The organism is Micromonospora sp. NPDC047187 (assembly GCF_040643355.1).
GTDB lineage: Bacteria > Actinomycetota > Actinomycetes > Mycobacteriales > Micromonosporaceae > Micromonospora > Micromonospora salmantinae.
In genome coordinates, this window is the sequence record NZ_JBEYUF010000031.1 from 1 (window position 1) to 55,011 (window position 55,011).

Here is a 55,011-nt window from a genome sequence, read left to right on the forward strand (position 1 = left end):
TGAGCGCGTCTTCCACGGCCACGGGGTGCCGATGGTTTATCTCAGCTTCGCTGTTGGTTTGTTTTGACGCACGCCCCCCCGGATCTGTGGGGGGGCCCGTCCGTCAATACGGAGGCGGCGGTCAGCCGCCGGCGAAGGTCGTGTCGACGCCGCACTTGGCGTTCTGGTTGAGGCACGACTTCACCAGGTCGCCGAGACGCTCCGGCTCCCAGGCGTTCATGAAGTCGCCGTGCATTGACGACGGCTTGCCGGAGGAGAGGCTGAGGCCGTCACCGCCCAGCGACTCGTAGTTGACCATGAAGGAGAGATCCGGCACGGCCACCGGGTACTTGCCGGTGCAGACGCCGTTCACCGGGTCGCCCATGTGCGACTTGTGATCGGGTGAGTCGATGTTCTTGCCGTCCCAGCAGTCCTTGAACACGAGCTGGAAGATCAGGTTGCCGCCGGGGGCGCACCTCGGCCAGTTGCCGTCGGCGCTGCGGCCGATCTCGGCGCTGCCCGCGCACCAGAACTGGTTGCTGCCGGCGTTCTTCGGAGTGTCGACCTGCCGCTTGGCGTCGCCTTCGACCACCACCAGGCCCGGCGGGAAGGGCTTCACCGTCGACGGGTCCTTGACCCGCGAGCCGTAGTAGACGCGCATGCTCTTGATTGGCACGGCCTTGCCGTCCTTGCGCAGCTCCGGGGTCCAGTAGGCGCTCTTGTCCCCGGGGGCGTTGCAGGTGTTCACCGCGGCGAACAGCTTGTCCGTCGTGGTGAAGGCGTCGATCTTCGGGCCGAAGAAGGTGTGCATGTGCGAGGCGCCCGAGAGGTTCGGCAGGACGATCGGGTCGTCCGGGGCGGAATTCGCGACGCCGCAGTCGGTGTGGAACTCCGGCACCCGGGTGGTGCCCGGCGGCACCGCCTTCGGCCTGATGGCGTTGAAGGCGGCCAGTTCCCTGCTCCACTTGGCCTGGTCGACAGGCACCCAGCCGCCGGCCGGTGCGCTCGGCGGGACGGACGTCGACGGGGACGCGGACGCGGTGGAACTCGGCGTGGCCGAGGGGGTGGCCGACGTGCTCGGCGTGGCCGAGGCGCTCGGCGACGTGCCCGTCGCGGGGCCGAACGTGAACCAGTTCAGGTTCACGAAATCCGACGTCGAGGTGCTCTTCATGACCGCGAAGACGGTCTGCGCGCCGGCCGGCACGGCGGGCGCCTTCGCGGTGACGGTCGTCCATTTCTGCCAACCGCCGGTCTGGGTGATCGGGAAGCTGGCCAGCAGTGGGCCGTTCTGCGCGCCGAGGCGCAACTCGACGGTGCCGCCGGCGGCGTTGTGCGAGGCGACCCGGGCCGTCAGGTCGACGCCCGTTACCGACACACCGTCGAAGCGCAGCCAGTCGCCGCTGGCCAGCCAGCCAACGTTACGGCCTCCGTCGGCGTCGCCGGTGCCCTCGGTCTGTGCCCCGGACTGTGCCGCGAAGCCCTCTGCCTGCACCCGGCCGGGCACGGCGACCTCTTCGGCCTGGGCGCCGGCGATGTAGATGCCGCTACCGGCCAATGCGGCGACGACCGCAGAGGCGAGCGTGATGCGAGTGAGGCGACGACGCTTTCGTGCCCGATCCGGCGGTGCGACGTGCGCGGGGGGAGTCCGCATTACCAGTGGTTTCCTTCGAGTCGACGATAAAGCTCTGTCGGAAGGAGTATGTGCACGTCAGGGGCCTGCATCAACTCGCGGGGAAAGAATTAAGGAGGCCGGTCGACAAGTGCCCTGGCAGCCAGCGCGGCGGCCCCCGATGACAGTTTTTCGCTCGTACAGCCTTAAGTTTCTTTTAAGTCCCGTCGCCCCGTTCTGGTTCGATGATTACAGATTTCGCGTAACGAATTGTGGCCGAATTCTCGACCTCAGTCACTGACCGGTTCGACGCGGATGGCCGGCGACAGCGCGCGCAGGAAGTCGGCCGCGTCGAACATCTCGCCGGCGGAGGCGACGCCGCTGGTCCTCGTCCGACCATCGAGGACGCGCCCGACCGCCTCCACGGCCAGGGGCGCGCTGACGGCGTAGATGTCCCGGCCACTGGCCACGACACGGCGGCGCACGTCGCCGCGACGCACTATGACGTCGACAGTGAACGTCTGCGCGGACCGGCCCAGCCCGTCGACCGCGACCGGTGCCGCCGCGGCGCCCAGGTCGGTGGCGGCGTCGACGGTCATGTAGGTGCGAACCTCGGGAATGGCCAGGTGGCGGGGGATGGTGACGACGTCGGCCATGGTGAACTCCCCGAGGACGGTCCGCCGGCCCAACGGCGCGGGGAAGTCCCAGTCCACCCTCGGCAGCTCCCCGCCGGACTGGTACTCCAACCGGCCGCCGGTGTAGCGGACCCGGCGGCCGGCGCGGCGCTCGCGGGAGACGACGCCTGCGGCGACCGTCCCGGCCGTCGGGTGCCAGCTGCTCAGTCCGTACGCGACGTGCGCCTCGTCGGCCGACGTCCAGTCGCCCATCGCCGTCGTCGCGAGCAGGTCACCGAGCCCGCCGAAGAAGGCCATCGCCGGGACCACCGCGACACCGGCCGCCCGGGCGCGTTCGGCGAAGTGCGTGAACGTGTCGAGGTTGGCCTCGATCTCGGCCGCCACGTCCACGTACGGGATCCCGGCGCGCAGCGCGGCATCGATCACACCGGCGGCGGTGGACGCGAACGGGCCGGCGCAGTTGATGACCGCGTCCACGCCGGTCAGCGCCGCGTCGAGCGAGGCCGGATCGTCGACCGACGCCACCCGGTAGCCGGCCCCGAACGCCGCCAGCCGGCGCGGGTCGCGGCCCACCGGCAGAGCACCGAACCCGCGCTCGCGCAGCTCCGCCATCACGAACCGTCCGGTGTGCCCGTACGCCCCGAACACCGCCACGCTGTGGCCCATCGTTGCCCCCTCGAAGATCGACTGGGCCCAGTCTTTCGCAGCTGCCGACGACCGACCAGTGTCGGGAACGCCAATCCCCGTACAGTTTCGGACATGGCCCTTGTCGCGATCGCCGCCACCGACGGGATGCTGCACTTCGAGCTGGCTCTTGCCTGCGAGGTCTTCGCCCACGACCCCTCTGGCCTGGCCGACCCCTGGTACGACGTGGCGATCTGCGGCCCCGCCCCGGTCCGGATCGGCCGCTTCCTGCTGGCGCCCGACGACGGGTTGGACCGGCTCGCCCGCGGCGACACCGTGATCATCCCGTCGGTCGAGGACGTCGACGCTGACGTACCCGCCGACCTGCTCGACGCGGTCCGCGCGGCCCACCGGGCGGGCGCCCGGATGGTCTCGCTGTGCACCGGCGCGTTCGTGCTGGCCGCCGCCGGGGTGCTCGACGGGCTGCGGGCCACCACGCACTGGGCGCACGCCGAGGCGCTGGCCGCCCGCTATCCGCGGGTACGGGTCGACCCGGACGTGCTCTACGTCGACAACGGCACCGTGCTCGCCTCCGCCGGGAAGGCCGCCGCGATCGACCTGTGCCTGCACCTGATCCGCCGCGACCACGGCTCGACCGTCGCGAACGCCGTCGCCCGCCGCCTGGTCGTGCCACCGCACCGCGCCGGTGGTCAGGCCCAGTACGTCACCACCCCGGTGCCCGCCCGTGACGACCACCCGCTGGTCACCCTGTTTCCCTGGGCCCTGGCCCGCCTGGACCGGCCGCTGACCGTCGAGGACCTGGCCCGGCAGGCGAACATGAGCTCACGCAACCTGGCCCGCCACTTCCGTTCGGCCACCGGCACCACACCACTGCTGTGGCTGTCGACGCAGCGGATCCGCCGCGCCCAGGAGTTGCTGGAGCAGACCGACCACAGCATCGACGCCATCGCCGAGGCGGCCGGCATGGGCACCGCCGCGACGCTGCGTCGGCACTTCCACCGCACCGTCGGCGTGCCCCCGGACGCGTACCGGCGTACCTTCCGCAGCGCCTGAGCGCACGGCCTCCCCGGCCGCCCCGAGGAATGGGCGGCCGGGGAGCCCATGGTCAGGCCAGCGCAGGCTGACTCGCTCAGACGGCGGTGCGGCCACCGTCGGCGTCCAGAATCACGCCGGTGACGAACCGTGCCTCGTCGCTGACGAGGAACGCGATGACGGCGGCGATGTCCTCCGGATCGGCGACGAAACCCAGCGGGGCCTGTGCCGCGAGCTGTTCCAGCACCTCGCCCAGGGCCGCGGATCCGGGAGTGCGGGTCGGGCCGGGGCGCACGGAGTTCACGCGCACTCCCGCCGGGCCGAACTCGGCTGCCCAGCTCTTGGTCAGCAGGTCCAGGGCGGCTTTGCTGGCGCCGTAGACCGACAGGCCCGGGAGGGCGACTTCGGCGGCGAGGGTGGAGACGTTGACGATCGCCCCACCGCCTCGTGCCGCCATGGCGGGTGCAAGGTTCGCGACCAGATAGAACGGCGCCTTCAGGTTGGTGCCCAGTACCGCGTCGAAGGTCGACTCCTCGGTGCCCGCGGTCGGTCCACCGGCCCCGATCGCCGCGTTGTTGACCAGGATGTCGAGGCTTCCGCCCGCCGACTCGGCGGCCTGGGTGGCCTTGGCCGCGAGTGCTACAGCGGATTGCGCGTCGCGGAGATCGGCGGCGACGAAGTCGGCCTCTCCGCCCCCGGCGCGGATCTCCTCCACCACTTCCAGTCCTCGTTCGGCGTTGCGCCCGGAGACGATGACACGGACACCAGCGCGAGCGAGCTTGAGTGCGGTGGCGCGGCCGATTCCGCTCGTCGAGCCGGTGATGAGGGCAGTCTTGGTTTCCATGGAAACTCCTTGCTGGGCGGTCTCAGATGGGCTTGATGGGTGCGACGGTGCGGCGCGGTCCAGGTTTGAACGTGGACGCGTCACAGGTTCTTCAGGAAGGTGATGCGGTCGGCCATGGCGCTGCGTGCCACCCGGGACTCAGTGCAAGGGTGTGCCCGTCCGCGGACGGCACTGTGAAGTCGACGACGTCGACACTGTTGTCGGGTGTGACGGCGGCCGCCAACCCGCCATAGACGGCATCGATGGTGGCCCGTCGAGTCCTCCAGTCACCGACGACGGGTGGTGTCGGTGGGGCGGCGGCGGCGATCGCGCCGACCGCCTCGAGAAGTTCGTTGTCGATGCTGAGCACTCGGATCCTCTACCTTCCAACGTCTGATACGTACAACGTACGTAAGCGTGACTCGCGTACGTTGTACGTGTCAAGTGATGTCGAGCACGCCGCTGTCGAGGGCTGGTCGGAGCAGCGCGGCGGGTTCGACGGTGTGGGGCCGCGCGCGCTTCAGAGTCGGTTCGCCAGGATGGCGACGCCGCTGCCCGACAGGTTCGGGATGGCGTGGTGTCGACCGGCGAGAACGGAGATGATGCTCTCGGCGGTGCCGACGACTTCGGGGGCGCCGGCAGATGAACGCGACCAGTTCGTGTCGGTGGTGCGGAACGCGATGCCGTTGGCCCGCGCGACCGCGGGGATGAACGGGTTGGGCACGCGTGTCTCGACGGTGAGGACCGCGTCGGCCACCGGCGGCGCCAGGACGCCGGACCGGCCGAGCGTGAATGCGATGTCGAGGTGGTGTACGACGTGGTCGCCGAGCAGTAGCGGTGCCGGCAGTAGACGTCCGATACCTCGTGGACGCGCCCGGAAGCGGTCGAACACGTCGATCAATTCCGGGGCGGTGCTTTGGCTGGCGTACTCGCGACTCAGGAGGTCGTTCGAGGCATCGAACGACCAGCGCCGCCGCCCCATTGTCAGCAGCAGCCGGGATGGCGGCAGGTGCAGGCCGAGCGCGAGGTGGGCGAGCACAACCTTGTTGGTCCAGCCCGCACAGAGGCTGGGCCGCTCCCACTCTTCATCGGTCAGAGTGCGGGCGAAGGCGACGAAGGCGTCATCCTGCTGCTGAGCCAGGTCACGCCATCCCGTTCCCGTTTTCCGGCTGGCCCGGAATGTCGGGCGCTCCGAGTTTCTAGTGATCATGAATCTCCTCCGGCATGCGTACGTTGTACGTATAGTACCGTCTGATACGTACGCCGTACCCTCCGGGAGAGCAGCCAGCATGAGAGCCCGTTTCACCCTCACGGACATCCAGCAACACGCGCTGGTGATCGTCGACCGGGATGGCTTGGCCGGGCTCACCATGCGCTCCCTCGCGGCGTCGCTGAAAACCGGCGCCATGACTCTCTACAACTACGTCGACAGCCGCGAAGCCCTCGAGGAACTCGTGGTCGACGCCGTCGCCGCCCGAGTCCAGATACCGAAGCCGACCGACGATTGGCTGGCCGACACGCGTGCCGTGGCTACCGCCATGTGGCGGACCTTCCGCGCGCACCCGGCGGTCATCCCGCTCATACTCACCCGCCGCACGTCTTCCCGAGCCAGCCTCGCTCCAGCCGAGGCGCTCGCGGCAGCACTTGCGCGCGGAGGCTTGGACGGCGTCGACCTGTTCGTCGCGTTCCGCGCCGTCTCGGCGTTTGTCACGGGTATTGCGCAGAACGAGCTGGCCGGTGCGCTCACGCGCGAGAAGGATCCCGCCTCCGCCGCCCGTCGCGTCGAAGCGCTTGCGCACGGTGCTCTGCCGACCCTCGCCGAACTGGCCCCGGTCGGGGCCGTGTACACCGGCCAGGAATTCGAGCGCGGACTCACGCTCATCCTCAACGGCATCACGCACACTCCCCGCCCGTTCAGCCCTCACGATCAAGCAGGCCACGGTGGCTAACGCTGGTCGGGGCGTTGGCGGGCGAACGCGTCGCGCTTGCCCCAACGGCCGGGGATGTCCAGGAGCGCGATCCGCCCGAAGGTGCTGGGCAGCGCGGGGTCCACGGCCAGGTGGTCCTCGTGCGGGTTGATACCGAGCATGGTGCGGATCAGCAGCATGCAGGCTCCGCTGGACCACGCCTGCGGACTGCCGGCGGTCGGGTACCGGATCGGGAACCGGGTGGTGTCGCGGTCGAACCCGCCGAACGCCTCGGGTAGCCGGCCCTCGAAGTAGGTGGCGGCGGAGAGGATGCCCTCGGCGATGCGGGCCGCCTCGTTGCCGAAGCCGTAACGGCGCAGCCCCCAGGCGATGAACGAGTTGTCGAACGGCCAGACCGTGCCGTTGTGGTAGCCGAGCGGGTTGTAGCGGCGCTGCCCCTCGGCGAACGTCCGCACCCCCCAACCCGAGAAGAGCGCCGGCCCCATCAGGTGCTCGACCACCCGCGCAGCCCGCTCCGGTGGCACGATGCCGCTCCACAACAGGTGCCCGATGTTGGACGACAGGCTGTCCACGGGAGTGCCGTCGTGGTCGAGGGCGAGGGCGTAGAAGCCGCGGTCCTCAAGCCAGAAGTCCCGGTTGAACCGGTCGTACAGGGCCGCCGCCTCGCTCTCCAGCCGCTCGGCGTAGGCAGTGTCGCCCCAGAAGGTGCGGGCCAGTCGTGCCCCCCGGATCTTCGCGTCGTAGGCGTACCCCTGGGTTTCGCAGGTGGCCCTCGGGAAGCCCGGCAGCCGGCCGTCGGCGTAGGAGATGCTGTCCCAGGAGTCCTTCCAGCACTGGTTGTCCAGGCCGGTGGCGCGGTTGCGTCGCTGGTACCAAACGTAGCCGGTGGAGGTCAGGTCCGCGTACAGGTCGATCCAGGCCAGGGCCGCTCGGGCCTCCTGCTCCAACTCCATCACCAGCGCGGTGTCGCCGCTCCACCGCTCGTACTCGTCGAGCAGCACCACGAACAGCGGTGAGGCGTCCACAGTGCCGTAGTACGGGGAGTGTGGCTGCTCCTCGAACGCGGCCGACTCCCCGTAGCGCAGCTCGTGCAGGATCCGGCCCGGGTCCTCCTCCAACACGTCGTCGGTCCGGGTGCCCTGCAACGACCCGAGGATCCGCAGTGTCGGTGGGGTCAGCGACGGGGTGATCGGCAGGGTTTGCAGGCAGGTCAACAGGCTGTCGCGACCGAACAGGGTCATGAACCAGGGCAACCCGGCCGCGGGCACACTCGCCCCGCCGAGCGAGAGCGGGGCGAAGCGCAGCGCCGCCAGGTCCACCAGGCTGCGGCGGTAGACCTGCTGGAGGCCGACGCTCTCGGTGTCCAGGGTCGGGGCCGCCGCGACCCAGGCCTGCACGCTGGCAGGCAGGGTGGAGTCGTCCGGCCGTAGGGCCCGCAGGGCGGAGCGCAGGTCGACGCCGTCCGGACGCAGCGCCAACATGACTGCCTGCAACCGGGTGGACCACTGCTGCCCGGGGCGCAGTCGGACCGCGAACCGGAGTCCGCCCGGGTCGAACTCCGCGGGTTCGCTCGCCGACACGACGACCTCACGTCGGTAGGTGGCGCGCCGGTAACCCAGGCGCAACTCGTTCGGGCCGACGTGCGTGTAGTGCTCGCCGGACTTGTCGCCGATGTCGAACTTGATCTCGAAGATGTCGGCGAAGTCGGCGGCCACCTCCAGACGTACGTCGAGCGTCATGTCCCGCTCGCCGTAATTGAAGATCGTCAGCGACTCGGTGAGGTCCGGGCCGATGCGCCTGCGCCGAATGGCCGACACGTCGGCCTCCACGTAGTCCACCGCCGCGCCGGGCACCGCGAAGAACGTGACCTCGAAGTACTGGCTGTCGTCCACCGACAGCGCGGTCATGCACTCGCCGTTGACGGTGAGCCTCCAACGGGACAGGAAGCGCGTGTCAGCGGCGAAGAGGCCGACCGGGGTGCTCGGGGACGACTGCACGTCGCCGCTGGCGTCGGACACCATGAAGGTGTTCCCGTCGATGCACGCCACAGTGCCCGCGATGTCCCTCATCCGTCACGTCCCACTGTCGGGATCCTCGCGCTGAAGCCGCCCGGCCTCTCGCGGAAACAGCCGCCCGATACGCAACGCCAGGGCGAGATCACCGTCGACCATGATCTCGCCCCGGGTGATCGCCGCCAGCCCGTTCACCTCGCCCCGCGCCATCGCCTCCGCGACCTGCGCGGACACCTGGATCACAGTGGTGGCGGGGGCATCGCTTCGGGTAACCCGCATCCGGCCATGATCGATGTCCAGCCGCCACTGCTCCACGTTGCCGTCGTCGCGGATGTCGAATCGCACGCTGCCACAGACCTTGCTGAACCGTGGATCCTGGCCAGCGACCGTCAACCGCTCGAAGAAGGCGCTGGTCTCCGACATCCCACCTCCTCCGGGCGCTGGTAAGAGCGGATGCCGGCTACCCGCTGCCGCGCACTCCTAACGCCGGGGTGGTGCCCTTGTTCAGGGTGCGAGCGACAAGCGGGTCCCGAGGTTGAAGTCCACCACGACCGGCGCCCGGCGTACCCGCACGGCAGTCGCGGCGTCGAAGCCGGCAGCGTCCCGGTGCCAGACCGGCGGGGTGTACGCGCAGTCGCAACGTAGCTTCACCCGCTGCCCGGGGAGCAGGCGCAGGGCGTAACTGTCACCCACGTCCGCGACGCCGGCCAGGTCCCCGGTGGCCGCGTCGAACGCGATCACCTGGGCGTAGGTGAGCAGCTCGTCGACCCGTACCGCCCCGGTGAGCGGCGTCCCCGCCGGCAGCGCCTGGTTCAGCGTCGCCGTCTGTTGGGCGCGGACCCGCACCGGCCGCGCCTGCTGCCGACCGCCCACCCCACCGGACCACACCGTGGCCAGCCCGGCGGCGGCGAACTGCACGGGCCAGTGGTACGGGCCGAGGCCGGTGATCGTGTAACGGCCCTCCTCGTCCGTGGTCGGGCCGTGGTCGCCGTACTTCGGGTGCGGCACGTAGGGCACCACCATGACCAGCGCACGGGGGACCGGCGCGCCCGTCGCCGCGTCGGTCACCACTCCGACGACGGTGCCCGGCGGGTCGAGCCGGATGACCGGCGCGCTGGTCACCACGCCGGGCCGCACCTGAATCACCTGTGCCCGCTCGCGCTCACCGGTGCCGCCGCGCCGGCCGACCCATTGCAAGCCGTGCTCCGTCGTGTCGTAAGGGCTCACCAGCAGCCGGTACCTCCCCGGGGCGACGTCCCCGGTCACCAGGACGCCCTGCTCATCGGCGCAACCCCCGTAGCGTCCGAGTTGGTCCTCACCGATGCTGACCGCAGACAACGCAGCGGCGTCCACCGGGACGAGCGCCGCGCAGGCCCGGGGGACCGGTGCGCCGGTCGCCGCGTCGCGCACCACGGTGCGGACGCCGCCGGGCGCGGACGACCCGGGGGTACGCGCGGCGGCCGGGGCGGCGGCCTCCCCGACGAGCAGTGCGACGGCGATGGTGGCGGTCAGGTGGCGCAGCAGAGCACGGCTCATCGGGATGTCCTTCCGGCGGCGCGGCGGTTTGGGCAGACCGTAACGGCGTTCAGGTGATCCAAATCGGTCAATGTCGCGATGCCGACCGTCGCCGCACGGCGTTCCCACCCCACACCGACCGCAACGGACGTTCTGCCCCGAACCCGGCGCATGTGGCACTGGTAAGACATAGCGTCACGGGGGCGGGGACCACCGCCGCCCTCGCTGCGGACCGGCGGCGACGCCCACCGGAAGGGACCGGACATGAGTCGTGTCGACACTGTGCTCCTGCCGGAGCTGGACGGGCCGGTGCCGGCGACGCTGCCGAGCGCGCTCGGCCTGCTGAGCCTGGCCCTGGGAGTGGGCGCGCTGGTCGCGCCCGGTCCCCTCGCGCGACTGACCGGGGTGGACGACTCCCCGGCCGCGCGGTCCGTGCTTCCGGCCATCGGCCTACGGGAGTTGGGCAGCGGCGCCGGCCTGCTCAGTGGCCGTCGCCCGGCCGGCTGGGCCTGGAGCCGGGTGGCCGGCGACGCCATGGACCTCACACTGCTCGGGCGGGCCCTCGCCGACCGCGACGGTGAACGCCGCCGCCGGGTCGCGCTGACCACCCTCGCCATCGCCGGCATCACCGCCGTCGACGTGCTCGCCGCCGTACGCGTCGGGCGCGCTCGACGGGCCCGCGCCCGGGTGATCAGGATGCAGATCGCGGTGACGGTGAACCGGTCGCCCGCCGAGGCGTACCGGTTCTGGCGGGACATGGAGAACCTGCCCCGATTCATGGCGCACCTGGAGTCCGTCCGCGCCGACGACCTGCGCCGCTCGCACTGGATCGCCCGTGGCCCGGCCGGGCACCGCGTCGAGTGGGACGCCGAGATCATCGACGACCAGCCGAACAAGTCGATCACCTGGCGGTCGCTGCCGGGGACCCGGGTGCCCAACGCCGGCCGGGTCCGGTTCGTGCCCGCGCCGGGCGACCGGGGCACCGAGGTACGGGTGGAGCTGCGCTACGCGCCGCCGGCCGGCGCGCTCGGACGAGCGGTGGCGAAGCTCTTCGGTGAGGAACCCGAGCAGCAGGTCCGCGACGACCTGCGCCGGTTCAAGCAGGTGCTGGAAACCGGCGAGGTCGTCCGCTCCGAGGGCAGCCCCAACGGCATCTCCGTACGCCAACAGGCCATGCAGCGACCCGCCCAGCCGCTGCCGGCGTCCCGCCGCTGACCGCCCGAGCTCTCCGAAAGGGACCGAGAATGAAGGCCACCGCCTGGATGGGCACCGACAGCGTCAAGGTCATCGACGTACCCGACCCGAAGATCATGAACGCCCGGGACGCGATCGTCCGGATCAGCACCACCGCGATCTGCGGCTCCGACCTGCACCTCTACCACGGCTACATCCCCGCGATGCGCAAGGGCGACATCCTCGGCCACGAGTTCATGGGCGAGGTGGTGGAGGTGGGCCCGCAGGTCCGCAACCTCGCCCCCGGCGACCGGGTGGTGGTGCCCTTCCCGATCGCCTGCGGGCACTGCTCGTCCTGCCAGCGCGGCCTCTACTCGGTCTGCGAGAACTCCAACCCGAACGCCGGCATCGCCGAGAAGATCATGGGGCACTCGCCGGCCGGCATCTTCGGCTACTCGCACCTGCTCGGCGGCTACGCCGGTGGCCAGGCCGAGTACGCCCGGGTGCCGTTCGCCGACGTCGGCCCGGTCAAGGTGCCCGACGAGATCAGCGACGACCAGGCGGTCATGCTGGCCGACGTGTTCCCGACCGGCTACATGGGCGCCGAGATGTGCGACATCAAACCCGGGCAGGTGATCGCCGTCTGGGGCGCCGGGCCGGTCGGGCTGCTCGCCGCGGCCAGCGCCCGGCTGCTCGGCGCGGAGCGGGTGATCGTCATCGACCGGTTCCCGTACCGGCTGCGGCTGGCCGAGGAGCACATCGACGCCGAGACGATCAACTACGAGGAAGTCGACGTGCTGGACACCCTCAACGAGATGACCGCCGGCCGGGGCCCCGACGCGTGCATCGACGCGGTGGGCCTGGAGGGCCACCACGGCAACGCCGCCCTGTACGCGTACGACCGGGCCAAGCAGGCCGCGCGAGTCGAGACGGAACGGCCGTTCGCGCTGCGGCAGGCGATCCTCGCCTGCCGCTCCGGCGGGGTGGTCTCGGTCGTCGGCGCGTACGGCGGTTTCGTCGACAAGTTCCCGATGGGCGCGTTCATGAACCGCTCGCTGGTCATGCGGACCGGTCAGTGCCACGTCCAGCGCTACACCCGGCCGCTACTGGAACGCATCCAGCGCGGCGAGATCGACCCGAGCTTCATCGTCAGCCACCGGATGCCGCTGCGTGACGCCCCGAAGGGCTACAAGATCTTCCAGAAGAAGCAGGACGACTGCACGAAGGTGCTGCTCAAGGCCTGACCGGTGCGCGTGGGCCGGCCGGCCGGGTAGATCGGGGCGCGCTGCCTTTGGAGCTGATGTCGTAGACGATTCACCCGCACCGGCCGGCCCGGCCGGGAGGGCCCAGGGCGTGGCCATCCGTGGGTAGCCTCGCGTCATGCCGAACGACAATCATCAAGGTCAGATTCGGGCAGACGTCCGCGCGGGGACGCCTGCCGACGCCGTGGCGTTGGCAGGCCTTCGATGGCGGCGGCTGACCGAGGAGGGCGGCTACACCGGCAATGATCACGACGACTTCGTGGAGCTGTTCGCCACGTGGGTCACCGAGCATCTGTCGACCCACCGGCCGTTCGTCGCCGAGGTCGACGGCGACGTGGTCGGAATGGCCTGGCTGATGATCGCTGACCGGGTGCCGGCACCCACGCACCGGCACCGTCGGACCGGGGACGTCCAAGCGGTGTACGTGGTGCCGGAGCTGCGCGACAGCGGGATCGGCGCGGCCCTGCTGACCCTGGTGCTGGCCGAGGCGCGCGAGCTAGGCCTGGAACACGTGACCGTCCACTCCAGCGAACGGGCGATGCCCCTGTATCAGCGGGTGGGTTTCCAGCACGGCCAGACCTGGCTCAGCTGGCAATCCGAGTGACGTGACCGGCGTGTCGTCGATGGAGGGCGCGGACACGGGGTGTCCACGGGGGACGCTGGCCGGACCTGAACGACCCGGAGCAGTTGGCGCGCAACGAGGTGCGGGTCGCCGCCGCGATATACCACGACGACATGTCCTCGACCGGCTGATCCGCCTGGTTCGCGCGAGATGTGAGCCGTGCCCGCCCGATGACGCGAAGTCCGGGTCGACGGGTGACCCCGTTTGCGGCCAGGGAGCCTGGGAACTCGCCCCGTTCGTCCGCCGGCAGGGCCCGACGGCCGGTCGAGGAGACGGAAGGAGCGGGTCATGGAGTACGAGCAGATGATCGCCACGGTACGGCGGCGCGCGGGCCTCGGGGAGAACGAGGCCGTGCGGTCCGTACAGGCCGTTCTGTCGGTGCTCGGCGAACGGCTCGCCGGACAGGAGGCCGACAACCTGGCGGCACAGCTACCGGATCGGCTGGACGCGTCGGTCACCCGTAATCCGCAGGGCCGCCGGTGGGACATCGGTGAGTTCCTGAAGCACGTCGGCGACCGGGAGCAGGTCGCGGACGCGGACCAGGTGCGTCTACACGCCCAGGCGGTGTTGCGGACCGTCGCCGAGGCGCTCAACGACGACGAGCGGCACGATCTGCTCGCCCAGCTTCCCGCCGGCATCATCGATCTCTTCGGTGTTCCCACCCCGCGCGGCTGAGCACCGCCCCCGCCGCAACCGGCGCGGAGCAGGTGAGGCTGGGGTCAGGTCTTGCGGACCGCGCTGGTGAAGCCGGCGACGAAGAGGGTGGCGAAGCTAGCGGGGACGGACTCCGGGCTCCACGGTCAGGGTCCCCGCCACGGCATCGATTGTGGCCCGCGAACCGAGCGGAACGGTGAGCTGGCCATTGCCGTGGCCCAGTCGGAGCCCACCGAGGACCGGTACGCCGAGGTCGTAGAGGCGATCCTTGAGCACCGCGGCCGCGTCCCACTCGTCGGGTCCACCGACGCTGTTGGTGATCTGGCCGATGACCACCCCGGCGACCCTGGACAGCACGCCCACCCGGCGCAACTCGGTCAGCATCCGGTCGATGCTGTACGGTGCCTCGTCCACGTCCTCGAAGAACAGGATGGCACCGTCGAACTTCGGGGCGTCGTCGGCGCCCAGCGATGTGGAGATCAGCGTGAGGCAGCCCCCGAGCAGGGAACCCGTCGCCCGTCCGGGCACCAGCACGGGGGCGGCCGTCTCGGCGGGATCCCGGGAGATGGTGACGGGGGCCGTCGTCATCACCGCCCGCCGGAGCGACTCGGCGCACTCCGGGCCGGTGCGGCTGTCGCTCCAGTTGACCATCGGGCCGTAGAACGTGGCCAGCCCGGTTTCGCGCCAGAGTCTGCCGTGGATGCTGGTGATGTCGCTGAACCCGACGACCACCCTGGGGTCGCGCCGAATGCCGGCCACGTCGATCTGATCGACGATCCGCTGGGTGCCGTAGCCGCCACGGGCGGCGAACACACCACGGACTCCGGGGTCGTTGAACGCGGCGTTCAGATCGGCCAGCCGCTGGGCATCCGTTCCGGCCAGATAGCCGTACCTGGCAAAGACGTGCGCGCCCAGCTCGACCTCCAGGCCCCAGCTTCGCAGGATCTCGATGCCGCGCGCCATGTTCGCGGGGTTGGGCGTGCCCCCGGGCGAGACGACCCGGACCCGGTCCCCGGGCGCCAGCGCCGGCGCGCGCAGCACCCGCTTCGGGCCGCCCGGCGCGGCCTGCGCCGCCTCGGCTGTGCCGACGAGCAAGGCCCCACCGGCAGCCGCCGCCCCGACACCCAGCACGTGCCGCCGGGAAAGGGCTTGGCTTGCGGATCTCGGGGTCGGGGTGCGGTCCGTTCCGGAAGTTGTCACGGGCGATCCCCTCATCGGCGTCGATGTCCGCGCCGCAACAGCCTACGACAAGGATCGATGCCTTGGGGTCCGCGAACGGTGTGGGCGGCCGGGGGGAGTGACGCCCAATCAGGGGATGGGCCACTCGTGCACCGGCCGGTTGCTGTGCATCAGGTCGACGTAGTGCCGGACCACCTCGCGCAGCGCCTCCGGCCGGTCCAGGTGGTCGGCCGACTCCAACCGGTGCAGCGTCTCCACCTGCCAGGTCGCGCCGTTGCGGCCAGCCAGGCAGCGCTGCTCGATGACGCCGAGCAACCGGTCACGCTCGGCCGGGTCGAGCCCCCACCGGTCCAGGCCGTGATGGGCCATCGGCAGCAACCGGCGCAACACCAACTCGGTGACGGGCAGGTAACCGAGACCGGGCCAGAACACCTGCGCGTCGATGCCGTGTCGGGCGCAGCTGGTGAAGTTCTCCTCGGCGGCGCTGAACGACATCTGCGACCACAGTGGCCGGTCCGACTCTGCGAGGGCGCGCACCAACCCGAAGTAGAAGGCGCCGTTGGCGATGGTGTCCAGCACGGTCGGGCCGGCGGGCAGCACCCGATTTTCCACCCGCAGGTGCGGCCGGCCCCGCGACACGTCGTACACCGGGCGGTTCCACCGGTAGACGGTGCCGTTGTGCAGGCGCAACTCGGCCAGATTGGGCACCTCGCCGGCCGCGAGGGCCTGCGCCGGGTCCTCCGGGTCGCACACCGGCAGCAGCGCCGGGAAGTAGCGCACGTTCTCCTCGAACAGGTCGAACACGCTGGTGATCCAGCGTTCGCCGAACCAGACCCGGGGGCGTACCCCCTGGGCTTTGATCTCCTCCGACCGGGTGTCGGTGGCCTGCTGGAACAGCGGGATGCGGGTCTCGCGCCACAGCTCCCGGCCGAAGAACAGCGGCGAATTCGCGCCGACCGCGACCTGGATGCCGGCCACCGCCTGGGCGGCGTTCCAGTAGTCGGCGAATTGGGCCGGGCTGACCTGAAGATGGAACTGGGTGCTGGTGCAGGCCGCCTCCGGGGTGATCGTGTCGGCGGTGACCGCCAAACGCTCCACCCCGCTGATGGCGATCGGCAGATCCTCGCCGCGGGCCGCGAAGATCTGCTCGTTGAGCAGCTTGTAGCGGGGATTGGCCGACAGCGTCTCGGCGGTCAGGTGCTCGGGGCGCAGCGTCGGCAGGATGCCGATCATGACCATGTGCGCGCCGACCGCCCGGGCCTTCACCTCGGCGGCGTTGAGGCTGGCCCGCACGTACTCCTCGAAGTCGGCGGTGCCGGTGCCGGTCAGCCGGCGCGGTGGCACGTTGATCTCGACGTTGAACTGGCCCAGCTCGGTCTGGAAACTCGGGTCGGCGATGGCCGCCAGCACGTCGGCGTTGCGCATCGCCGGATTCGACGCCTCGTCGACCAGGTTCAGCTCGATCTCCACGCCGGTCATCGGCCGGTCGAGGTCGAAGCGCGACTCGCGCAGCATCTCGGCGAAGACATCCAGGCAGCGGCGGACCTTGTCGCGGTAGCGGGCTCGATCCTCTCGACTGAAGGTTCGTACGCCGACGTCCTCGCCCATGGTCACCACCCCGTCACCGCTGGTCCCCTAACCTCGCACGTGATCGCCGGGCGGGGGAAGACCCGAGGACCCTTTCCTACCCACCTGCCCGCCCTGTTAGCCCAGCCAGGGCGGACCGATAGCATTGCGGGCCGAGAGGTGGTGGCGTGCGGATGCGCGAGAAGGTGACCCGGCTGTTCGTCGCGGCGGCGATCGCCGAGGCCTGCTCCTGGCTGGCGCTGCTGGTCGGCATGCTGGTCAAGTACGGTCCGCCGGACAACGAGCTGGGCGTCAAGATCTTCGGGCCGATACACGGCGGCCTGTTCGTCGCGTACGTCCTGCTGGTGCTTGCCGTGGCCCGGCTGCACCGGTGGAGCCTGCTGGCCACGGCGGTGGCCCTGGCCAGCGCGGTGCCGCCGTTCGCCACCCTGGCCTTCGAGCGCTGGGCCCGTCGCCGGGGCATGCTCGCCGTCGACAGGCAGCCTGCCCGCGAGCCCGCCCCGGTCGGCTGAGCCGCCGACCCGCCCGCGCACTCATCCCGATCGGCTGAACCGCCGACCCGCCGGCCCTGATCAGGTCAGCGCGGAGCAGGCCGCGATGCCGGCCACCAGCAGCGTGCCCAGGAACGCCTGCAACAGCAGTGGCGGCCCGAGATGCGACCAGAGCGTCGCCGTACGCGGGGTCAGCAACTGCCCGGTGGTGAGGTTGACGATCTGCTCGATCCGGGGCGGCAGCTCCGGGTCGCGTTGCGGGCGCACTGTGAGCTGCACCTGGTCCGCCGGGTGCAGGGCGCTCTGCGGCAGGTGACCGTGCAGCTCCACCTCGCAGAGCTGACCGGCGGTGTTGCGGAGCCGCACCGGGGTGACCAGGTACTCCGGACCCTGCTTCAGCTCCTTCCAGCGACGGCGGGTGCCGCCGCCGCCGAACGAGAAGAGCGAGCGCAGCAGCAGGGCGGGCAGCCGGGCGAAGGCCGCCGCGGCGAGCACCGCCACCAGCACCGGTTGACCGATGCGCACCTCACGGGTGTAGCCGTCGAGCAGGCGGACGAGCCGCCCGGTGACGATTCGTTCCGTCGGGTGCACGATCCGTCGGGTATCGAGTCCGCTGTCCATTTCCACCACCGAGAGTCCGCGTGTGTTCACAGATCGTATCGACGTCCTCGGTTGAACGACGTGAATGAAACCTGGTCACGGGCTCACGGCCGCGAGGTGACAACCCCGGCGACCCGGGTAAGCGGGGGGCCGAGCTGGAAAGGGGTCGAGCATGCAGCTGTCCTTCCTGCGCCCGCTCTACGACCGTCCCGGGCCGTGGTGCTCGGTGTATCTGGACGCCTCCGCGGACACGGAGGACGCCCATCCCGCGTTGGATCTGCGCTGGCGTGCCCTGGAACGCAGCCTGGCCGAACAGGGGGCGGACGAGGCGAACATCGCCGCGCTGGACCGGGTGGTCCGAGGTCATGATCCGATGGTCGGGGACTACGGCCTGGCGCTCTTCGCAAGTCACGGCCAGGTGGTGCTGTCCGAGTACCTGTCCGCACCGCCACTGCGGGACCTGGCCCACGTGGGGCCGCTGCCGCACGTGATGCCGCTGCTCGCCCAGCGCGGTGAGCAGGTGGCCTGGGTGCGTGTGATCGCCGACCGGCTCGGCGCCGACGCGATGGCGGTCAGCGCCGGCGGGGTGCCCCGGCGGGCGCACGTCGCCGGCCGGGACGAGTACCCGCTGCGACGGGCGAAGCCCGGCGGCTGGTCCCAGTCGCGCTACCAGCGGGCGGCCATGGAGGCGTGGCACCAGAACGCCGGCGATGTCACCGCGGCGACCGTGCAGCTGGCCGACCGGGTCGGCGCGGACGTGGTGGTGGTCGCCGGTGACGTCCGGGCCACCGGAATGATCGCCGCCCAGATGCCGGAGCGCTGGCAGGACCTGGTGGTCCGTACCGATGCCGGGTCACGGGCCGGCGGCGCCGACCAGACGATGCTGGACGACCTCACCGTGCAGACCATCGCGGAGATCGCCGACCAGCGGATCAGCGACGCGCTGGACAAGTTCGGCGTGCAGGAGGACGTGGGCGGCGGGCTTGACGCCGTCGTCTCGGCCCTACAACGCAACCAGGTCGACATGATGCTCATCGTGGACGACCCGTCGGCCAACGGTGAGCTGTGGATCGGCGCGGAACCCACCGAGATCGCCGTCGACCCGGGACAGCTGGCCGCCATGTCGGTCGCCGACCCGCAGCGGGTACGCGCCGACGCGGCGCTGGTCCGAGCGCTCGTGGGCACCGACGCGGCACTGACGGTGCTCGGCGCCGACGAGGCGCCCGACCTCACCGACGGCGTCGGCGCGGTACTGCGCTACGTCGACCCCGGCACACCGGGGCGCGGCAATGGTTGACCGAACGGTTGCGGACGTCGTGGTGGAGCGGCTGCTGGCCTGGCGAGTGCCCCGCGCCTTCGGGTACCCGGGCGAGGCGATCGCTCCACTGGTCGACGCGCTGGACCGCACCGGCGGCGAGCCGGCGTTCATTCCGGCCCGGCACGAGGAGACCGCCTCGTTCATGGCCACCGGGCACGCCAAGTTCACCGGCGGCATCGGGGTCTGCCTCGCCACCCAGGGCCCCAGCGCCGTCCAGCTGCTCAACGGCCTCTACGACGCCAAGCTGGACAGCAAGCCGGTGGTGGCCATCGTCGGGGAGGACATCTCCGGGCCGCTCGGCGGCGCGCACCAGGAGATCGGGCTGAGCCGGCTCTTCGGGGACGTGTGCAACCAGTTCGTCCGGTACGGCCGCAACCCCGACGAGGTGGCGGCGCTGCTGGACCAGGCGTTCCGGACGGCGGCGGCGACCCGCAGCCCGACGTGCGTGGTGCTGCCCCGACAGTTGCAGGAGGCGCTGGTGCCCGACCTGCAGTCGTACGGCGCCGGGGTGATCACGGCGACCCCCGGCGAACCGCTGGCCCGGGTCCTGCCGCACGAGGTGGACCTGGACGCCGCCGCGCAGCTGCTCGGCGGCGGCCAGCGGACCGCGATCCTGGTGGGCCAGGGTGGTCGGGACGCGGCCGCCGAGATCATCGAGATCGCCGACCGGCTGGGCGCCGGCCTGGCCACCTCGCTGCTCGGCAAGCCGGTGCTCGACGAGCGGTTGCCGTTCCACACCGGGGTGCTCGGCGAGGTCGGCACCCCGGCGGCGGCCGAGCTGATGGGTGGTTGCGACACGCTGCTGATGGTCGGCACCAACGACCCGTGGACCGACTACTTCCCGATGCCCGAGCAGGCGCGCACGGTGCAGATCGACATCGACGGACGCCGGATCGGCACCCGCTACCCGGCCGACGTGCCGCTGGTCGGTGATGCCGCCGAGACGCTGCGGGCGCTGCTGAGCCGACTGCGCGGCCGGCCCGAACAGCAGTGGCGCGCCACGGTGGAGAGTTCGGTGGACCGCTGGCGGGAGGTCGCCGCCGAGCGGGCCGCCGCCGCCGCGGACCCGGTCAACCCGCAGCTCGTCCTGCAGGAGTTGTCCGCCCGGATGCCGGGCACCGGCGCTGTCGCCGTCGACGTCGGCTCGGTTCTCTACTGGTACGCCCGGCACCTCACCCTGCCGCCGGGGGTCAACGCGCAGCTGTGCGGAACCCTCGGTTCGATGGGCTGCGCGCTGCCGTACGCGGTGGCGGCCAAGCTCGCCGCGCCCGACCAGCCGGTGGTCGCGCTGGTGGGTGACGGGGCGATGCAGCTCAACGGGCTCGCCGAACTGATCACCGTCTCGCACCTGTGGCAGCAGTGGCGCGACCCGCGGCTGGTGGTGCTGGTGCTCAACAACCGGGATCACAACGGCATGGGTGGCGGGCGACAACCGTCGTCCGATCCGACCCACCGCCGCCCCGACGTGCCGTACGCCGGGTGGGCCCGGCTGCTGGGGCTGCACGGGGTGCGGGTGGACCGCCCGGAGCTGGTCGGCGCGGCCTGGGACGAGGCCCTCGCCGCGGACCGTCCCTGCGTACTGGAGGCAGTCGTCGACCCGGCGGTGTCGCTGGCACCGCCGGAACCCTCCTTCGCCGACCTGCGGGGCCTGTACGCCGAGGGCGCTCCGGCCCGGAAGGTCCGCGAGCAGGTGGAGGTCACCGCGAACGCCGACGACCTCGTTTAGCCACCCCGGACCAGGGCATGAGTAGCGGCCCGACGACGCTGGAGGTCCCATGTCCGAGCCCGCCGACCGCCGCTACGGTCCCGCGACCCTGCCGACGGCACGGGGTCCGCTCTCCGCGGCGGTCGTGAAGGCTCTGCGGCACCCACCGTACGACCTGCCGGCCGATCTCGGCGTCGACCTCCACCCGGCGGACCCGATCATCGACGAGGACCTGCAGCTGACGCTGTTCCTCTGCTACGAGCTGCACTACCGGGGCTGGCTCGGGGTGGACGAGTCGTGGGAGTGGCAGCCGACGCTGCTGGCGCTGCGTGCCCGCTGCGAACGGGTCTTCGAGGCGGCGCTGCGTCGGCTGGTCGGCGCGCCGTCGGTGCCCGCCGCCGGGGTGGCGGCCGGCCTGGCCGAGCTGGTCGCGGCCGACGACGGTCCGGCGCTGGCCGCGACGCTGCAACGCCGCGCCGACCTCACCCAGTTCCGCGAGTTCGTCGTCCACCGCTCCGTCTACCACCTGCGGGAGGCGGACCCGCACAGTTGGGCGCTGCCCCGCCTCGGCGGTCCGGCCAAGGCCGCGCTCGTGGAAATCCAGACCGACGAGTACGGCAACGGGCGGCTGGACCGGATGCACGCCGAGCTGTTCCGAAGCACCCTCGACCGGCTGGGCCTGGACACCGGTTACGGCACCCACATCGACGTGGCGCCTGCGGTGACGTTGGCGACCAACAACCTGATGTCGCTGTTCGGGCTGCACCGACGGTTGCGCGGCGCGCTGCTCGGGCACCTGGCCGCGTTCGAGATGACCTCCTCTCAGCCCAACCGCCGCTACGGCAACGGGTTGCGCCGGCTCGGCTTCGACGAGATGGCCACCCGCTTCTACGACGAGCACGTCGAGGCCGACGCGGTGCACGAGCAGATCGCCGCGCACGACATGTGCGGCGGGCTGGTCCGCGTCGAGCCGGCCCTCGCCTCGGATGTGCTCTTCGGCGCGGCGGCCGGGCTCGCGGTGGACCGGCTGTTCGCCGCGCACCTGCTGGACAGCTGGGCCGCCGGCCGTAGCTCACTGCGCGCACCCGCCCCGCCGGCCGTGCCGCCCAAGGTCTCGCTTGTCGCGCCGCCCGAGGTGGCCCCGCCCGCGCTCGTCTGATCCGAGGGGCTTGTCACGTCCGGGAAGCCGACGGGTGGATCACGCGCGGGCGTGTGGGGGTCGGCGGGCTTAGACGACCGGCTGTTCGGGTGGGGCGCGCCGTCCCGGGTCCGCCCTTTGCTCTGCACCCGCCCCACGCGCCAGTTACGGACCGTGCCTGGTGCGTGGGCGGGTGCAGAGCAAAGGGGACCTGCCTGGGGTGTGGCCCCTCCTCGTCCTCCGCCCCGTGACCCGGCGCGACCAGGGGTCAGCCCTCGCGGGTGGAGCCCGCACGGAAGTTGATCGCCTTGTGGGTGCCGTCGCAGAACGGCTTGAGCGCCGACTTGCCGCACCGGCACAACGCCACAGTGCCCCGCCGCGCGTCGATGCGATCGCCATCCGGGGTGACCAACGCGAAGTCGCCGCGGACCAGCAACGGTCCGTCCTCGTACGGGGTGATCGTGGCGGCGGCTGGCTCGCTGGTGTCGTCGGTGCGCATGGCCCCGGAAGTGCCCGTCCTGACCCTGGCGAAACCCGCGCCGCCGAACGCCGGTGATGACCGGCGCACCCCGCTGACCAGCGGAATGTGCCGCCGAGTGGGTGATGCCCCGTTTGAACCCCATCGGGACGGGAAGCCCGGCCGCGTGGTGAGCGAAAAAGGCAAGGTGGGGCCGGTGCACAAGGTGCACAAGGGGCTCACGGCCGATGGCGCCGGTCTCGCCGGCGACCGGGTCGTGGCCGCGGGCAGCTCCGCCCGGGTGCTGGTCGCCGCCACCGCCCGGGCACTGCGCGGGGTCGACTGCGCCGACCTCGGGCACACCGGGCCGACGTCGCGGTTCCCCGGCGCCCCCGAGCCGGTGCGCCGTGCCGCGGTCACCCGCGCCGCCGGCCGGGTCGCGCTCACCGTGGCCCAGGTCGACGAGGTGGACGCCGCAAGGGTGGCCCGCTGGTTCGTCGACCAGTACCCCCGTCGGCGTTACCCCGGGGTGCTGATCGGCTCTCCGCACGGCGCGGCCGCGCACCTCGCGGTGGCCCTCGGCGTGCCGTGGCTGCCGGCGGGCTTCGAGATGACCGTGCACTGGTCCGACGGCGGGGTGGACCGCCCGGCGGACGCCGCGGAGCATGGCGCGGCACTCGCCACCCGGTTGCTCGCCGGCAACGCCGACCTGCACCTGCGCCAGGTGCACTGCCCGGCCAGCCGGGGCGCACTGACCGGGGCGACCGTGTCGCTGACCGCCGCGTGGAGGGCCCTACCGGCCGCGTACGCGCGGTTTCTGGCCGACCTGCTGCTGCCGGGTGCCCCCGTGCTGCTGGTCCGCGACGCGCGCACCTGGCCGGTGCTGGAGCGTGGACCGGGGCACAGCTTCCAGGTCGGCTGCCCGGGCAGTGGGCTGGACCCGGTGGACTTCCACCCGGACAGCCACGCGTTGCGGCAGGTTCTGCGCTCCGTCGGCGGCGACGCGACCCGGTGGGAGCCGCCGGAGGTGTCAGTGCCGTCGGCGTACGCCGAGCACGGCGTCGACTCGGGCTTCGAGTTGGCCGCGCGGGACTGGTCCACCCGGCACCAGCACCCGCTGCACCGGGTGTTGGTGCCCCGGCCGGCGGCGCTGAGCGCGGGCGTGGCCGACCTGTACCGGCGGTGGCTGCGACGCGCCGGCAAGACCGGTGACCGGTTGGTGGTGGAGTGCGGTCGACTGCTCGACCCGTGGCAGGTGGTGCGGGCGGGGCTGGTGCCGTACTGGTGTGAGAACGCCACCCGCCGCAGCGTCGACGAGGCCGAGTGGTGGCTCGCCGGCAGTGAGGCGTTCAGCTCGGTGGACGTGTTGCCCGAGCCGCCCGGGGTGCGCTCACCCGCGTTGGCCGGGCTGCCGCAGTGGCTGGCCGTGGCCGGGTTCGGCCGGCGGCGTCGGGCGCTGGACCGCACCACCGCCCGGGGTTACCCGGTCACCTCGGTGCCCACCCGCCGGGCCACCGAGGTGCTGCGCGCCCAGCCGTACGACCTGCCCGCGCCGCCCCCGCTGGGGGTCGCCGAGGCGTTGGCCGTGCTCCGCGACAGCGGCGGCCACCAGGGGTTGTTGGTCTCCTGAGACGGAGCACGCCGAAACATCCTCGCGAACCCGGGGTCCCGTGATTGAGTACCTACGGAGCGGGAACATCGCTGGCTGCGACGGCCTGATTGCGCTGCGTAGAGGCGGTGTCGCCCGCTGGCATCCCAGTCACTGACCCACTTTCCGGCCCGGTGCGTGGCTCGACCACGCGCACGACCGGTTTCCCGATCCGGGCGGGGGACCTTCCTGAGGGAGGCGCGGATGTTCGGACAGACGAGCACGACCACGACCACGACCCCACCACCACCCAACGATCGAGGTCTGGAGGATCTCGACGCGGCGGCGATGGCGTACGCGGCCCGGATCGCCGGGCTGCCGCCGGAGCGGCGGGGGGAGGCCCGGGACGACCTGGTGCGCTTCGCGCTGCCGTTCGCCGGTCGGCTGGCCCGCCGGTACCGGGGGCGGGGGGAGCCGCTGGAGGACCTGGAGCAGGTGGCCCGGCTGGGACTGGTCAACGCCGTCGACCGCTATGACCCGGAACGGGGCTCGTTCACCGCGTACGCCGCGATCACCATCGTGGGCGAGATCAAACGGCACTTCCGGGACCGTACCTGGGGTGTGCACGTGCCCCGTCGCCTGCGGGACCTGATCCTCGAGGTGGGCCAGGCCACCGCCGCGCTCACCAGCGAGCTGTCCCGGGCCCCGTCGGTGGCCGAGCTGTCCGCCCGGCTGGAGACCCCGGAGGAGGAGATCCTCGCCGCCCTGGAGTCGGCGGCCGGCTACAGCCCGGCCTCGCTGAACGCGCCGGTGGGTGGGGAGAGCTCCGCCGAGTTCGGAGACCTGGTCGGCGAGTCGGACAACGCGTTGGAGTCGGTCGACGACCGGGTGACGGTGAGCGGTCTGCTGCACCGACTGCCCTGGCGTGAGCGACGGATCCTCGCGATGCGCTTCTACGGCAACCAGACCCAGGCGGAGATCGCCGCCCGGTTCGGCATCTCGCAGATGCACGTGTCCCGGCTGCTGTCGCGGGCGCTCACCTGGCTGCGCCAGGCGATGCTCGCCGACGCGCCGCCGCCGTGGCAGAACGGCGCCGCCGAACCCGACCCGGGCAAGACCCGGATCTCGGTCAAGCAGAACGGCGACTCGGTGGTGGTCGAGGTCGGCGGCGAGATCGACCGCGACGGCGCGGACCAACTACGCCGGGCCATGTTGGAGGCGGTCACCGGCCAGCCCAGCGAGGTGGTCGTCGACCTGGTCGGCGCGGGTGGCTTCGACGCCGGTGGGATCGCCGCGCTGATGGCCGGTCGGGACGCGGCGGAGCGGACCGGCGTGCCGCTGCGGCTGACCCGGGTCCAGCCCGCGGTACGCCGCTCGCTCACCGCCGCCGGCCTGTCGCCGGCCCGGGACTGACCGCACACGGACAAGCGAAGGGCCGACATCCCGCTGGGTGTCGGCCCCTCTGCGCGTACCCCTGGTCAGTGCTCTTCGGGGTTGCCGTCGCTGTGCGGGTGGCGCCAGCGCTCGTGCGGCTTCGGCGCGTCCTCGGCGTCCTGCGGCGGGTCGCTCTGCTCAAAGCTCGGCCGGCGCACGCCCTCGGGCTCCGGCACGTCCACCGGCCGGGCGCCGGAGCGCGGCGCCGGCTGGTAGTCGACCGCGTCGCGGGCGCCGTGCGCGCCCTCGGCGGACGGCGACTCCGGGGCGTGGTGTTCCATCCGGAACTCCTCGGCGAAGTGCTGTGGCGGCTTGGTGGTGCGCTGTGGCAGGTCGCGGCCCAGATCGGCGACGAGCGGGCCGTACTTGAGGTCGAAGGCGGGGCGCTCGGAGCGGATCCGGGGCATCCGGTCGAAGTTGCGCAGCGGCGGCGGGCAGGTGGTGGCCCATTCGAGGGAGTTGCCGAAGCCCCACGGGTCGTCCACCGTCACCATCGCCCCGTACCGCCAGGACTTCCAGGCGTTGTAGATGAAGAAGAGGGTGGACAGACCGAGGATGAACGCGAAGATGCTGGAGATCGTGTTCAGGGTGGTGAAGCCGTCGGTGGGCAGGTAGTCGGCGTACCGGCGCGGCATGCCCTCGCTGCCCAGCCAGTGGTGCACCAGGAAGGTGCCGTGGAAGCCGATGAACATGGTCCAGAAGTGCGCCTTGCCGAGCCGCTCGTCGAGCAGGCGCCCGGTCATCTTCGGCCACCAGAAGTAGTAGCCGGCGAACAGGGCGAAGACCACGGTGCCGAACACCACGTAGTGGAAGTGCGCCACCACGAAGTAGCTGTCGTGGGTGTGCCAGTCGACCGGCGGGCTGGCCAGCAGGACGCCGGTGAGGCCGCCGAGCAGGAAGGTGACCAGGAAGCCGATGGCGAACAGCATTGGCGTCTCGAAGGTGAGCTGGCCCTTCCACATGGTGCCGATCCAGTTGAAGAACTTCACACCGGTGGGCACCGCGATCAGGTAGCTCAGGATGCTGAAGAACGGCAGCAGCACCTGGCCGGTGGCGAACATGTGGTGCGCCCAGACCGTCATCGACAGCACCGTGATGGCGATGGTGGCCAGCACGATCCCGGTGTAGCCGAAGAGCGGCTTGCGGGAGAAGACCGGGATGATCTCGGTGATGATGCCGAAGAACGGCAACGCGATGATGTAGACCTCGGGATGGCCGAAGAACCAGAACAGGTGCTGCCAGAGCATCGGGCCGCCGGTGGCCGCGTCGTACACGTGCGCGTTGAGCAACCGGTCGGCCGAGAGCGCCAGCAGGGCGGCGGCCAGCAGCGGGAAGACGAGGATCACCAGCACGCTGGTGAACAGCATGTTCCAGGTGAAGATCGGCATCCGGAACATGGTCATGCCGGGCGCGCGCAGCGTGAGGATCGTGGTGATCAGGTTGACCGCGCCGAGGATGGTGCCGAGCCCGGAGACGACAAGGCCGAGCACCCACATGTTCGCGCCCACCCCGGGGCTGTTCTCGACGCTGCTGAGCGGGACGTAAGCGGTCCAGCCGAAGTCCGCCGAGCCGCCCGGGGCGAGGAACCCGCCGACCACCATGAGGCCGCCGAAGAGGTACAGCCAGTAGGCGAGCGCGTTGAGGCGGGGGAACGACACGTCCGGTGCGCCGATCTGGATCGGCACGATGTAGTTGGCGAACCCGAACGCCGCCGGCGTGGCGAACAGCAGCAGCATCACCGCGCCGTGCGAGGTGAAGAGCTGGTTGTACTGCTCGGAGGAGAGGAACTGCATCCCCGGGCGGGCCAGTTCGGCCCGGATCAGCATCGCCTCCAGGCCGGCCAGCAGGAAGAACCCGAAGGAGGTCAGCAGATACAGCAGGCCGATCTGCTTGTGGTCGGTCGTGGCGAGGAACTTGATCAGGGAGTTGCCGGGGACCGGCGTGCGTACCGCTCCCGGGAAGCCCCCGAAACGGGCCGGTGCCAGGATCGCCGGGCCCCGATCTCGACCGGGTTCTGTGGTTACCCGCTTGGGCATGGCTGCTCACCCCGTCGTGACGGCAGAAAGGACGGGCGTGCTCTACCCACCCTCGCACCATGTAACCAGCCAACGACGGTAATTTCGGGCAGATCGCCAGTACCGGCGCAAGCGCCTCGGACGGTCAGGTTGCCGGCAGCATCGCCCAGACGGCCTTGCCCTGCCCGGCTGGCACGCTGCCCCACCGCTGGGTCAGCTCCCGGACCAGCATCAACCCTCGCCCACCCTCGGCGTGCAGGTCCGTCCCGCCCGCATGGGCCTGGGCGCCGCTGCCGTCCACCACCGCCAGGTGCAGATACGGCCGCCGCAGGGTCACCGTCACCTGCATCGGCGTGCCGGCGTGGCGCACCACGTTGCCCACCAGTTCGCTGAGCACCAACGCGGCCGGGCCGGACGCGTCGGGCAGGTTCCACCGCGCGCACGCGTCGGTGACCAACTCCCGGGCCCGCCGGCAGGCCCCGGCCACCGGCTCCAGCCGGGCCCGCATCCGCAACGTGGACGTCGTGCCGGCCAACCGGGTCGCCTCCGCGCAGTCCGCGGAGACCGGGAGCACCCGGCACGTGGTCGACTCGGCCAGCCATCGTGCGGCGACCGGCGACGGGGAGCAGAGCAGCACCGGCACCGCCGGCCACTCCTCCGCCCGGCGGGCGGTCGCGGCGAACACGGACAGTGCCAACCTGTCCTCCACGCTCACCCCGGCCATGTCGACCACCAGCGCCTCCGGCTGGTCGACCAGCGCGTCGTTGAGCGCCCGGTGCACCGAGCGCATCGTGCCCAGGTGCAGGGGACCGGTGAGCCGGACGACCGCCACCGGTGCCGTGGTGCGCACCTCGCAGGTGATCCCGCTCGACATCGGCGCCTCAATTCGCTGCTGGGTCGGGATCTGCCAACTACCCTTGGCCGTTCCCGATCAAACCGGACCGACGACGGGGCGAGGCAGGTCACGCTCCGTAACCCCAGGTCAGGGACGGGTACGGCCGGTCGAGCAGAAGGTCGGCGGTCAGCGACGGGGCCGGCCGGTCAGGACGCCCAGTGCGATCATGCCGACGCCGAGCCCCAGGTGCAGCCAGTCGTCGGCGTCGTTGACCGGCAGCACGTTCGCCCCGGTGTCGTGGTCCACCGCCAGCCCGTACAACCAGAGCACCAGGTAGACCGCGCCGCCGCCGATCAGGAACGCTCGAGCGCCGGTGACCGTCCGGGCCAACAGCAGACCCACCACCCCGTACGCCAGGTGCACCAGGTTGTGCAGCACCGACACCTGGAAGACGCCGAACAGGAACGCGCCCGAGTCGTGGCCGGCGAAGCGCAGCGCGTCCATGCCGGTGGTGATCCCCGGCACGAAGCCGAGCACACCGACCAGCAGGAACAGCACCCCCACCGTCGCCGCCGCGCGACGGACCGGCGGTTTGCCGTCGGCCGGGTTGGGTCGGGCCCGTGAGTGCGCCATCGGTCCGACCATTCCCGGCTCCTCGTCGCGCGGCGGGCATGAGCGCTGCCGGCTACCCGCTGGCGCGACCGGCAAACCGGCCGGCCCTGCCGTCGGTCAGGCCGGCAGCAACCTCGGCGCGCTCGCCGACTGCCGGACCCGCTCGTACAGCTCGACGTAACGCCGCGCCATCACCGCGGGCGTGAAGCGCTGCGCGGCCACCCGCCGGCACTCGTCGGGGTCGAGCAACTCGGCGGCGAGGACGAGGTCACCCAACTCCTCCTCGTCGGTGGTGAGCAGCCCGGTACGGCCGTGCTCGATCAGCTCCGGCAGGCAACCCCGGGCGGTGGCCACCACCGGCGTACCCAGGGCGAGCGACTCGACGACCGCAGTGCCGCCCGGCTCCTCCCACCGCAGCGGGAACAGCGACGCGCGGGCGCTGGCGAGCAGGTCGTCGCGCTCCTGGCCGGCCACCGTGCCGACCCAGCGGACCAGGTCACCGTCGACGTGCGGTGCCACCTCGTCGAGGAAGAACCGCACGTCCGGGTTCTGCCGGGCCTCGTCGCCGGCCGCGGCCAGGTCGGCCGGCCGATGGTACGGGCCGACAGGGCCGGCCAGCACCAGCGGAATGCCGACCCGGTGCGCGAGCCGGGCACCCACGTCCTGCCCCTTGCCCGGGTTGATCCGGCCCAGGACGAGCAGGTGCTCGCCCTTGTCCGGTCGGGGCCGCCGGTCGGCGTCCACGGCGAGCGGCGTGGACAGGTGCACGTGCCCCACCGAGTGCTCCCGCAGCGCCAGCGGGGCGCGGGCCAGCTGCGACGCGGAGACGCCGTTGACCCGGACCCGGTCGCCGCCGTCCAGGCTGCCGTAGAGCGCCGGGTGCTTGGCCAGGTCCCAGTGCAGGGTGTGCAGGGTCGGCGGCCCGGCCGGCCCCATCGCGGCGAGGGTGGCCAGCCCGACCGCCTCGACGTGATCGTGCACCAGGTCGATGTCGTCGCGGGAGTGCAGCTCCCGGACCACCCCGGCCAGGTGCGCCTGGGCGATCCCGCAGACCTGGTTGTACGGCCGCTGCAACGCGGCGAACTGCCCGTCGGCGAAGACCGAGATCTGCTCGTCCACCGGCAGGGTGCTGGTGCCCACCGAGGCGAGTACCACCCGTACGCCGAGTCGCCGCAGCTCCGGCACCAGCGTGGCGATGACGTTCTCGATGCCGCCGTAACCGGGCGGTGGCACCGACAGCCACGGGCCGGCGTTCATCAGCACGGTGAGGCTCGTCGCGCTCACGCGGCGGCCACCCGGCGGCGGGGCACCCGGTGGCGCAGTTCGGCCAACGGCGGGCGCTCCTCGATGGAAACGTCGCTGACCACGATCTCGCGGTCCAGGTTAGGCAGGGTGTCCGAACCACCGCGCCGGAACTGGGTCAGCAACGCCTCCGGCGCAAACCCGGGGGTCGCCCAGCCGCGCCGTTGCAGCCGCGACCATGCGGTCAACATGATCTGCGCGGACATCCGACCCAGGGCGGCGGTGTCCTGGTGGCGGTGCTTGCGCTCACCGAGGTCGACCTGCGCCAGCGCGTCCAGGCCGACCAGGTCGAGCAGGTCGATCATCATGGCCGTCTCCACCCCGTACCCGGAGACGAACGGCACCTGGGCCAGCACGTCCCGGCGACCCGCGTACTCGCCGGCGAGCGGCTGCACGAAGCCGGCCAGCTCGGGCCAGAAGAGGTTGAGCAGCGGTCGGGCCATCAACTCGGTCACCCGGCCCCCGCCGTCCTGCTCCACGCTGGCGGTGCCCACCAGGGGCCGGTGGTAGAAGCCCTTCACGAAGTCGACTGACGGGTCGGTCAACAGCGGGCCGAGCAGCCCGCTCACGAAGTGCGGCCGGAACTCCCGCAGGTCGGCGTCGATGAACGCCACCACGTCTCCCTCGGCGGCGGCCAGCCCGGCCCAGAGCGCGTCGCCCTTGCCGGTGAGCCGGGGCAACCCCCGGGTCATCGCGTCCTGACTGACCACCTCCGCGCCCGCGGCGCGGGCCACCTGCGCGGTCCGGTCCGTCGAGCGGGAATCCACCACGATCAACTCGTCGACCAGGGCCACCCGATCCATCAGGTGCTCCCTGATGGTCGACACGATCGCGCCGACGGTGGCCTCCTCGTTGCGCGCCGGCAGCACCACGCTGACCCGGGTCTCACCCTTGGCGCGCATCAGCCGACGGGTCGGCCAGTCGGCCGCCGACGTAGTCCGGTACGTGGCCCACGCCTCCACCACCGGCGACACGCTCGATGTCATATCCCGCACGGGCACCCCTCCGTTCGTGCGTGGAAAAACCGAATTTGGTTGTTCCCATTCCTCATCACGCGCTAACCGCATTCTCGGCAACAGCTTGATCACAGCGGTGACGACAATTCGTTCCCGGGGGATGAACGTTTGATTGCGCACAGCTCAGGGGACTGCTCCCATCGCACATGAAACGTCTTCGAAGGGGTGTCGGGATGCGGAACTGCCGGGTGGGTCTGGTCGGAGCCGGCGGCGTGGCGCAGCGTCACGCGCGGGTGCTGGCCGGGTTCGACGACGTCGAGCTGGTCGGGGTCACCGACGTCGCGCCGGAGGCCGCGTCCGCGCTGGCCGCACAGCACGGCGGGCGGGCCTGCGCCGACGTCGCCGAGCTGCTGGCCACCGAGCCGGACGCCGTGTACGTCTGCGTGCCACCGTTCGCGCACGGCCCCGCCGAGGAGGCGGTGATCGAGGCCGGGCTGCCGATGTTTGTGGAGAAGCCCGTCGCTGTCGACCTGAGCACCGCCGAGCGGATCGCCGACCTGGTCGCGCGGCGCGGGCTGCGCACCGCCGTCGGCCACCACTGGCGCTACCTGAGCGTGCTCGACCAGGCCCGCGACCTACTCGCCGACCGTCCGGTGCGAATGGTCAGCGGCACCTGGCTGGACAAGGTGCCCCCGGTGGCGTGGTGGTCGCGGCGGGACCGCTCCGGCGGGCCGGTGGTCGAGCAGGCCGCCCACGTGCTCGACCTGATCCGCGTGCTGGCCGGCGAGGTCACCGAGGTCACCGCGTACGGCAACGGCACCCCACCGCCGGTCGACGGCGCCGACATCGACTCGGTGACCACCGCCGCGCTGCGCTTTGCCGACGGCGCGGTCGGCACGCTCAGCGCCGCCTGCGTCCTGGGCTGGAAGCACCGCGCCGGCCTGGAGATCCTCGCCGACGGGCTGGCCCTCGCGATCACCGAGGACGGGCTGTCGATCCGCGACGCCGACGGCGAACGACACGTTACCGCCGACCCGGAGGCCGCCCGGGTGGCTGTGGACCGCGCCTTCGTCGACGCCGTCCGCGGCATCGGCGACGACGTGCGCGTCCCGTACGCCGAGGCCCTCGCGACCCAGCGCCTGGCCCTCGCGGTGGCCGACTCGGCCCGTACCGGTGCCACGGTGCGGCTCACCACCGCGACCGCGCCGACGGCGCTCGCCACCGGGGTGACAGTCGATGCGTGACAAGGTCGTGGTGGTCACCGGCCCCGGCCGGGTCGACCTCGTCGAGCAGGACGCCGCCCCGCCGCGCCCCGGCACGTTCCGGGTCGAGACGCTGTTCAGCGGTGTCTCAGCCGGCACCGAGCTGAGCTACGTCAAGGGCACGAACCCCTATCTGAACGTCACCTGGAACGCCGACCTGGGCCTGTTCCAGCCGGGCGCGGCCAGCACGCCCTACCCGGTGACCCGACTCGGCTACATGCAGGTCGGCCGGGTGGTGGAGAGCGAGACCCCGGCCGTCGCGGTGGGCACGGTCGGCGCGATGACGTACGGGCACCGCACCGGCTGGCTGGCCGACCCGGTCGCCGAACGGTTCGTGGCGCTGCCCGACGACCTGGACCCGCTGCTCGGCGTGTACGTCGCGCACATGGGGCCGATCTGCGCCAACGGTCTGCTGCACGCCGCCGCCGACCTGCACGGCACCGACGTCCGTACGCTCGGCGACGGGGTACGCGGCCGACGGGTCGCCGTCGTCGGCGCCGGTGTCGTGGCGCTGCTGACGGCGTTGTTCGCCCGGCGCAACGGCGCAGCGTCGGTGGTGGTGCTCGACCCCACCCCGCACCGCCGCCAGGTCGCCGAGGCGCTCGGTCTGGAAACCCTCGACCCCGACGCTGACGACCCCGCGGTGGTGCTCAAGACCCGTTGGGCGCACACCGCCGGCGACCGGGGCGCCGACGTGGTGTTCCAGTGCCGGGGGCAGGCGTGGGCGCTGCACCTCGCCCTGCGGCTGCTGCGGCCCCAGGGCACCGTCATCGACCTCGCCTTCTACCAGGGCGGCGCGGACGCGGTCCGCCTCGGTGAGGAGTTCCACCACAACGGGCTGTCGCTGCGTTGCGCCCAGATCGGCCGGGTGCCGCGCGGGCTCGCGCCCACCTGGGACCGCGAACGGCTCTCCGCCGAGACCGTCGACCTGCTCAGGACGTACGGCGACGCGATCCGCAAGCATCTCGTCTCGGCGGTGGTGCCGTTCGACGAGGCGCCCGCCCTCCTCACCGACCTGGCCGACCGTAGCCGCCAGGAGCTTCAGGTGGTGCTCGCCGTCTGACCCGCCGTCGCCGCGTGCCGGGGGCGGCTACCGTTCGCGACATGAGCACCGTGCAGGACCGGCCGGTTCCCGGCGACACCTCGACCGACCGGCCGGCCGGCGACAACCCCGCCGGCCGGTCGGTCGGCCTGTCCGCGTTGCTGCCGTACCTACGGGAGCACCGCGGCACCCTGGTGGTGGTGGGCGCGCTGTCGCTGATCGGCTCGGCGGCGTCGCTGGCGCAGCCGCTGCTCACCCGGTCGGTGCTCGAGCGGATCGGCGCCGAGCAGGGCGTGGCCCGGCTGGTGGCGGTGCTGGTTGCCCTCGTGGTGTTCGGCGCGGCGATCGGCGGGCTGCGTGACTACCTGCTGCAACGCACCGCCGAGGGAGTGGTGCTGGGCACCCGGCGTCGGCTCGCCGGCCACCTGCTGCGGCTGCCCATCGCCGAGTACGACCGCCGACGCACCGGCGACCTGCTCTCCCGGGTCGGCTCGGACACCACACTGCTGCGCGCGGTCGTCACCTCCGGCCTGTTCGAGACGGTCACCGGGGCGGTGACGGTGGTCGGCGCCGGCACGGCCATGGTGCTGCTCGACCCGCTGCTGTTCGGCGTCACCCTGCTCGGCGTGGCGCTGGGGTTGGTCTTCGCCGCCACCTTCGCCCGCCGGGTCCGGGCGCTGGCCCGAGTCGCCCAGGAGCGGATCGGCGAGATGACCTCGGCGGTGGAGCGGGCCATCTCGGCGGCCCGGACCATCCGGGCCAGCCGCGCCGAGACCCGGGAGACGGAGGCCGTCACCGGCAGCGCGCGGGAGGCGTACGCGGCGGGGCTGCGGGTGGCCCGGGTGCAGGCGTTGGTCGGCCCGATCGGCTCGGTCACCGTGCAGGGCGCGTTCCTGCTGGTGCTCGGGATCGGTGGGGCGCGGGTCGCCGCAGGGGCGATCTCCGTCGGCGACCTGGTCGCGTTCGTCATGTACCTGTTCCTGCTGGCGCTGCCGTTGGGTCAGGTGCTGCGGGCGTACACCCAGTTGCAGTCCGGCCTGGGCGCCCTCCAGCGGATCGAGGAGATCCTGGCGGTGCCCGCGGAGGGCGCTGACGACCGCCCGGCGTCCGCCGCCGCGACGGTGACCCCGCGCCGCCCGACCCCGATGATCGAGTTCGACCGGGTGGGCTTCGGCTACCCGGGCGGCGAGCCGGTGCTGCACGAGGTCAGCTTCGCGGTCCCCGCCGGCACCCGCACCGCCCTGGTCGGTCCCTCCGGCGCCGGCAAGTCCACACTGCTGGCCCTGGTCGAGCGCTTCTACGAGGTGAGCGCCGGCACGGTCCGCCTCGACGGCACCGACGTACGGGACCTGCCCCGCGACGCGCTGCGGGCCCGGCTCGGCTACGTCGAGCAGGAGGCTCCCGTGCTGGCCGGCACGCTGCGGGAGAACCTGCTGATCACCACCCCGGACGCCACCGACGACCGGTTGCGCGACGTCCTCGACGAGGTCAACCTGGGCCACCTGGCACGGCGCACCCCGCTGGGCCTCGACGTGCAGGTGGGCGAGGGCGGTGTGCTGCTCTCCGGAGGTGAACGGCAGCGCCTGGCCATCGCCCGCGCGCTGCTCGCCGGCCCGCCGGTGCTGCTGCTCGACGAGCCGACCAGCAACCTCGACTCCCGCAACGAGGTCGCGCTGCGCCGCGCCATCGACGCCGTCGCGGTGCGCCGGACCCTGTTGATCGTGGCGCACCGGCTCGCCACGGTGGTAGACGCCGACCAGATCGTCGTCCTCGACGGCGGCCGGGTGGTGGCCGTGGGCACCCACGCCGAACTGACCGCCAGCGACCCGCTGTACCGGGAACTCGCCAGCCACCAGCTGCTGGTCGGCTGACCGCGGGCCAAGGAAGGCCAACTTGCCGGGCGGCCGGGCCGCGCGCGCCGCCCGGAATCGCGTACCGTTGCCGCTCATGGGTGTGTCGCAACGGTTCAAGAGCAAGTTCCGGCGGTTCCTCCAGCGCCCCGGCTCGACCGTGGATCTTGCTCCGCTGGAGAAACTGCTCCCGGCGATCGAGGCGCGCGAGGCTGAGCTCAGCGCGCTCGACGACGCCGAGCTGACCGCGGCCGCGGGTGCCGCCGCCGGTTACGAGGAGATCTGCGCCGTCGGCCGTGAGGCCGCCCGCCGTGGCCTCGACCAGCGGCCGTACGACGTGCAGCTGCTCGGCGCGATGTCGCTGCTCTCCGGCAAGGTCGCCGAGATGGCCACCGGTGAGGGCAAGACACTGACCGCCACTGTCGCCGCGTACGGGCACGTCCGGCTCGGCAACGGCCCGGTGCACGTGCTCACCATCAACGACTACCTGGCCCGCCGCGACGCCCAGTGGATGGAGCCGGTCTACACCCTGCTAGGCCTCACCGTCGGCTGGGTCAACGAGGCCTCCACCCCGCAGGAGCGGCGCGACGCGTACGCCTGCGACGTCACCTACGTCTCGGTCAGCGAGGCGGGCTTCGACTACCTGCGCGACCAGTTGGTCACCGATGTGGAAGACCGGGTGCAGCCCACGCTGACCACCGCCATCGTCGACGAGGCCGACTCGATCATGATCGACGAGGCCCGGGTGCCGATGGTCCTGGCCGGCGCGGTGCCGGGCGAGCAGGACCCGGTGCACGCCGCCGCCGCCCTGGTGCGTGGCCTGCGCAAGGACAAGCACTACACGGTCGCCGAGGACGGGCGCAGCGTGGCCTTCACCTCCGCCGGCCTGGCCGCCATCGAGGCCAAGCTCGGCATCGACCTGTACGACGAGGAGCAGGTCGCGCAGCTCTCCGCGGTCAACGTGGCGCTGCACGCGCACGCCCTGCTGCACCGTGACGTGGATTACATCGTCCGGGACGGCTCCGTCGAGTTGGTCGACGAGATGCGCGGCCGGGTGGCCCAGCGCCGCCGCTGGCCGGACGGCCTCCAGGCCGCGGTCGAGGCCAAGGAGGGGCTGGACGCCACCGCCGAGGGCGAGGTGCTCGGCACCATCGCCATGCAGGCGTACATCGCGCTCTACCCGAAGGTCTGCGGGATGACCGCCACCGCGGTGCTGGTCGGCGACCAACTGCGGGAGTTCTTCGACCTCGAGGTCGCGGTGATCCCGCCGAACACCCCGTGCGTCCGCGAGGACGAGCCGGACCGCATCTACGCCACCCGGGCGGAGAAGGACGAGGCGCTGATCGACGAGATCCAGCGCTGGCACGCCAAGGGGCGGCCGGTGCTCGTCGGCACCCTGGACGTCAAGGAGTCCGAGGGGTTGGCCGCCGGGCTGAACGCCGCCGGGGTGCCCTGCGTCGTACTGAACGCCAAGAACGACGACGAAGAGGCCGCGATCATCGCCGAGGCCGGCGCGTACGGCGCGGTGACCGTCTCCACCCAGATGGCCGGCCGGGGCGTCGACATCCGCCTCGGCGGCAGCGACCAGACCGACCAGGAGCGGGTCGCCGAGCTGGGCGGGCTCTACGTGATCGGCAGCGGCCGGCACGACAGCCGGCGGGTCGACGACCAGCTGCGCGGTCGGGCCGGCCGGCAGGGCGACCCGGGCGGCTCGGTCTTCTTCGTCAGCCTGGAGGACGACCTCGTCGTCCGGCACGCCGCCGACTCGGTGCCGGCCTCGCCGCGGATGAACGCCGACGGTCTGGTGACCGACGAGCAGGTTGACTACGCGGTGGAGCACGCCCAGCGGGTCGCCGAGGGCGTCAACCACGAGATCCACCGCAACACCTGGCGCTACAGCGTGGTGATCGAGCAGCAGCGCAAGGCCCTCGCCGCGCGCCGGGAGCGGCTGCTGACCAGCGACGTGGCCGCGGTGATGCTGCTGGAGAAGGAGCCCGAGAAGGCCGGCGAGATGGACGAGGACCTGCTCGCCCGCGCCGCCCGGTCGATCGCGCTCTACCACCTGGACCGGCTCTGGGCCGAGCACCTGGCCGAGCTGTCGGAGGTCCGCGAGGGCGTGCACCTGCGCGCGCTGGGCCGGCTCGACCCGCTGGACGAGTTCCACCGGGCCGCGGTGCCGGCGTTCAACGACCTGATCCCGGAGATCGAGGCCCGCACCATCGCCACGTTCACCGAGACCGAATTCGATGAGGACTGGCAGCCCGACGACGGCACCCTGGTCCGGCCCACCGCCACCTGGACGTACCTGGTGCACGACAACCCGTTCGGGTCCGAGCTCGACCGTCTGATCGCGTCGATCGGGCGGCGGCTCAGCGGCGCCTCGCGCTGACATACCGACCGTCGGGGCCCCGATCGCGCCTCCACGCGCGACCGGGGCCCTGATTTACGCCGTTTCGACCCAGGTTTCCCAGGGTAGTAGGGCTGGTCGGTCGAGTCGGGAGAGAAGCAGACGATGACACAGGTGACGATGCGTGCCGGGCAGGCGCGAGACGGCACGGAGGCTGCGAACCGGTGAACCTCGACACGCGGGAACCGGTGGTGCACACCCTCGGCGTCCTGGAAGCAGCCGCACTGTTACGGGAGCTGACCGCCGGGCTGATCGCCCTGACCGACTTTGATGAGGCGCTGCTGGCCCTGGTCCGGGTCACCCGGGACGCCGTCGCCGGGGTCCGCTGGTGCGGGTTCACCGCGCTGCGGGCGGGCGAGCCGGCCGGGGCGGCCGCCTCCGACGAGGGGCTGGCCGGGCTGGACGACCTGCGACACGGGCCGGACACACCGGCGATGAGCGCGATCCACCGCCGCGAGATGATCCTCGCCGCCGACCTGACCGGTGAGCCCCGCTGGCCGGCCTGGACGACGCACGCCCGCGACCTCGGCGTACGCGGGGTGATCTCCGCACCGGTCGACATCGACGACCAGGTCATCGGGGCGATCAACCTGTACGCCGCCGCGCCGGACCTGCTGACCCCGCAACACCAGTTGACCGCCATGCTGCTCGCCGAACACGCCGGCCTGCTTCTCGCCGCCGTCCGGGACCGCAACCGGCAGCTCACCCTCGCCGGTGAGCGGGACGCCTCACTCCTGCACGACGGGGTGGTGGGCCAGGCTGTCGGCGTGATCATGACGCAGCGCGGGTGCCCGCCGGCCGAGGCCCTCGACGTGCTGCGCACCGCCGCCTCGTCGCTGGACATCCCGCTGCGCGAGGTGGCCGAGCGCCTGGTCCGGACGGTCTCCCGCCAACGCGACAACTGACCCCGGCCGCTCGGGCCGGGTGCGCCGATCATCCGTCGGCCTGGCCGTCCGGCCTCGGTGGGCGCGGCCACGGTGCCCGTTCTCCCTGTCGGCGGCGAGTCGGGCGGCATCGTTTCGCCTCGACCGGCCCCGGGTAGCACTCTGGTCAGGTGAGCTGCGCCGACCCGGGGGAGGACCGATGCAGAGCCGGCTGCGGGTGCAGGGGCACCCGATCCAACCGATGCTGGTGACGTTCCCGCTCGGGCTCTTCGTCAGCGCCACCGTCTTCGACCTCACCGACGTGATCGGCGGGCCCGCGTTCCTCGGGGAGGTCGGCTACTGGACCGGCGTCGCCGCCCTCGTCGCCGCCGCGCTGACCGCCGTGGCCGGGATGGTCGACCTGTGGGACGTGCCGGGCGACCGTACCCGCCGTACCGCCGTCGCCTTCAACCTGGTGAACGCGGTGATGGCCGCCATGTTCCTGCTCACCTGCCTGGTCCGGTCGCACTCCCCGCAGCGCGGCGCGTCGGTCGCGATCCTGGTCACCGAACTGGTCGCGCTGGCCGTCGGTGGGGTTGGCGTGCACCTGGGCGCCCGGCTGATGCGTCAGTTCGACAGCGGCCGCGCCGAGTCCGGCGGCCTGGACGCGCTGGCCGGCTCCACCGGCGAGATCGCCCGGCCCTGACCCGATCCGGGGGCCGGGCTCGCCTCTGACCCGACCTGCCCGCTGCCCGACCTGCCCGCTGCCCGACCTGCCCGCCCCGACGGACCCGCCGGGCGGGCTCGCTCGACCCGCGAGCCGGGCGCTCGGCCGGCCGGCGGGGCTGGTGCGCGGGGCTGGTGCGCGGGGCCGTCACCCGTGCGACTGGTCGGTCTACCATCCCCGAATGACCTCCTCTCCGGACACGCTCCCGAAGATCGGCGCGCCCGCCACCCGGGCCCTGCACGGCGCCGGCTACACCGCGCTGCGCCAGCTCGCGGGCGTTCCTCGGACGGACCTGGCCAAGCTGCACGGCATGGGCCCGAAGGCGCTCGGGATCCTCCAGGCCGCCCTCGAGGAGCACGGGCTCAGCCTCGGCTGAGGTCCACCGGGGACACCCCGGGCGCGCGGCGGCAAATGGGTTGCCGGCCCGGTGAGCGGCCGCGAGGCTGACCGCCATGACCGCTGAGCGTGACGCCGAGGACTTGATCGCGGAGGCCGCCGCCGCGCCCGTCGATGGTTGGGGCTTCGGCTGGCTGGCCGGCCGGGCCACCGAGGAGCGTCCACCCTGGGGGTACGCCCGGCTGGTCGCCGACCGGATGGCGCGGGCCGACGCGGCGCTGGACGTGGACACCGGCGGCGGGGAGGTACTCGCCGAGGTGCCGCGTGTGCCGAAGCTGCTGACGGCGACCGAGGCGTGGCCGCCGAACGTGGAGGTTGCCCGACGGATCCTGCGTCGGGTCGGCGCGTCGGTGGTCGCTGTCGCGTCGGACGGGCCGCTGCCGTTTCGCGACGCCTCGTTCGACCTGGTGGTGAGCAGGCATCCGGTGCGAACCGACTGGCTTCAGACCGCGCGGGTGCTGCGGCCGGGCGGGACGTTCCTGTCGCAGCAGATCGGGGCCGGCACCATGCGGGAGCTGAGTGAGGCGATCCTCGGGCCGTTGCCGCCGCCGACCCAGCGGCACCCCGAGCACGCGGTCGCCGCCGCCGAGGCCGCCGGCCTGCGGGTGGTCGACCTGCGTCGGGCCACGCTGCGGGCGACCTTCGCCGACATCGGCGCGGTGGTCTGGTTCCTGCGCAAGGTGATCTGGACGGTGCCCGGGTTCACTGTCGACCGCTACCGCGCACCTCTGCGCGACCTCCACCACCGCATCGCCAACGAGGGCCCCTTCGTCGCCCACGCCCAACGCTTCCTCATCGAAGCCACCCGCCCCTGACGGCCCCCCGCCCCGTCGATCTTGCACTTTCGGTGCCCGCGAAAGCCGCCTATCAGGGCAACTCGACCGCCGAAACTGCAAGATCGGCGAGGGCAGGGCAGGGCAGGGCAGGGCGACGGACGCGGGGTTAGTGGGAGTGGGTTTGGTGGTGGGTTGCCAGGACGTCGGCGCCGAAGTCGCTCGCCGGGCGGCGCAGCACTGTGTGCGCGTGGTTGCCGTCCGCGGTGGTGTTGTCGTACTCGATCAGCAGGTCGTCGCCCTGCACCCGGTAGTAGTGCCGCCGCCCGGGGTGGGTGGGGCCGGCCCAGGCGAAGTGCAGTGGGCCGGCGGCCAGTCGGGTCGCCTCCCGGATGGCCAGTTCGGGCGGTAGCCGGTCGAGGTAGAGGGCGACCACCTGGTCGAGCAGCGCGCGGCCGGTCGGTCCCAGCCGCTCCGCCGGTACGCCGAGGGGCTCCAGCGGCGCGTCGACGCGCCCACGGGTGGCGCTGATGATGTCCGCGGGCGCCTCGTCGGCGATGATCGCGGCGGCCCGCTCGGCGGGGCCCAGCGCGTCGAGCAGGGCACGGGCCAGGTCCTCTTCGACACCGAGTGGGCGGGAGACCGGACGGCCGGCGTAGCGGACCGCGGCCGGGTTGGCGCCGAAGAAGATCGGCGCGGGGGAGACCTGACCGTCCACCACTGTCATGTTCACCGACAGGTGGTGTCCTTCGAGTCGCCACGCCCAACTGTCGTCGCGGGCCGGGTCACCGAACACGGCCACCCAGTAGTCGGCGCTGTGCCGCCCGCGTTGCCAGCCCTCGGCCCGGTCCAGCACCTCCTCCAGCGAGATGATCGCCATCGCCTGTGCGTACGCCGAGGGGCTGAGCGCGGTGGCCAGCAGCCGGTGGGCGGCCTTGCGGGCGGTGACGTCGAGCTCGGCGAGGCAGACGCCCGGTCGGGGTCGGGGCCGGTATTCCAGCCAGCGCCGGGCCGCCTCGTCGTCGAACGAGTGCACGGCGCTCTCGCGGGCGGCGGGGTCGAGCGCGGTCAGCAGTGCGGTCGCGGCGGCCCGCATCTGCTCCGGCAGAGGATCTTCCACCGCCCCTGTATACCGGCCCGGCCGTGCCGGTGTCAGCCGACGCGCAGCAGCTCTGTCATCTCCGGCAGGTCGAAGAAGCGCGCGGTCTCGACGGCGGACGGGTTGCCGTGTGCCGGATCCGCGCCGGCGGCGAGGAGCGCGCGGACCGCTTCGGTGCTGCTGCGGAAGACCGCTGCGGCCAACGCGGTCTGACCTCGGTCGTTGGCCCGGGTGTGGTCGGCGCCGCGGGTGAGCAGGGCGGCCACCGTGTCCGGGTGGGCGTGGTACGCGGCCAGGATGAGCAGCGTGTCGCCCTTGTCGTTGGTGAGGTTGACCGGCAGGCCGGCGTCGATCTGCGCCGCCAGCTCGTCGGTGGCGCCGGCCCGGGCCAGGTCGAACATCCGGTGCGCGAACGCCAGCGTCTCGGCGTCGAGGTTCTCGGTCACCGGTCCAGGTTAGCCACACCGGTCCTGATAGGTTGCTCGGCCGGCGCGCTGGGGAGGGGTCCGATGGGTGAGACGGTGTACGTGGGCAACGCGGGCGTCGACGGCGCCACCAACGCTGGTTGGTTGCTCGGGCACTTCGCGTTGCCGGGGGAGATCCGGCACAGCACCGACGTCGAGGTGAAGTGGGGTGTGCATCCGCCCGGGCAGGCCCGGTCGCGGTGGGCGACCGGCGAGGTGCGCACCACTCTGCTCGTACTCGTCGAGGGGTGTTTCCGGGTGGAGTTGCCGGACCGGACGGTACGGCTGGCCGCGCCCGGCGACTACGTGGTGTGGGCCCGTGGGGTCGACCATTCCTGGTTCGCCGAGCGCGCGTCGGTGGTGTTGACAGTGCGCTGGCCCTCGTTGCCGGGCTACCGCGCGGATCCGCCGGTGCTGCGCTGATTCGCCCGAGCGGCTGACCGGCGTCCCACCAGGCGGAATTACCTACTAAACCTATAGGCTTTGCCGTCTAGAGTACGAGAGCACCCCGCCGAACGACCCGCGAGGAACCGCCATGACGCACCACCGTCCGGAGCCCGACCTGCTCACCGTTGCCGCCGGATGGGCCGACCCGGCCGGCTGGCCGGTCGCGCTGCGGTTCGACCCCGCCGAGCGCTGGTACGCCCGCCTCGCCGTCAGCGACGAGCACGAGGTGTGGGCGCTGAGCTGGCTGCCCGGACAGGGCACCGACCTGCACGACCACGGCGGCTCCTCCGGGGCGTTCCGGGTGGTCGGCGGCGTGCTCACCGAGGAGACGGTCAGCGCCGGCCGACTACGCCCCCGACTGCTGCCGGCCGGCGCGGGCCGCCGCTTCGGCCCCCGGCACGTGCACCAGGTGACCAACCGAGGCGTCGATCCGGCGGTCAGCGTGCACGTCTACCGGCCGGCGCTGCTGCGGATGACCCGCTATCGCCTCCTCGACGGGCGGCTGCGGGTCGCCGAGGTCGCCGAGGCGGGCCGGTCCTGGTAGCCGCGCGCACCGAGAACCCCCTTGTCACCGGAAGGAACCCGAGAATGCAGACAACCGCCGAGCACTGTCCCGCCCCCGTGCCGCCACCGGGCTCCCGGGGCATCGACGAGATCCTGGCCGCCGCGCGGGCCCGGCTGCGCCGGCTGGCGCCGGAGCGGGCGCACCTGGCGTACCGGAACGGAGCGCTGCTTGTCGACATCCGCCCGGCCGCGCAGCGGGCCGCGCACGGCGTGGTGCCGGGCTCGCTCGTCGTCGAACGCAACGTGCTGGAGTGGCGCTTCGACCCCCGCTGCGCGGCCCGGCTGCCGCAGGCCGTCGACTACGACGTGCCGCTGGTGATCCTCTGTCAGGAGGGCTACACCTCGTCGCTGGCCGCCGCCGCTCTGCAGGACGTCGGCCTGCACCGGGCCACCGATGTGGTCGGTGGGTTCGCGGCCTGGCGGATCGCCGGCCTGCCGGCCCTCGGCCCGACCCCACTGCACCACCCCTCTCCCCTCGCGTCCCCGGTCAACGCCGGCTGGGCGCGCCGCTGACCGTCACGCCACACCCGGCGTGGCGCGCGTACCGCCACTCAGGAGGCACCATGTCCGTCGTCGCCATCCCCACGCGCCGCCACCCCGGCGTGCGCCCACCGGCCCGTCCGCGCACCAGCCCGACCCTGACCATCACCCTCGACCTCGTCCCCGGGCCGCTGAGCCCCCGGCTGGCCCGGCTGGTGCAGCTGCTCGGCGAGCTGGCCGAGTCGGGGGAGGGCCAACTGCGTGCCGTGGAGGAGCCCGCGTCGGGGCCGCGACCGGCCCCGCGGCCCGCCGCACCGGACCACGTCCGCATCCTGGCCGGCTCGCGGATGGTCCGCCAGGGCGACCGGGTCATCGCGCTGACCCGCATCGAGTACGAGCTGCTGCTGTTTCTGGCCGAGCGGCCCCGCCGGGTCTTCACCCGCCTGCAACTGCTCTCCAGCGTGTGGGGCTACGAGCACGCGGTGGCCCGGACGGTGGACGTGCACGTCCGCCGGCTGCGCGCCAAGCTGGCCGGCTCGGAGGTCGTCACCACCGTCTACGGCGTCGGCTACCGGCTGGCCGACGGGGCGCTGATCAGCGTGGATCACAGCAGCTGAGCCCTGGTCCGGCGGCGACGTGACCGCCTGGTGAACCGGTCGGGGACCCCCGTAACGGGGCATCTCGACGACTCTGCTGTAATCATCAGGCCTCGTACGCAGAGCGAGCATTCGGCTCCGATGTGTTCGTCAATTGTCACATTCATGCAACGCAGCCGCCTCTTGACCCTCGCCCAGGCGCCGGGAAGCATCGATGAAGCGGCGTCCCGGGCCGTGGGGAGATACCCGGACCAGCCCAAGGAGGACCATGTCGGTCAGCCCCGCCTCGTCGCGTGCCGGATGGCATACGTCCCAACCCGCGGTGCCCGGTCGACCTCCCGGCGGCCAGCGTCGCCCGGCGAACACCGCCGCGCCCGTGCTCACCGTGACGCTGTCCATCCCGCTGGCCTGTGAGGAGTCGCTGACCCCGGCGGCGCGCCGGCTGTTGGAGGCCGCTCGCGAGATGCTGGAGCGGGGTGAAGGCGTGATCATCGGTTCCGTCCCGGCCGAACGCCGCCCCGACCAGGCGCCCGCCAACCGGTCGCCGGCCCGACCGATCAGCCCGACCATTCCCGCCCTGCACATCCTCGCCTCGTCGCGCTCGGTGCTGCGCGACGAGGAGCCGCTGCCGCTGACCCGGCTGGAGTTCGACCTGCTGCTGCACCTGGTCGCCCACCCGCGCCGGGTGTTCACCCGGCTGCAACTGCTCAACGCCGTCTGGGGCTACGAGCACGCCGGCGTGCGCACCGTCGACGTGCACGTGCGTCGGCTGCGCGGCAAGGTCGGCGTGGACGTCCCGTTGGTCACCACCGTCTACGGCGTGGGCTACCGGCTGGCCGACGACGCCCGGGTCACCATCGACCGCAGCGGCTGACCGGCGGCATCCACGGACCCGGCGCGGGGCAGGATGGTCCGGTGCACATCCGCCCCATCTCGCCCGACCTGCTCGTCACCGAGCTGACCGGCCGGCTGGCCGACGCGGCGACCCGCGCCGCGAGCGCCGCCGCCGGGCCCGCGCGGCTGCGGGTGGCAGTGGACGGCGCCCCCGCCGCCGGCGCCGACGAACTGGCCGCGGCGCTGGTCGACCCGCTGCGCGCCCAGGGTCACCCGGTGCTGCACGTCCGCGCCACCGACTTCCTGCGCCCCGCGTCGCTGCGCTTCGAGTTGGGCCGCACCAACCCGGACTCCTTCTACGAGGCCTGGGTCGACGAGGCCGGGCTGCGCCGGGAGGTGCTCGACCCGGCCGGTCCGGGCGGCAGCGGCCGGCTGCTTCCGTCGCTCTGGGACGCCGACGCCGACCGGGCCAGCCGCGCCCGCTACGTCGACCTGGCGCCCGGTGGCGTCGTCGTGGTCAGCGGCTCCCTGCTGCTCGGCGGTGGCCTGTCCTTCGACGTGACCGTCCACCTGGAGTTGTCCCCGACGGCGCTGCGCCGGCGCACCGAACCGGCCCAGCAGTGGACGCTGCCGGCCTTCGACCGGTACGCCGAGGAGGTCGTCCCGGCGAGCTTCGCCGACGTCGTGGTACGTGTCGGCGACCCCCGCCGCCCGGCGCTCGTCGAGCCCGGCGGAAACGACTGACAACAACCGAGAATTCGTCGGTTTGCGCGCCTGATCGGGCGGGTACTCGCCCGGCTCACAGAGCGCGGGTGACCGCCCGCGCACCGAACGCGACCGTGACCGGGGCCCCGCGCCGCCGGCACCCGGTTCACCTTGAGCCACAGGCCCAGGAAAGGCAGGCAGCGATGCTCGTCCACGACACGGTCGGTACGACCCGGTCCCAGACGGAGATCGATCAGATCCGACAGTCGCTCCAGGCGCGCTACGACGAGCTGACCGCGGAGTACGACCACGCGGTGCTCCAGAGCCAGGTGCTGCGGCTGGTGGAGGTCGGCGACACCGCCGGCGACGACCAGGCCGACAGCGGCACCAAGACGGCCGAGCGGGACACCGCCCAGTCCCTGTTGCGCACCATCCTCGACCGCCGCGCCCAGTACGAGCACGCCCTCGGCCGGCTCGAGGAGGGCACCTACGGCTGGTGCGAGGGCTGCTCGGCGGCGATCCCGGTGGAGCGGCTGGAGATCTTCCCGTCCGCCACCACCTGTGTGACGTGCAAGCAGACTCGCGAGCGGCGGGCGGCCTGAGCCACCCCAGCGGTTGCCGGTCGGTCCGCGACGCGATGGACTTCCACAATGGGTGACATCCTGGTGGGCACCGCGTCCTGGACCGACCGCACACTGCTGGACTCGGGGTGGTACCCGCAGACCGCCGACACCCCGGAGAAACGGCTGGGCTACTACGCCAAGCAGTTCCCGCTGGTCGAAGTGGACGCCACCTACTACTCGCCGCCCGCCGAGGCGACCGCGCGGCTGTGGGCCGAGCGCACCCCGGCCGGCTTCACCTTCAACATCAAGGCGTTCAGCCTGCTGACCGGGCACCCCACCCGGGTCAGCGCGCTCTACAAGGACCTGCGCCCGGAGACCGACAAGAAGAACGTCTACCCCGACGACCTGCCCGCGCAGTCGTACGAGGAGGTGTGGACGCGCTTCCTGTCCGCGCTGGATCCGCTGGTCGAGGCCGGCAAGCTGGGCGCGCTGCTGTTCCAGTTCCCACCCTGGTTCACCATCAAGCGGGCCAACAAGCAGTACCTGCTGGAGGTGGCGAAGCGCTGCGCGCCGCTGCGCCCGGTGTACGAGTTCCGGCACGCCTCCTGGTTCGACGGCGACAACGCCGACGAGACCCTTGCCTTCCTGCGCGAGCACAAACTGCCGTACGTCTGCGTGGACATGCCGCAGGGCCACCGCTCGTCGCTGCCTCCGGTCCTGGCCGCCACCGCGGACCTCGCGGTCATGCGCTTCCACGGGCACAGCGACAAGTGGACCAGCAAGGACATCCACGAGAAGTTCGGCTACCACTACTCCAAGCGGGAGTTGGCCGACTGGGCGCCGAAGCTGCGCGAACTGGCCGACCAGGCTGGCCAGACCCACGTGCTCATGAACAACTGCTACCGCGACTACGCGCAGACCAACGCGAAGACCCTCGCGGGTCTTCTCGACGCCGGCTGACCTCACCCGATCGGGGTGGGGTCGCCTCACCCCACCCGTGGGGAGGGTGGACGCGGTGGGTACGGCCGCCAGTGGCGGCCGACGCCGGAGACGACACGGAGGTGACGGGGATGACGGTTCGACTGGTGACGGATCGACGGCGTGGTGCCGTCCTGCACGTGGTCGGCACGGCCGACAACGCCCGGCGTGCCCCGCAGGGCAGCCCGGTGCGGGCCCGCCGTGGCCCGGTGGGGCCGCCGCGCCGCGCCGACGACCGACGGTGGGACACCACGGAACGGGGGTCGACCGATGGCTGACGCGATGATCTCAGCGTTCGAGTCCTCGCTGGACAAGACCAACCTGATTCTCAAGGACATCGAGAACGCGTACGGCTGGCCGAAGGATCGGCGCAACCAGTCGTACGCGGCCCTGCGCACGGTGCTGCACCTGTTGCGCGACCGGCTGCCGGTGGACGAGAGCGTGGAGTTCGCCCAGCAGTTGCCGGTGCTGGTGCGGGGCATCTACTTCGACGGCTGGGTGCCGTCGGACGTGCCGATCAAGCTCAACCGCGACGACTTCCTCTACGAGGTGCGGCAGGGCTTCCCGTACGACGCGGAGGGTGGCCCGGAGCGGGTGACGCAGGTGGTGCTGGACACGCTGCGCCGCCACGTCACCCAGGGTGAGTGGCAGGACGTGAAGGACACCATGCCCAAGGACCTCGCCACGATGATGCCGTGACGGCCTGACACCGAGCCCGCCCGACGACGCGTCGGGCGGGCTCAGTCGTCGGCAGCCTCGGCGGCGGTGGGCACCCGCGACACCGGGTGACCGGACTGCCGGGCCAGCGCGGCGAACGCGACGGCGTCCACGATCGCGGCGCCGCCCGGATCGTTGTTGAAATAGACGTACACCGGCTCGTCCGCGCCGAAGGCGTCGGTCAGCCGACCCACCCAGGACCGCAGCGCGGCCCGACCGTAGCGGGGCCACGGCCGTGCCCGCCCCTCGTGCAGCCGCAGGTAGCCGAAGTCGGTGGTGCGCCAACGGGGGGCGACCGGGCGGCCCAGCCGGTCCGCCCAGACCAGCGCGGCCCGACGCCGCTCCAACACCGCCCGGGTGGCGTCGGTCCACCAGGAGGGGTGCCGGGGCTCGACCGCTACCCGCACCTGCGCCGGGAACAGTCGCAGCGTGGCGTCCAGCGCCTCGACGTCCGCCCGCAGGTTCGGTGGCAGTTGCAGCAGCACCGGGCCCAGCCGGTCACCGAGCGCTGTGGCGCGGCCGAGGAACCGGGCCACCGGCTCCTCCGGGTCACGCAGTCGCCTGATGTGGGTGAGGTAGCGGCTCATCTTCACCGCCACACAGAAATCCGCCGGGGTGCGCGCCCGCCAGGCGGCGAAGGTGTCCCGCTCGGGCAGCCGGTAGAAGGCGTTGTTGACCTCGACAGTGGCGAACCCGGCCGCGAAGTGTTCCAGCCAGAGCCGCTGCGGCAGCCCCTGCGGATAGAAGCGGCCGCGCCAGTCCCGGTACTGCCAGCCGGACGTGCCCACCAGGATCACCACCCCATCCTGGCACTCTCCGCCGCCGCTCGCGAACTGCCCGTGTCGCCCCGGTTCGGCGTCTACGGTGAGGGTTAGAGAAGATCGCGCGTGGGGTACCACCCGCAGCACGACGGACCCCGGCGTACGGCGGGGCGGCACACCCGAGGGAGTACCGATGGCACTCAACGATGACGACATGCAGACCACCGGCGGCGGCGGCGCGGAGGGTCCGGCCGACGGCGGCGCGACCCCCGGTCAGCACGACGGTGGCGCCGACGGTGGCGCGGAAGGTCCCGCCGACGGTGGTGCCACCCCGGGTCAGCACGACGGTGGCGCCGACGGCAGCGCGGAGGGTCCCGCCGACGGCGGTGCGACCCCCGGTCAGCACGACGGTGGCGCCGATGGCGGCGCGGAGGGTCCCGCCGACGGTGGCGCCACCCCGGGCCAGCAGGACGGTGGCGCTGACGGCAGCGCCCGGTAGCGGCACGCCATGACGTACCTCGACCCGCCGGGCGGCCACCACGGCCGCCCGGCGGTTCCGTCCACCGACGCCACCGCGGCGCTGGCCCGCTGCGTCTCGGTCGAACCGGCCAAGTTCGCCGCCGCGCACTGGGGGCACACCCCGCTGCTGTCCCGCGCCGCCGAACTGCCCGACCCGGCCGGCTTCACCGACCTGCTCAGCCCCGCCGACGCCGACGAGTTGCTGAGCCGGCGCGGTCTGCGTACCCCGTTCCTGCGCGTCGCCAAGGACGGCCAGTTGGTCGCGGCGTCGCGCTGGACCGGCGGCGGTGGCGCGGGCGCCGAGATCGGCGACCAGGTGCTCGACGAGCGGGTCCTGGAGCAGTACGCGTCCGGGGCAACCCTGGTGTTGCAGGGGCTGCACCGGATCTGGCCGCCGCTGGTCGACTTCGCCCGCGACCTGGGCCTCGCGCTCAACCAGCCGTTGCAGATCAACGCCTACCTGACCCCGGCCGGCAGCCAGGGTTTCGCCACCCACTACGACACCCACGACGTGTTCGTACTCCAGGTCGACGGCCGCAAGCACTGGCGGATCCACCCGCCGGTGCTGCCCGACCCGCTGGAGAAGCAGCAGTGGGGCGGGCGCGCTGACGAGGTCGGCGCCACCGCGCAGGGCCCGGCCGCGCTGGACGTGGTGCTCGCCCCCGGTGACGCCCTCTACCTGCCCCGTGGGTGGCTGCACAGCGCGCAGGCGCAGGACGCCAGCTCGCTGCACCTGACCGTGGGCATCCGTGCGCTCACCCGCTACGCCCTGGTCGAGGAGTTGTTGGCGCTCTCCGCCGAGGACCAGCGGCTGCGGGCCAGCCTGCCGTTCGGCACCGACGTCGCCGACCCGGACGCCATCGAGCCGGAGCTGACCGAGACCGTGGAGGCGTTGCGGGACTGGCTGCTGCGCGCCGACCCGGGCGCGGTCGCCGCGCGTCTGCGGCAGCGCGCCTGGCCGGCGGCCCGCCCGGCGCCGATCCGACCGCTGGCCCAGGCCGACGCGCTGGCCACCCTGGACGCCGACTCCCGGGTCGCCCTGCGTCCCGGCCTGCGCTGGCAGCTGGTGCCGCACGATTCGGACACCGTGGCGCTGCGGCTCTTCGACCGCACCATCACCCTTCCGGCGAGCTGCGAGCCGGCCGCCCGCGCCCTGCTCACCGGCACTGTCACCCGGGTCGGCGACCTGCCCGGCCTGCCCGACGACGCCGACCGGCTCACCCTGGCCCGCCGGCTGCTCCGCGAGGCCGTGCTCGTCCCGGCCTGAGGCCGGTCGGCGCGACCGTCCCGGCCGGGTGGGCCAGCGCGATCTTGCACTTTCTGTGGCTGATCCGTCCGCTCTTGCGCCTTGTGTCGCCGCAGAAACTGCAAGATCGACGGGGTTGGGGGTGGGGTCGGCTCCCGGTGGGTCAGCGCCCGAGGATCAGCAGCAGCACTGTGGTCAGTAGACCGGCGCCGAGCACCACACTGATCGGTCGCGGGCCGAGCACCGCGTGCCGGCGGTCGGCCAGCACCCGGGCCGGCACCAGGCCGACCAACGGACCGAGCAGCGTCACCACCAACGCCAGCACCGGCAGTCCGACCGCCAGGTCGCCGCCGTACCCGACGCCGAGCGCGCGGGCGCCGGCGCCCAGCGCGTACGCCAGCACACCGCCGGCCACCCCGCAGAGCGCCAGCAGCGGGTTGACCGAGCCCGGCAGCTCGCCCGGCTGACCGGCCCGGTCGAGCAGGTCACGGGCCTTGGCGAGCAGCAGCACCGGGTCGGTGGCTCCGACGCCGGTCGCCGGGGCGGGCGGGCCGCCGAGACGGCGGGCACCGAGGCGTGAGCGGACCTGCTGCCACAGGTGGGCCACCTCGGCGTCGACCCGTTCCTGCTGCTCACGGGCGGCGACCAGCTCCTCCTCGGCGCTCTGGAGCTGCTCGGCCGCGTCGGCGACGGCCCGCTCGGCCGCAACGCACTGCCGCTCGTGCCAGGTGTGCGCCTCGGCGCGCTGCTCGCGCACCCGCGCGGTGAGGTCGGCCAGCCGCCGTAGCTGCGCCGCGTACGTCTCGCTGGTCACCGGTTCGTTCATCGGGTCGGTCCATACGGGATGATCACCTGTCCGGTGCGGTGCACCGCCCGGTCGAAGAAGAGCCCTCGCCAGGGGCGGGGATACCAATCTGGGCCGCCGGTGCCCGGATAGAGCGACGAGCCCAGCTCGCCGCCGTGCGCGTCCAGGGCCACCCAGGCGCCGATCTGGTCGGTACGGGCGGCCGGCCCACCGAGATCGGCGCGCATCCGGGCCACACCCCGCCACCAGGCCAGCACGTGCGTGCGTCGTTCCGGCCCGTCGTGCATGATCCGGCGCAGCTGCTCCAGGCCGGTACGTCGGCCCGCGCGGGCGGCCAACGCACCCGCTGCCGCGTCGACAGCGAACAGCAGCAGGTAGTGCGGGCTTCCCGGGCCGCCGAGCCCGTCGGCCGTCTCGGCCATCAGCTCGCCGACGGTCTCCTCGTCGTACCAGGCGGCGTCGTCGGCCAGGTCGTCGTAGAGGGCGCGGGCGATCGGGTCGGCGTCCGGGTCGAGGCAGGCGATGGAGAACCGGGCGGTGCCCGGCGGGTGCTGACGGGCCAGCGACCGGGCCGCCGCGTCGAGCACCGCGCACGCCTCGTCGACGCGGGTGCCGAGCACCGCGAGGTTGCGGCCCGGCGCGCGCGGTAGCCGCAGCGACGCCGAGCGGGACTGCACGTCGATGATCTCCCCGAGCAGGGCCACCGGGTTGCGCGGCACGGTCCCGTCCGGCGGTACGGCCAGCGCCCGGAAGTCCGGGGCGTCCGCCAGCCGGGGGATGGCGTCGCCGTCGAAGAGCCGGGCGGGCGCCGCGTCGGGGGCGCGCATCCGCCACAGCCGGTGCTGCAACCCGCTCCAGGTCTCCCAGTCGCTGGCCGACGGGATGCGGGCCACCTCGTTGCCTTCCACCATGCCCGACTCGGCGTTGACCACCGCGTGCCAGCGCGGCAGCGACTGCGCCGCGTCGTTGCGCTCGGCGAGGATGCGCAGCGCCTTGGGCAACGCGATGCGCAGGGTGAACTGGGCGACCAGCGCGGGGCGGCCCCACAGCGCCTCGATGCCCCGCACGTCCTGCGAGGCCAGGACCAGGTGGATGCCCTGGGACCGGCCGCGGCGGGCCAGGTCCTCCAGCAGGTCGGCCGCCTCCCGGGCGACCGCGTCCCGGCCGGCCAGCAACATCTGGAACTCGTCCACCACGGCGACGATGCGTGGCCAGTGCCCGGTCGGGTCGACCGCCCGCAGCTCGGCCAGCTTGGTCACCTCGTGCTTCTTGGCCGCGTCGGCGCGTCGGCGTAACTCCTCGGTGAGGAAGCGCAGCAGCGCCAGCCCGAACTCCCGGTCGGTGTTGACGTTGATGCCGACCAGCCGCATGTGGGGCAGCCAACTCGGGTCGCGCCGGCCCTGCGCGAACCGCGCGAAGGAGACCCCCTCCTTGAAGTCGAGCAGGTAGAACTCCAGCTCGGCGGGGGAGTAGCGGGCCGCGAGGGCACCGATCCACGCGAAGATCAGATTGGTCTTGCCGGTGCCGGACGGCCCGCCGATCAGCGCGTGGGGTGGATAGTCGCCGAGCGTCAAGCGCACCGGCCGGCCCTGTGGGCCCTCACCGATCGGCGCGGTCAGACCGTCGGCGGAGTCCTCCCGCCACATCAGCTCGGGCGGGGGCAGCAGGTCGGTGAAGGGGGTCGGCGGCGGGCCCGCGTTCACCCGGGCGGCGACGTCCCGGCAGGTCTCGGTGACCAGCGCAGCCGGTGGCGGTGGGTCCAGCCGGACCGGCAGTCCGGCCGAGCCGCCGATCCGCGCGCCGGACACCCCGGCCACCACCCGGGTCACCGTCGGATCCTCCGGCAACGGCACACCGTGCACCACCAGGTGTACGCCGCAGGCGGCGCCGGCCCGTACCACCCGGTCCAGTTGCCCGCGCTCGTGCCGGTTCAGCTCCTCCCCGCCGAGCAGCACCGCCACCCGCCACGGCTCGGGTCGTCGGCCGGTCGCGGCCGCCAGTTCGCGCAGCGACGCGTACTCGCCGGCGAGGACCGTCTCGTTGATGCGGCGGATCTGCTCCACCAGGTCGTCCAGCAGTGGACCCAGCCCGCCCGGGCCGACGAAGGTGAGCAGCCCGGCCGTGCCCAACGGGGCGAACCCGGCCAGTCCGCCGCCGAGCTGGTCCGGGTCGTACCCGATCAGTCGTACCGCCCCGGGGTCGGCGCGGCCGACGGCCCGCAGCAGCAGCGCGGAGACCACCGCGTCGCAGCCGGCGCGGTCGTCCCCGGCGAGGTGGACGTGCCCGGCGTCGAGCAGCGGCACCAGCGCGGGCACCGGGTCGACGCCGTCGATCCCGACCGTGCCGACCCGCAGCGCGCCGGGCGGCTCGGCCCGGCGGGCGGGCGTCGGCGTCCACCCGGCCCAGTCGGCCCCCGCGCAGCCGGGCGCCTCCTGCCGGGCCGCGTCGGCGGCCCTCCGGGCCAGCTCCGCGATCCGGGTGGAGTAGCGGGCGTCGATCTCGGCGATGCGGCGGTCCCGTTGGGCGCCCACCCGCTCCGGTACTGCTGCCGCCGCCCGCTGGACCCGGGCGAGTCGTTCCCGCCCGGCGGTCAGGTCGGCCTGGGCGGCGGACAGCCGGGTACGGGTGGCGCCCAACGCCTCGGCGAGGGTGTCCCGGACCCGGCTGGCCAGCTGACCGCGCCGGTCAGCCATCGGAGCCCCGACGCGTCGGCGCGTCCCGCCAGGGGCTGCCCGTGCGCGGCGGCGGCCCGCCGGGGCGCGGCGGCCCATCCGAGCGTGGCGGCAGGCCACCGGAGCGCTGCGTGGTGGCGCCCGGCCGCTGCACCGCACCGCCGGCGGGGGGAGCCGCGCCCGGCCGCCCGGTCCCGCCCGGTTGTTGCGTGCCCGCCGGTTGCCCGGCCCGCGTCGGCTTTCCCGCGTCGCCTCGCTGCCCCGCGCCCGCCGGTTCTCTCGCGCCTGTCGGTTCTCTCGCCCCGCCGGCCGGCAGGTCCCGGCCGAGGCGAGCGAGCAGCAGCCCGGTCGCCACCCCGGCGGTCACCGCGGAGTCGGCGGCGTGTGGTGGTTCCCCGGAGGCGCGCGGCGGCGGCATCCGGCACACCCGGGTCAGCAGCGTCTCCAGCACCGGCGGCGGCAACCCGGGCAGCAGGTCGCGGACGCGTCCGTCCAACTCGCCGCGCAGCCGCCCGAGGTCGGTGGCGCGCGGCGGGTGCCCGAGCAGCTCCCCGGCCAGCTCGCGCAGCAGCGGCGGCGCCAGCGCCGCCATGCCCAGCCCCACGTCGGCAGGGGCCCGGCGCAGCTCCTTGCGGAGCCGGTCGCGGTCGCCGGAGCGGACACCTCCCACCACTCGGCGCAGCAACTCCTGGGAGTCGTCCACCCGCTCGTCGGGTTCGTCGTCGGTGCCCTCGCGCCCGCCGGTCAGCTCGGCCACCCGCACCGACCACCACCGGCGCATCCGCACCTGCTCGGCCGGTTCCGGCGCGACCGCGGCCGGCCCGGACGCCGGTGGCGTGTCGTGTCGGGGAGCGCGTTGCTCAGGGCGGGGCGCCGGGGCTCCGTCCGCGCCGAGGCCGATCGCCGTCAGATAGGCCGACAGCTGCTCCTGTGCCACCCGCAGCGCGTAGCCGGCGCTCTCGGCGTGCTCGGTGGCGGCGGACAGCTCGGGCACCCCCATCGGGTTGGCCGACTCCTGTCGTACCCAGCGCAGCCGCTCCGCGGCCAGGCCGAACTTCTCCAGCGCCTGCCCGAGCAGCGCCACCGGGAACTCCTCGGTGGCGGCACGGACCTGCCCGCCGACATCCTCGATGAT

Annotated in this window: 55 protein-coding genes (1 of these 55 only partly in view); 32 read left to right on the forward strand and 23 right to left on the reverse strand. The window is 72.7% G+C overall.

All coding sequences use genetic code 11. The annotated features are described in order from the left end of the window. Window positions 1–121: 121 nt before the first annotated feature. Together ABZ794_RS30265 and ABZ794_RS30270 are read right to left on the reverse strand one after the other, a co-directional pair. A complete protein-coding gene (locus ABZ794_RS30265; protein ID WP_357518768.1) occupies window positions 122–1,630 on the reverse strand; it encodes a DUF1996 domain-containing protein in 1,509 nt (502 codons plus the stop codon). Window positions 1,631–1,878: 248 nt separating this feature from the next. Next, the gene (locus tag ABZ794_RS30270; protein ID WP_357518770.1) at window positions 1,879–2,889 is read right to left on the reverse strand and encodes a saccharopine dehydrogenase NADP-binding domain-containing protein; all 1,011 of its coding nucleotides are present in this window, start codon (window positions 2,887–2,889) and stop codon (window positions 1,879–1,881) included. 93 nt (window positions 2,890–2,982) lie between these two features. On the opposite strand from ABZ794_RS30270, the gene ABZ794_RS30275 reads away from it, so the two are divergent. Continuing rightward, window positions 2,983–3,921, forward strand: coding sequence for a helix-turn-helix domain-containing protein (locus tag ABZ794_RS30275; RefSeq protein ID WP_357518772.1), 939 nt, complete (start codon window positions 2,983–2,985; stop codon window positions 3,919–3,921). 76 nt (window positions 3,922–3,997) lie between these two features. Here ABZ794_RS30275 and ABZ794_RS30280 read toward each other — a convergent pair whose 3' ends face one another. The 3 genes from ABZ794_RS30280 to ABZ794_RS30290 form a co-directional block, all read right to left on the reverse strand. Continuing rightward, on the reverse strand, window positions 3,998–4,744 hold the full coding sequence (locus ABZ794_RS30280) for an SDR family oxidoreductase (RefSeq protein WP_357518774.1): 747 nt from the start codon (window positions 4,742–4,744) through the stop codon (window positions 3,998–4,000). A gap of 91 nt (window positions 4,745–4,835) precedes the next feature. Further along, complete coding sequence (locus ABZ794_RS30285; RefSeq protein ID WP_357518776.1) at window positions 4,836–5,093, reverse strand: hypothetical protein; 258 nt, start codon at window positions 5,091–5,093, stop codon at window positions 4,836–4,838. A 150-nt stretch (window positions 5,094–5,243) separates the two neighbouring features. Beyond that, on the reverse strand, window positions 5,244–5,933 hold the full coding sequence (locus ABZ794_RS30290; RefSeq protein ID WP_357518778.1) for a maleylpyruvate isomerase family mycothiol-dependent enzyme: 690 nt from the start codon (window positions 5,931–5,933) through the stop codon (window positions 5,244–5,246). Window positions 5,934–6,012: 79 nt separating this feature from the next. On the opposite strand from ABZ794_RS30290, the gene ABZ794_RS30295 reads away from it, so the two are divergent. Beyond that, window positions 6,013–6,672, forward strand: a complete 660-nt coding sequence (locus ABZ794_RS30295) for a TetR/AcrR family transcriptional regulator C-terminal domain-containing protein (protein ID WP_210784301.1) — start codon at window positions 6,013–6,015, stop codon at window positions 6,670–6,672. Here ABZ794_RS30295 and ABZ794_RS30300 read toward each other — a convergent pair. From ABZ794_RS30300 to ABZ794_RS30310, 3 genes are all read right to left on the reverse strand, one after another. After that, entirely contained in the window at window positions 6,669–8,711 is a 2,043-nt protein-coding gene (locus tag ABZ794_RS30300) for an amylo-alpha-1,6-glucosidase (RefSeq protein ID WP_210784346.1), read from the reverse strand. The genes ABZ794_RS30295 and ABZ794_RS30300 overlap by 4 nt on opposite strands. A 12-nt stretch (window positions 8,712–8,723) precedes the next feature. Next, complete coding sequence (locus ABZ794_RS30305; protein ID WP_210784303.1) at window positions 8,724–9,086, reverse strand: SCP2 sterol-binding domain-containing protein; 363 nt, start codon at window positions 9,084–9,086, stop codon at window positions 8,724–8,726. 81 nt (window positions 9,087–9,167) lie between these two features. Then, window positions 9,168–10,199, reverse strand: a complete 1,032-nt coding sequence (locus ABZ794_RS30310) for a carboxypeptidase-like regulatory domain-containing protein (protein WP_210784305.1) — start codon at window positions 10,197–10,199, stop codon at window positions 9,168–9,170. A gap of 243 nt (window positions 10,200–10,442) precedes the next feature. Here ABZ794_RS30310 and ABZ794_RS30315 point away from each other — a divergent pair, with 243 nt between their 5' ends. The 4 genes from ABZ794_RS30315 to ABZ794_RS30330 all read left to right on the forward strand — a co-directional run bounded on the left by ABZ794_RS30315 (window position 10,443) and on the right by ABZ794_RS30330 (window position 13,910). Beyond that, window positions 10,443–11,393 (forward strand): SRPBCC family protein, encoded by a 951-nt coding sequence (locus ABZ794_RS30315; RefSeq protein WP_210784308.1) that lies wholly within the window; start codon window positions 10,443–10,445, stop codon window positions 11,391–11,393. A gap of 29 nt (window positions 11,394–11,422) precedes the next feature. Continuing rightward, window positions 11,423–12,595 carry a zinc-dependent alcohol dehydrogenase gene (locus ABZ794_RS30320; RefSeq protein WP_210784310.1) on the forward strand — a complete coding sequence of 391 codons (1,173 nt, stop codon included), beginning with the start codon at window positions 11,423–11,425 and terminating at the stop codon, window positions 12,593–12,595. Between the two features lie 136 nt (window positions 12,596–12,731). Further along, window positions 12,732–13,217, forward strand: coding sequence for a GNAT family N-acetyltransferase (locus ABZ794_RS30325; RefSeq protein WP_357518781.1), 486 nt, complete (start codon window positions 12,732–12,734; stop codon window positions 13,215–13,217). Between the two features lie 306 nt (window positions 13,218–13,523). Further along, window positions 13,524–13,910: a DUF2267 domain-containing protein gene (locus ABZ794_RS30330; protein ID WP_210784314.1), complete on the forward strand. Its 387-nt coding sequence runs from the start codon at window positions 13,524–13,526 to the stop codon at window positions 13,908–13,910. A gap of 96 nt (window positions 13,911–14,006) precedes the next feature. Here the strand turns inward: ABZ794_RS30330 and ABZ794_RS30335 are convergent, their stop codons facing one another. Both ABZ794_RS30335 and ABZ794_RS30340 read right to left on the reverse strand, forming a co-directional pair. Continuing rightward, a complete protein-coding gene (locus ABZ794_RS30335) occupies window positions 14,007–14,984 on the reverse strand; it encodes an LD-carboxypeptidase (protein ID WP_357518784.1) in 978 nt (325 codons plus the stop codon). Between the two features lie 213 nt (window positions 14,985–15,197). Then, the gene (locus ABZ794_RS30340) at window positions 15,198–16,676 is read right to left on the reverse strand and encodes a glutamate--cysteine ligase (RefSeq protein ID WP_210784320.1); all 1,479 of its coding nucleotides are present in this window, start codon (window positions 16,674–16,676) and stop codon (window positions 15,198–15,200) included. Between the two features lie 152 nt (window positions 16,677–16,828). Between ABZ794_RS30340 and ABZ794_RS30345 the strand changes: the two genes are divergently transcribed. Beyond that, window positions 16,829–17,167, forward strand: coding sequence for a DUF3817 domain-containing protein (locus ABZ794_RS30345; RefSeq protein ID WP_210784347.1), 339 nt, complete (start codon window positions 16,829–16,831; stop codon window positions 17,165–17,167). A 60-nt stretch (window positions 17,168–17,227) separates the two neighbouring features. On the opposite strand, the gene ABZ794_RS30350 is transcribed toward ABZ794_RS30345, so the two are convergent. Next, a complete protein-coding gene (locus tag ABZ794_RS30350; protein WP_210784348.1) occupies window positions 17,228–17,776 on the reverse strand; it encodes a hypothetical protein in 549 nt (182 codons plus the stop codon). Window positions 17,777–17,918: 142 nt separating this feature from the next. On the opposite strand from ABZ794_RS30350, the gene ABZ794_RS30355 reads away from it, so the two are divergent. Genes ABZ794_RS30355 through ABZ794_RS30365 form a run of 3 tightly spaced genes read left to right on the forward strand, consistent with a single transcriptional unit; the run spans window position 17,919 to window position 21,928 of the window. Beyond that, window positions 17,919–19,043, forward strand: coding sequence for a Vms1/Ankzf1 family peptidyl-tRNA hydrolase (locus ABZ794_RS30355; RefSeq protein ID WP_357518786.1), 1,125 nt, complete (start codon window positions 17,919–17,921; stop codon window positions 19,041–19,043). Beyond that, window positions 19,036–20,790: a thiamine pyrophosphate-binding protein gene (locus ABZ794_RS30360; protein ID WP_238689709.1), complete on the forward strand. Its 1,755-nt coding sequence runs from the start codon at window positions 19,036–19,038 to the stop codon at window positions 20,788–20,790. Before ABZ794_RS30355 ends, ABZ794_RS30360 begins: the two co-directional genes overlap by 8 nt. A 49-nt stretch (window positions 20,791–20,839) precedes the next feature. Then, window positions 20,840–21,928: an iron-containing redox enzyme family protein gene (locus ABZ794_RS30365; protein WP_357518788.1), complete on the forward strand. Its 1,089-nt coding sequence runs from the start codon at window positions 20,840–20,842 to the stop codon at window positions 21,926–21,928. A gap of 247 nt (window positions 21,929–22,175) precedes the next feature. Here ABZ794_RS30365 and ABZ794_RS30370 read toward each other — a convergent pair whose 3' ends face one another. Next, window positions 22,176–22,406: a CDGSH iron-sulfur domain-containing protein gene (locus tag ABZ794_RS30370; protein ID WP_210784331.1), complete on the reverse strand. Its 231-nt coding sequence runs from the start codon at window positions 22,404–22,406 to the stop codon at window positions 22,176–22,178. Window positions 22,407–22,551: 145 nt separating this feature from the next. On the opposite strand from ABZ794_RS30370, the gene ABZ794_RS30375 reads away from it, so the two are divergent. Both ABZ794_RS30375 and ABZ794_RS30380 read left to right on the forward strand, forming a co-directional pair. Next, window positions 22,552–23,994, forward strand: a complete 1,443-nt coding sequence (locus ABZ794_RS30375; RefSeq protein WP_357518791.1) for a hypothetical protein — start codon at window positions 22,552–22,554, stop codon at window positions 23,992–23,994. 222 nt (window positions 23,995–24,216) lie between these two features. Beyond that, window positions 24,217–25,365: a SigB/SigF/SigG family RNA polymerase sigma factor gene (locus tag ABZ794_RS30380; RefSeq protein WP_210784335.1), complete on the forward strand. Its 1,149-nt coding sequence runs from the start codon at window positions 24,217–24,219 to the stop codon at window positions 25,363–25,365. A 65-nt stretch (window positions 25,366–25,430) separates the two neighbouring features. Here the strand turns inward: ABZ794_RS30380 and ctaD are convergent, their stop codons facing one another. The 5 genes from ctaD to ABZ794_RS30405 all read right to left on the reverse strand — a co-directional run bounded on the left by ctaD (window position 25,431) and on the right by ABZ794_RS30405 (window position 31,145). Continuing rightward, window positions 25,431–27,422 (reverse strand): cytochrome c oxidase subunit I, encoded by a 1,992-nt coding sequence (gene ctaD, locus ABZ794_RS30385; protein WP_238689712.1) that lies wholly within the window; start codon window positions 27,420–27,422, stop codon window positions 25,431–25,433. 124 nt (window positions 27,423–27,546) lie between these two features. Beyond that, a complete protein-coding gene (locus ABZ794_RS30390) occupies window positions 27,547–28,275 on the reverse strand; it encodes an STAS domain-containing protein (protein WP_357518793.1) in 729 nt (242 codons plus the stop codon). Between the two features lie 147 nt (window positions 28,276–28,422). Further along, complete coding sequence (locus ABZ794_RS30395; RefSeq protein WP_210784349.1) at window positions 28,423–28,869, reverse strand: DUF4383 domain-containing protein; 447 nt, start codon at window positions 28,867–28,869, stop codon at window positions 28,423–28,425. Window positions 28,870–28,965: 96 nt separating this feature from the next. After that, the gene (locus ABZ794_RS30400) at window positions 28,966–30,105 is read right to left on the reverse strand and encodes a glycosyltransferase (RefSeq protein WP_357518824.1); all 1,140 of its coding nucleotides are present in this window, start codon (window positions 30,103–30,105) and stop codon (window positions 28,966–28,968) included. A 23-nt stretch (window positions 30,106–30,128) separates the two neighbouring features. Further along, the gene (locus ABZ794_RS30405) at window positions 30,129–31,145 is read right to left on the reverse strand and encodes a glucosyl-3-phosphoglycerate synthase (protein ID WP_238689713.1); all 1,017 of its coding nucleotides are present in this window, start codon (window positions 31,143–31,145) and stop codon (window positions 30,129–30,131) included. 194 nt (window positions 31,146–31,339) lie between these two features. Here ABZ794_RS30405 and ABZ794_RS30410 point away from each other — a divergent pair, with 194 nt between their 5' ends. The 8 genes from ABZ794_RS30410 to ABZ794_RS30445 all read left to right on the forward strand — a co-directional run bounded on the left by ABZ794_RS30410 (window position 31,340) and on the right by ABZ794_RS30445 (window position 40,468). Continuing rightward, window positions 31,340–32,350 (forward strand): Gfo/Idh/MocA family oxidoreductase, encoded by a 1,011-nt coding sequence (locus ABZ794_RS30410; protein WP_210784339.1) that lies wholly within the window; start codon window positions 31,340–31,342, stop codon window positions 32,348–32,350. After that, window positions 32,343–33,431 carry a zinc-binding alcohol dehydrogenase gene (locus ABZ794_RS30415; RefSeq protein ID WP_357518795.1) on the forward strand — a complete coding sequence of 363 codons (1,089 nt, stop codon included), beginning with the start codon at window positions 32,343–32,345 and terminating at the stop codon, window positions 33,429–33,431. The genes ABZ794_RS30410 and ABZ794_RS30415 overlap by 8 nt, the downstream gene beginning before the upstream one ends. A gap of 41 nt (window positions 33,432–33,472) precedes the next feature. Further along, complete coding sequence (locus ABZ794_RS30420; RefSeq protein WP_357518796.1) at window positions 33,473–35,281, forward strand: ABC transporter ATP-binding protein; 1,809 nt, start codon at window positions 33,473–33,475, stop codon at window positions 35,279–35,281. Window positions 35,282–35,357: 76 nt separating this feature from the next. Next, window positions 35,358–37,649, forward strand: coding sequence for an accessory Sec system translocase SecA2 (gene secA2 / locus ABZ794_RS30425; protein ID WP_238689715.1), 2,292 nt, complete (start codon window positions 35,358–35,360; stop codon window positions 37,647–37,649). Between the two features lie 182 nt (window positions 37,650–37,831). Further along, window positions 37,832–38,572, forward strand: a complete 741-nt coding sequence (locus ABZ794_RS30430) for a GAF and ANTAR domain-containing protein (RefSeq protein ID WP_210784342.1) — start codon at window positions 37,832–37,834, stop codon at window positions 38,570–38,572. Between the two features lie 178 nt (window positions 38,573–38,750). Continuing rightward, the gene (locus tag ABZ794_RS30435) at window positions 38,751–39,236 is read left to right on the forward strand and encodes a DUF2231 domain-containing protein (protein ID WP_112587466.1); all 486 of its coding nucleotides are present in this window, start codon (window positions 38,751–38,753) and stop codon (window positions 39,234–39,236) included. A gap of 202 nt (window positions 39,237–39,438) precedes the next feature. Beyond that, complete coding sequence (locus ABZ794_RS30440; RefSeq protein WP_210784343.1) at window positions 39,439–39,633, forward strand: DNA-binding protein; 195 nt, start codon at window positions 39,439–39,441, stop codon at window positions 39,631–39,633. Window positions 39,634–39,709: 76 nt separating this feature from the next. Beyond that, window positions 39,710–40,468 (forward strand): class I SAM-dependent methyltransferase, encoded by a 759-nt coding sequence (locus ABZ794_RS30445; protein WP_238689717.1) that lies wholly within the window; start codon window positions 39,710–39,712, stop codon window positions 40,466–40,468. 127 nt (window positions 40,469–40,595) lie between these two features. Here the strand turns inward: ABZ794_RS30445 and ABZ794_RS30450 are convergent, their stop codons facing one another. Together ABZ794_RS30450 and ABZ794_RS30455 are read right to left on the reverse strand one after the other, a co-directional pair. Further along, window positions 40,596–41,546 (reverse strand): DUF3500 domain-containing protein, encoded by a 951-nt coding sequence (locus ABZ794_RS30450; protein ID WP_238689718.1) that lies wholly within the window; start codon window positions 41,544–41,546, stop codon window positions 40,596–40,598. Between the two features lie 32 nt (window positions 41,547–41,578). Further along, window positions 41,579–41,971, reverse strand: a complete 393-nt coding sequence (locus ABZ794_RS30455; RefSeq protein WP_210787537.1) for an ankyrin repeat domain-containing protein — start codon at window positions 41,969–41,971, stop codon at window positions 41,579–41,581. A gap of 63 nt (window positions 41,972–42,034) precedes the next feature. Here ABZ794_RS30455 and ABZ794_RS30460 point away from each other — a divergent pair, with 63 nt between their 5' ends. The 10 genes from ABZ794_RS30460 (at window position 42,035) to ABZ794_RS30505 (ending at window position 47,855) form a co-directional block, all read left to right on the forward strand. Continuing rightward, window positions 42,035–42,412 (forward strand): signal peptidase I, encoded by a 378-nt coding sequence (locus ABZ794_RS30460; RefSeq protein ID WP_210787538.1) that lies wholly within the window; start codon window positions 42,035–42,037, stop codon window positions 42,410–42,412. 112 nt (window positions 42,413–42,524) lie between these two features. Beyond that, window positions 42,525–42,980, forward strand: a complete 456-nt coding sequence (locus ABZ794_RS30465; protein ID WP_238689719.1) for a cysteine dioxygenase family protein — start codon at window positions 42,525–42,527, stop codon at window positions 42,978–42,980. 44 nt (window positions 42,981–43,024) lie between these two features. Continuing rightward, a complete protein-coding gene (locus ABZ794_RS30470; protein WP_238689720.1) occupies window positions 43,025–43,513 on the forward strand; it encodes a rhodanese-like domain-containing protein in 489 nt (162 codons plus the stop codon). Between the two features lie 50 nt (window positions 43,514–43,563). Then, on the forward strand, window positions 43,564–44,097 hold the full coding sequence (locus tag ABZ794_RS30475) for a winged helix-turn-helix domain-containing protein (RefSeq protein ID WP_357518801.1): 534 nt from the start codon (window positions 43,564–43,566) through the stop codon (window positions 44,095–44,097). A gap of 247 nt (window positions 44,098–44,344) precedes the next feature. Beyond that, a complete protein-coding gene (locus tag ABZ794_RS30480; protein ID WP_112587450.1) occupies window positions 44,345–44,950 on the forward strand; it encodes a winged helix-turn-helix domain-containing protein in 606 nt (201 codons plus the stop codon). Window positions 44,951–44,991: 41 nt separating this feature from the next. Continuing rightward, the gene (locus ABZ794_RS30485) at window positions 44,992–45,654 is read left to right on the forward strand and encodes a uridine kinase (protein ID WP_357518803.1); all 663 of its coding nucleotides are present in this window, start codon (window positions 44,992–44,994) and stop codon (window positions 45,652–45,654) included. A gap of 164 nt (window positions 45,655–45,818) precedes the next feature. Beyond that, window positions 45,819–46,217 (forward strand): TraR/DksA C4-type zinc finger protein, encoded by a 399-nt coding sequence (locus ABZ794_RS30490; protein WP_210787443.1) that lies wholly within the window; start codon window positions 45,819–45,821, stop codon window positions 46,215–46,217. A gap of 48 nt (window positions 46,218–46,265) precedes the next feature. Further along, window positions 46,266–47,138, forward strand: a complete 873-nt coding sequence (locus ABZ794_RS30495; RefSeq protein ID WP_357518805.1) for a DUF72 domain-containing protein — start codon at window positions 46,266–46,268, stop codon at window positions 47,136–47,138. 110 nt (window positions 47,139–47,248) lie between these two features. Further along, entirely contained in the window at window positions 47,249–47,434 is a 186-nt protein-coding gene (locus ABZ794_RS30500; RefSeq protein WP_112587444.1) for a hypothetical protein, read from the forward strand. Next, window positions 47,427–47,855: a DUF2267 domain-containing protein gene (locus tag ABZ794_RS30505; RefSeq protein WP_210787445.1), complete on the forward strand. Its 429-nt coding sequence runs from the start codon at window positions 47,427–47,429 to the stop codon at window positions 47,853–47,855. Before ABZ794_RS30500 ends, ABZ794_RS30505 begins: the two co-directional genes overlap by 8 nt. 41 nt (window positions 47,856–47,896) lie before the next feature. On the opposite strand, the gene ABZ794_RS30510 is transcribed toward ABZ794_RS30505, so the two are convergent. Beyond that, window positions 47,897–48,670, reverse strand: a complete 774-nt coding sequence (locus tag ABZ794_RS30510; RefSeq protein ID WP_357518808.1) for a DUF72 domain-containing protein — start codon at window positions 48,668–48,670, stop codon at window positions 47,897–47,899. A gap of 157 nt (window positions 48,671–48,827) precedes the next feature. On the opposite strand from ABZ794_RS30510, the gene ABZ794_RS30515 reads away from it, so the two are divergent. Beyond that, on the forward strand, window positions 48,828–49,133 hold the full coding sequence (locus tag ABZ794_RS30515) for a hypothetical protein (RefSeq protein ID WP_091408405.1): 306 nt from the start codon (window positions 48,828–48,830) through the stop codon (window positions 49,131–49,133). A gap of 9 nt (window positions 49,134–49,142) precedes the next feature. Continuing rightward, window positions 49,143–50,420: a cupin domain-containing protein gene (locus ABZ794_RS30520; RefSeq protein ID WP_357518810.1), complete on the forward strand. Its 1,278-nt coding sequence runs from the start codon at window positions 49,143–49,145 to the stop codon at window positions 50,418–50,420. A gap of 142 nt (window positions 50,421–50,562) precedes the next feature. Here the strand turns inward: ABZ794_RS30520 and ABZ794_RS30525 are convergent, their stop codons facing one another. The 3 genes in view from ABZ794_RS30525 to ABZ794_RS30535 are tightly spaced (each overlapping or abutting the next) and all read right to left on the reverse strand, a layout consistent with a single transcriptional unit that may run on beyond the window. Next, window positions 50,563–51,225, reverse strand: coding sequence for a hypothetical protein (locus tag ABZ794_RS30525; RefSeq protein ID WP_357518812.1), 663 nt, complete (start codon window positions 51,223–51,225; stop codon window positions 50,563–50,565). Further along, window positions 51,222–53,897, reverse strand: coding sequence for an FtsK/SpoIIIE domain-containing protein (locus ABZ794_RS30530; protein ID WP_357518814.1), 2,676 nt, complete (start codon window positions 53,895–53,897; stop codon window positions 51,222–51,224). Before ABZ794_RS30530 ends, ABZ794_RS30525 begins: the two co-directional genes overlap by 4 nt. After that, window positions 53,890–55,011 carry the 3' portion of a hypothetical protein gene (locus ABZ794_RS30535; RefSeq protein WP_357518816.1) on the reverse strand. Its footprint extends 6 nt past the window's final position, so the window shows 1,122 of its 1,128 coding nt (coding positions 7–1,128); its start codon lies off the right edge, out of view; its stop codon occupies window positions 53,890–53,892. The genes ABZ794_RS30530 and ABZ794_RS30535 overlap by 8 nt, the downstream gene beginning before the upstream one ends.

Excerpts from the sequence above, each read along its gene's own strand:
- ABZ794_RS30265 (WP_357518768.1), bottom strand. The coding sequence starts at position 1,630 with ATGCGGACTCCCCCCGCGCACGTCGCACCGCCGGATCGGGCACGAAAG.
- ABZ794_RS30270 (WP_357518770.1), bottom strand. The coding sequence starts at position 2,889 with ATGGGCCACAGCGTGGCGGTGTTCGGGGCGTACGGGCACACCGGACGG.
- ABZ794_RS30275 (WP_357518772.1), top strand. The coding sequence starts at position 2,983 with ATGGCCCTTGTCGCGATCGCCGCCACCGACGGGATGCTGCACTTCGAG.
- ABZ794_RS30280 (WP_357518774.1), bottom strand. The coding sequence starts at position 4,744 with ATGGAAACCAAGACTGCCCTCATCACCGGCTCGACGAGCGGAATCGGC.
- ABZ794_RS30290 (WP_357518778.1), bottom strand. The coding sequence starts at position 5,933 with ATGATCACTAGAAACTCGGAGCGCCCGACATTCCGGGCCAGCCGGAAA.
- ABZ794_RS30295 (WP_210784301.1), top strand. The coding sequence starts at position 6,013 with ATGAGAGCCCGTTTCACCCTCACGGACATCCAGCAACACGCGCTGGTG.
- ABZ794_RS30305 (WP_210784303.1), bottom strand. The coding sequence starts at position 9,086 with ATGTCGGAGACCAGCGCCTTCTTCGAGCGGTTGACGGTCGCTGGCCAG.
- ABZ794_RS30310 (WP_210784305.1), bottom strand. The coding sequence starts at position 10,199 with ATGAGCCGTGCTCTGCTGCGCCACCTGACCGCCACCATCGCCGTCGCA.
- ABZ794_RS30315 (WP_210784308.1), top strand. The coding sequence starts at position 10,443 with ATGAGTCGTGTCGACACTGTGCTCCTGCCGGAGCTGGACGGGCCGGTG.
- ABZ794_RS30320 (WP_210784310.1), top strand. The coding sequence starts at position 11,423 with ATGAAGGCCACCGCCTGGATGGGCACCGACAGCGTCAAGGTCATCGAC.
- ABZ794_RS30325 (WP_357518781.1), top strand. The coding sequence starts at position 12,732 with ATGCCGAACGACAATCATCAAGGTCAGATTCGGGCAGACGTCCGCGCG.
- ABZ794_RS30330 (WP_210784314.1), top strand. The coding sequence starts at position 13,524 with ATGGAGTACGAGCAGATGATCGCCACGGTACGGCGGCGCGCGGGCCTC.
- ABZ794_RS30340 (WP_210784320.1), bottom strand. The coding sequence starts at position 16,676 with ATGGGCGAGGACGTCGGCGTACGAACCTTCAGTCGAGAGGATCGAGCC.
- ABZ794_RS30345 (WP_210784347.1), top strand. The coding sequence starts at position 16,829 with ATGCGCGAGAAGGTGACCCGGCTGTTCGTCGCGGCGGCGATCGCCGAG.
- ABZ794_RS30355 (WP_357518786.1), top strand. The coding sequence starts at position 17,919 with ATGCAGCTGTCCTTCCTGCGCCCGCTCTACGACCGTCCCGGGCCGTGG.
- ABZ794_RS30360 (WP_238689709.1), top strand. The coding sequence starts at position 19,036 with ATGGTTGACCGAACGGTTGCGGACGTCGTGGTGGAGCGGCTGCTGGCC.
- ABZ794_RS30365 (WP_357518788.1), top strand. The coding sequence starts at position 20,840 with ATGTCCGAGCCCGCCGACCGCCGCTACGGTCCCGCGACCCTGCCGACG.
- ABZ794_RS30370 (WP_210784331.1), bottom strand. The coding sequence starts at position 22,406 with ATGCGCACCGACGACACCAGCGAGCCAGCCGCCGCCACGATCACCCCG.
- ABZ794_RS30380 (WP_210784335.1), top strand. The coding sequence starts at position 24,217 with ATGTTCGGACAGACGAGCACGACCACGACCACGACCCCACCACCACCC.
- ctaD (WP_238689712.1), bottom strand. The coding sequence starts at position 27,422 with ATGCCCAAGCGGGTAACCACAGAACCCGGTCGAGATCGGGGCCCGGCG.
- ABZ794_RS30390 (WP_357518793.1), bottom strand. The coding sequence starts at position 28,275 with ATGTCGAGCGGGATCACCTGCGAGGTGCGCACCACGGCACCGGTGGCG.
- ABZ794_RS30395 (WP_210784349.1), bottom strand. The coding sequence starts at position 28,869 with ATGGCGCACTCACGGGCCCGACCCAACCCGGCCGACGGCAAACCGCCG.
- ABZ794_RS30400 (WP_357518824.1), bottom strand. The coding sequence starts at position 30,105 with ATGAACGCCGGCCCGTGGCTGTCGGTGCCACCGCCCGGTTACGGCGGC.
- ABZ794_RS30410 (WP_210784339.1), top strand. The coding sequence starts at position 31,340 with ATGCGGAACTGCCGGGTGGGTCTGGTCGGAGCCGGCGGCGTGGCGCAG.
- ABZ794_RS30415 (WP_357518795.1), top strand. The coding sequence starts at position 32,343 with ATGCGTGACAAGGTCGTGGTGGTCACCGGCCCCGGCCGGGTCGACCTC.
- ABZ794_RS30420 (WP_357518796.1), top strand. The coding sequence starts at position 33,473 with ATGAGCACCGTGCAGGACCGGCCGGTTCCCGGCGACACCTCGACCGAC.
- secA2 (WP_238689715.1), top strand. The coding sequence starts at position 35,358 with ATGGGTGTGTCGCAACGGTTCAAGAGCAAGTTCCGGCGGTTCCTCCAG.
- ABZ794_RS30435 (WP_112587466.1), top strand. The coding sequence starts at position 38,751 with ATGCAGAGCCGGCTGCGGGTGCAGGGGCACCCGATCCAACCGATGCTG.
- ABZ794_RS30440 (WP_210784343.1), top strand. The coding sequence starts at position 39,439 with ATGACCTCCTCTCCGGACACGCTCCCGAAGATCGGCGCGCCCGCCACC.
- ABZ794_RS30445 (WP_238689717.1), top strand. The coding sequence starts at position 39,710 with ATGACCGCTGAGCGTGACGCCGAGGACTTGATCGCGGAGGCCGCCGCC.
- ABZ794_RS30460 (WP_210787538.1), top strand. The coding sequence starts at position 42,035 with ATGGGTGAGACGGTGTACGTGGGCAACGCGGGCGTCGACGGCGCCACC.
- ABZ794_RS30465 (WP_238689719.1), top strand. The coding sequence starts at position 42,525 with ATGACGCACCACCGTCCGGAGCCCGACCTGCTCACCGTTGCCGCCGGA.
- ABZ794_RS30470 (WP_238689720.1), top strand. The coding sequence starts at position 43,025 with ATGCAGACAACCGCCGAGCACTGTCCCGCCCCCGTGCCGCCACCGGGC.
- ABZ794_RS30475 (WP_357518801.1), top strand. The coding sequence starts at position 43,564 with ATGTCCGTCGTCGCCATCCCCACGCGCCGCCACCCCGGCGTGCGCCCA.
- ABZ794_RS30480 (WP_112587450.1), top strand. The coding sequence starts at position 44,345 with ATGTCGGTCAGCCCCGCCTCGTCGCGTGCCGGATGGCATACGTCCCAA.
- ABZ794_RS30490 (WP_210787443.1), top strand. The coding sequence starts at position 45,819 with ATGCTCGTCCACGACACGGTCGGTACGACCCGGTCCCAGACGGAGATC.
- ABZ794_RS30495 (WP_357518805.1), top strand. The coding sequence starts at position 46,266 with ATGGGTGACATCCTGGTGGGCACCGCGTCCTGGACCGACCGCACACTG.
- ABZ794_RS30500 (WP_112587444.1), top strand. The coding sequence starts at position 47,249 with ATGACGGTTCGACTGGTGACGGATCGACGGCGTGGTGCCGTCCTGCAC.
- ABZ794_RS30505 (WP_210787445.1), top strand. The coding sequence starts at position 47,427 with ATGGCTGACGCGATGATCTCAGCGTTCGAGTCCTCGCTGGACAAGACC.
- ABZ794_RS30515 (WP_091408405.1), top strand. The coding sequence starts at position 48,828 with ATGGCACTCAACGATGACGACATGCAGACCACCGGCGGCGGCGGCGCG.
- ABZ794_RS30520 (WP_357518810.1), top strand. The coding sequence starts at position 49,143 with ATGACGTACCTCGACCCGCCGGGCGGCCACCACGGCCGCCCGGCGGTT.
- ABZ794_RS30525 (WP_357518812.1), bottom strand. The coding sequence starts at position 51,225 with ATGAACGAACCGGTGACCAGCGAGACGTACGCGGCGCAGCTACGGCGG.
- ABZ794_RS30530 (WP_357518814.1), bottom strand. The coding sequence starts at position 53,897 with ATGGCTGACCGGCGCGGTCAGCTGGCCAGCCGGGTCCGGGACACCCTC.